Source organism: Rhizobium sp. WSM1328 (assembly GCF_057653715.1).
The window spans coordinates 4,647,364-4,701,695 of the sequence record NZ_CM172788.1 but is presented as its reverse complement, the minus strand read 5'-3'; the positions used below and the strand labels follow the sequence as shown (position 1 = coordinate 4,701,695).

The following is a 54,332-nucleotide window of genomic DNA, read 5'->3' as shown; positions in this document are numbered from 1 at the left end:
CCAGATACCGCCGATGATGAGCGCCCAGGCGATCGGTGTTGCGGTCTCCGGCAGTTCAAAGCCGAGCTTCTTGACGATAAGTCCGAGAATTGCGGTGATGAGAAACGCGACGATCAGCTTGGCGGCATAGTCGCGATTGACGGGATCACGCCAGCCAAGCACCAGATCCAGCAGACGACGCCAGTAGATGATGGTGACGGCGAGGATGGCGCCCGCCTGAATAACGATGTTGAACATGTCCGACCGATGTCCGAGCCATTGCTCGGCAATGATCAGGTGGCCGGTGCTCGAGATCGGCAGAAATTCGGTGATCCCCTCTATGACACCGAGAATTGCAGCATTTATATAATCCATACATTGTCTCCGGTTTAAAGTTCGGTCGGGCCTGAGCGCTTGGGCCGATCAGGCTGCCGCTTCCATTCGTTCGTTAGACCGTGTTTCGCCATTATCAGATGGCCTGAAAAATCCGATTCGCTTGTATTGGCGGGGCCAAACTCCTATAGCTTCAACCAATGAGTCATGACTAGGGCGCTATAATCGAGCTGCCACACAGTCCTGTAACAGCAATCACAAAGCCCGAGTATCGATGCCCACGCTTTATCATCATCCCATGTCATCCGCATCTCGCTTCGTCCGGCTGATCCTGGCGGAATACGGCTATCAGGCGGATCTGATCGAGGAGCAGACATGGGAGAAGCGCCGGGATTTCCTGGCGCTCAATCCGGCCGGCACGCTGCCTGTTTATGTCGACGACAGCATGCGCGCGCTCTGCGGCGCGAGCGTCATTTCCGAATATCTGGACGAGACGCACGGCGTCTTGAAGCGCGACCGGCGGCTGCTCGCCGAAGACCCTTTCCAGCGGGCGGAAATCCGCCGGCTGACCGAATGGTTCATGCAGAAGATGGAAAACGACGTGACCAAGCCGCTCGCCCGCGAGCGTGTCTACAAGTTGCAGATGACCGCCGATCAGGGCGGCGGCGCGCCGGATTCGAAGGTTTTACGCACGGCCCGCGCGAATATCCGTCAGCATATGCGTTATCTCACCTGGCTTGCCGGCTCGCGTCAGTGGCTGGCGGGCGAGCGGATGAGCTATGCCGACCTTGCCGCCGCGGCCTCGATCTCGATCCTCGATTATCTCGGCGAGATCGAGTGGGCGGATTCGCCCGTCGTCAAGGACTGGTACCAGCGGCTGAAGTCACGTCCCTCCTTCCGGCCGATGCTGACCGAGCGCGTGCGCGGCCTGACACCGGTTTCACACTATGCCGATCTGGATTTCTGACGAGGGCTCTTCATGCCCGAACCTGACAATGTCGACAAAGAGCGCCGCCGCCGCGACAATTTGACCGAGTTCGTTCGGGCGGAATCTGCCGCCAAGGGCTTCGATCTTTGCCGCATCACGCGACCGGACGCGATCCCTGAAGCGAAAGAGCGTCTCGGCCAGTTCATCGATGCCGGGCGTCACGGGACGATGGACTGGATGGCGGAGACGCGCGACCGGCGCGGCGATCCGCGCGCACTCTGGAGCGAGGTGCGCTCCGTCGTCGTCTTCGGCCTCAATTACGCTCCGGAAGAAGATCCCCGCGGCATTCTCGACAAGCCGGACAAGGCAGCGATATCAGTCTATGCCCGCAACCGCGATTATCACGACGTCATCAAGGGCCGGCTGAAGGAGATCGCCACGCGCTTTGCGGCGCGGGCAGGCGCCGATGTAAAGGTCTTCGTCGATACGGCGCCGGTGATGGAAAAGCCCTTAGCGGCGGCGGCCGGGCTCGGCTGGCAGGGGAAACATACCAATCTCGTCAGCCGCATGCACGGCTCCTGGTTGTTCCTCGGCACGATGTTCACCACCGCCGATCTTGTGATCGACGCGCCGGAGAGCGATCATTGCGGCACCTGCCGCGCCTGCCTCGACATCTGTCCGACGGCTGCCTTCCCGGCGCCTTACCAGATCGACGCGCGGCGCTGCATCTCTTATCTCACCATCGAGCACAAGGGACCGATCGACGCCGATTTGCGCATATTGATCGGCAATCGCATCTACGGCTGCGACGACTGTCTTGCCGCCTGTCCCTGGAACAAGTTCGCAAGCTCCGCCTCCGAGATGAAGCTACAGGCGCGGGAAGATCTGAAGGAGCCGTCGATCGCCTTTCTGCTGACGCTTGACGATGCCGCCTTCCGTGCCTTTTTCAGCGGCTCGCCGGTGAAGCGGATCGGCCGCGACCGTTTCGTCCGCAACGTGCTGATCGCCGCCGGCAATTCCGGCGACAAGGCGCTCATCGGGCCATGTCGCCGGCTTTCAGACGATCCCTCACCCGTGGTGCGCGGCATGGCGGTCTGGGCACTTTCGCGGCTGATGGAGGCCGGCGAATTTGCGGCCTTTGCCGCACAAAGGGCGGATGAGAGAGATGACGACGTCCTGAACGAATGGCGATTGGCGGGAGTGGGTTGATGCATGTGATGATTTTTGGCTGCGGCTATTCCGGCACGGCAATCGCCAAGGCCTTTGCCGGCGACGACGTGCGGGTTTCCGGCACCACGCGCTCACCTGACAAGATGGAGGCGCTCCGCCGGAACGGCATCGAAGCTTTCCTTTTCGACGGCGAGAGCATGGAAGCGGGGCTGCGGCGGGCTTTGACTGGTGTAACGCATCTGGTCCAGTCGATCGCCCCTGGAAGAGCCGACCCGCTGCTGCGGCTGCTTGATAAAGACGGCGCACGCCTGCTGCCGAAGCTCGAATGGATCGGTTATCTCTCCACGGTCGGCGTCTATGGCGATCACCAGGGCGCCTGGGTGAGTGAGGAAACGCCGTGCCTGCCCGTTTCCGGACGGTCGACCGAGCGGCTCGAGGCGGAAGAGGGCTGGCTGGCGATGGGCCGGGAGCGCGGCGTGCCGGCGGCGGTGCTGCGCCTTTCCGGCATCTATGGGCCGGGCCGCAACGCCTTCTGCAATCTGGACAAGGGCACGGCGCGACGGCTGATCAAGAAGGACCAGGTGTTCAACCGCATCCGCGTCGAAGATATTGGTGCTTCGACACGCTTCCTGTCGGAGCGCGGCCTCGGCGGCATCTATAATGTCACCGACGACCGGCCCGGCCCCCCGCAGGATGTGATCGTTGAGGCAGCCCGCCTGATGGGCGTCGAACCGCCGCCGGAGCAGGCGTTCGAGACCGCCGAATTGACGCCGATGGCGCGCACCTTTTACGGCGAGAACAAACGGGTTTCGAATGCGAAACTGAAGGCCGCCGGCTTCGCATTCTCCTTCCCGAACTATCCCATGTCGCTTGCGCAATTGTGGCGGGATGGACGCTGGTGGGGGGAGTAGAACTCAGTCCTGTTTGCGACGGATATGTTCACCCAAAATGAGTAGGAAATTCCTACTTTCCCGGTTTGGCCGGACAATTTTCGCCGCATCTTATGGTTAACGGCCTTTGAATTTGCCCAAATGTGGCAGTAAATATGGCGAAATGGGAAAAATATTTTCGCGATTTTCGTGAACGCCATGGCGTTAACTATCCCTTCGGAAAATTCGTTCGGATTTTAACTGATTTTATTAGGTTTTTTCCACGTTTTGGCGCGGCGCGCATTCCTGGAATCCCGACACCACACTCACGAATGTTACCGACTGTAATATTCCGTGAACAGTAGCGGCACTTTTTCGCCACTTTTTCGCAGATTTAAGCCCCGCCGCCTGCAAGGGCGTGAGTTCAATAGTTGAGGGATACTCTGTTTTGAAGAACATACGTCGTTCTATTGTCGCCGCTGTAACTATTGCAGCCTGTTCTTCCATGCTTCCGGCGGAAGGTTTTGCTGGCAATGGTTGTGGCGGTGCTTCATGGTACGCACTTCGCTCCAAAACTGCTTCCGGGGAACGTATGAACCCTGCCATCTTGACTGCCGCACATCGTTCGCTTGCTTTCGGCACCAAGGTGAAGGTCACCAACCGCAACAATGGCCGCACCGTCGTCGTTCGTATCAACGATCGTGGTCCGTTCATCCGTGGTCGTGTGATCGACCTGTCGCGCGCCGCCGCGCAGAATATCGGCATGGTGAGCTCCGGCACTGCGAAGGTCTGCTACCAGGTCGTCAGCTGAGGCCGCCACTGACTGCGCCGGAAGCGGCGCTTGCTCTTGCCGTCAATCGCGGTTACCACCCGGTTGAGACTTGTGAACAAACGACTGCGTGACACTCGCGTTTGCGCTGATCGTTCACACGCCACGGCAACAGGAGACATGTGAATGCGTCTGGGCGGCCGCCTCGAAGGGGCGATTTCTGTGCTCGCGGACATCGATGCCCGCAAGCGGCCTGTCGCCGACGCGCTGAAGGACTGGGGCCTTGCGCACCGCTTCGCCGGCTCCGGCGATCGTGCTGCGATCGGCAACATCGTCTATGACGCACTGCGCATGCGGCTTTCCCATGCATGGCTGATGGATGACGACAGTCCTGCTGCCATTGCCCATGCCGTCATGTTCCGCCAATGGGGTTTCACACCTGACCGTCTTGCCACTGAGCTGGCGGATGACAAATTTGCGCCGGCGCCGCTTTCAGCCGACGCTGTTGCGGCCTTTCAAAGCCGCTCGCTCGACGATGCGCCGCCGCATATCCGCGGCGATATTCCCGAATGGGTCCAACCCTCCTTCGAACAGGCCTTCGGCGCCGGATGGCTCGCCGAGGCACAGGCGCTCGCCGCCCGCCCGACGCTCGATCTGCGCGCCAACAGCCTCAAGGCGTCCCGCGACAAGGTCGTCAAGGCGCTCGAAAGAGCCAACGCGCATGCTGCGAAGATCGCCCGCTACGGCATCCGGATTGCCGCTGGCGAAGGCGCCTCGCGTCTTCCCAACGTGACAGCCGAGCTTTCGTTCCAGAAAGGCTGGTTCGAAGTTCAGGACGAGGGATCACAGATCGTCGCTGACCTGGTGCTCGCCCATGATGGCGAACAGGTTCTCGACTATTGCGCCGGCGGCGGCGGCAAGACGCTCGCCATGGCCGCGGCCATGCAGAACAAGGGACAGGTTCACGCCTATGACGCCGACCGCAAACGGCTGGCGCCGATCATCGAGCGGCTGAAGCGGGCGGGCACACGCAATGTCCAGGTGCATGACGATGCCAGGGCGCTCGCCGCCCTTGCCGGACGCTGCGACAAGGTGTTAGTCGACGCGCCCTGCACCGGCACCGGCACATGGCGCCGCCGCCCCGATACGAAATGGCGGCTGACGGCGAAGAACCTCGACGAACGCACCGCCCAGCAACAGGACGCGCTGGCGCAGGCGAGCAGCTTCGTCAAATCAGGCGGCGAACTGATCTATGTGACCTGCTCGGTCCTGCCCCAAGAGAACGAGGAACAGGCGCGCCGCTTCACGGCTGACAATCCTGATTTTCAGATCGTCAGTGCCCTGCCTGCCTGGGATCAGCTCTTCGGAAAGGACGCCCCGCGTCCGCACTCTTCCGACGGCCTGTCGGTGACTTTGACCCCCGCTTCCACCGATACAGACGGCTTCTTCTTCTGCCGCATGCAGCGGAAGGGCTGACGCGACTTAGCGGAGGCCTCAGCAACTGCCGGTTTTTCAAGCAAATGCCGTTCAAAAATGACCGGTTAGCCACGCCTGTCCGTTCTTAAAATCATTCCAAACTAGAGTGTTTGACACCAGTTTGCTTTTGCGCGAAGAGACGGAGCCCGATTACAGCGCCGCGCGTCTTATCAGACGCGCAAAGGACGCTGTAACACTTTGAATCGACGCATCGTGCTTTCCGAAAATCGATTCCGATTTTCGGGCCGATGCGGTAGACGGAAAATCCCGTCACAGGAGAGGATCATGAAGCTCAACACATTCCGCGCAGCCGTGCTGGCGATTGCCCCCGCCGCCCTGCTCGCCCTTCCTGCGCATGCCGCGACCGATGCTGCTAGCGTGGTGAAACACTATGCCGACGTGGCGCATGCAAAATACGAAGACTCGCTGACGACGGCCAAGGCGCTCGACGCCGCGATCGACGCCTTCCTGAAGGCGCCGACTGATGCGACGCTCAAGGCCGCCAGGGAGGCCTGGATCAAGGCGCGCGTCCCCTACCAGCAGACGGAAGTCTATCGCTTCGGCAATCCGATCGTCGACGACTGGGAAGGCAAGGTCAATGCGTGGCCGCTCGATGAAGGCCTGATCGACTATGTCGATGCTTCCTACGGCACCGAGAGCGACGAAAATTCTCTCTATGTGGCAAATGTCATCGCCAACAAGACGATCAAGATCGACGGCAAGGATGTCGACGCCTCCAAGCTGACGCCGGAATTCCTCTCCGGCACGCTGGCTGAGGCCGGCGGCATCGAAGCCAATGTCGCGACCGGCTATCACGCCATCGAATTCCTGCTCTGGGGTCAGGATCTGAACGGCACGGGTCCCGGCGCCGGCGACCGTCCGGCAACCGATTACGACCTCAAGAACTGCACGCACGGCAATTGCGACCGCCGCGCCGAATATCTGAAGTCCGCCTCCACGCTGCTCGTTACCGACCTGCAGGAAATGACCGACAACTGGACGCCGGACGGCGCTGCGACGAAGAACGTCGAAGCCGATCCGAAGGCCGGCCTCGTCGCGATCCTGACGGGCATGGGTTCGCTTTCCTACGGCGAGCTTGCCGGCGAGCGCATGAAGCTCGGCCTGCTGCTGCACGATCCCGAGGAAGAGCATGATTGCTTCTCGGACAATACCTACAACTCGCATCTCAACGACGCGATCGGGATCGCTGCTGCCTATACCGGCAACTATACCCGCGTCGACGGCACCAAGCTCAGCGGCCCGTCGCTGCATGATCTGGTGGCCGCCAAGGACAAGGCGCTCGATGCCGAAGTGGAAGGCAAGCTCAACAAGACGCTCGATGCGATGAATGCCATGGCAAAGCGCGGCGAGACCGTCGAGAAGTACGACCAGATGATCGGCGAAGGCAACAAGGAAGGCAATGCCGTCGTTCAGGCCGCCATTGACGGCCTGATCGATCAGACGAAATCCGTGCAGCGCGTTATTGCCGCACTCGATCTCGGTACGGTTCAGCTTGAAGGTTCCGACAGCTTGGATAATCCTAACGCCGTCTTCAAATAAGCAAAAAGGCGGGCCGCTTCGAAAGCCGGAGCGGCCCGGACCCTGAAATGTCGCATGCCCCGGCCCGCCGATTTTTCGCCAGCGTAGCGCTCTGCGCCACGATTGCCGGTTTTTCCGTCAGCATCGCCGCCGGTTTCGATCTGCCGCGGAAACGCACCGACCTCTCCGAGGCCGATCTGAAACGCGTCGCCGCCGTCACCCGGCCGACAGCGGATTTTTCCAAGGCCGAACAATACGAAGCCATGCAGGCAGGGGCTACGACCTCGATAGACCCTGTCACCGAAGACAGCTTCTCGCATATTTCGGCCAATATCCCCTTCGAGGAAGAGCAGAATTTCAAGCTCGGCAACGCGCTCTTCCGCAAGCTCTGGGTGTCCGCTCCCTCCTCGACGCAGGCTTCCGATGGTCTCGGGCCGCTGTTCAACGCCCGCTCCTGCATGAGCTGCCATGTCAATGACGGCCGCGGCAAACCACCGGAGGGAGGCCCGAGCGCCACCTCGATGTTCCTGCGGCTTTCCCGCGCCGCCACGACGCCGGAGGAAGAAAAGGCGGTCGCAAGTGCCGATGTCGTCAATTTTCCCGATCCGGTCTACGGCCATCAGCTGCAGGACCTTGCCGTTCCCGGCCTTGCTGCAGAAGGAAAGATGGCGATCAGCTACCAGGAAGAGAGGGTGACGCTCGGCGACGGCGAGACCGTATCGCTGCGCCTGCCGAGTTATGCGGTGACGAACCTCGGTTATGGACCACTCCACCCCGCGACGACGATTTCGCCGCGTGTCGCCTCGGCGATGATCGGCCTCGGACTGATCGAGGCCATTCCCGAGGCCGATATCCTGGCCCATGCCGATCCTGATGATGCCGACGGCGACGGCATCTCCGGCAAGGCAGCAATCGTGCGCGACCACCGCAGCGGCAAGATCGCGCTCGGACGATTCGGCTGGAAGGCACAGAACGCCACGGTGCGCGACCAGAGTGCCGATGCCTTCGCCAACGATATCGGCATCTCGACGCCCGATCACCCGGATGCGCAGGGCGATTGCACCCGGGCCGAAGAGAAATGCCGTGATATGCCAACCGGCGTGCAGAAGCGGCTGGGCGCCGAAGAAGCGCCGGGGCCCATTCTCGACCTCGTCACCTTCTATTCCGGAAATCTTGCCGTTCCGGCGCGGCGCAAGGCGAGTTTCCCCGAGACGCTGCAGGGCAAGCGGATCTTCTACGAAAGCGGCTGTATTTCCTGCCATCTGCCGAAATTCGTCACCCGCCGGGATACGCCGGACAAGGCACAGTCCTTCCAGCTGATCTGGCCCTATTCCGACTTTCTTCTGCACGACATGGGCGACGGGCTTGCCGACGGGCAGCAGGTCGGCCTTGCAAGCGGACGTGAATGGCGCACGCCGCCGCTATGGGGTATAGGACTGACCCGAACTGTCAGCGGACACAGCTTTTTCCTGCATGACGGCCGTGCGCGTGATCTCACCGAAGCGATCCTCTGGCATGGCGGCGAAGCTGAAAAGGCCCGCAACGCTTTCTCCTCCCTGCCGAAAGACGACAGGGCGGCCCTGATTACATTCCTGGAGTCACTTTGATGCGCCTTTGGCACCCCCTGCTCTGCCTTACTCTGATCGGCCTCGCGACATCAGCGGTCGCCCAGACGGCCACTCCCCCGGCAGGGCTGAACGAGGATGCCGTTCCCGCCGTCATGCAGCGCGCCGTCGACGAGGTGATCCGTCCCGGCTATCGCAACATGCAACAATCGGCCGCTCGGCTGACTACGGCGATGAAGGATCTTTGCGCCGACGGCACGCAGCAGACGCTCGACAAGGCGAAGTCCACCTTCGACGACACGATCCGCTATTGGTCGATCATCGAGATCGTGCAGACCGGCCCTGTTATCCAGGACAATCTCTTCGAGCACATCCTGTTTTATCCCGACCGCAAGGGCGTCGGCCTCAAGCAGGTGCAGGCGCTGATCGCCAAGGCCGACCCGAAGGATGCGACGGTCGATGCGATCGCCGGCAAGAGTGTTGCGTTGCAAGGCCTGACGGCGCTGGAATACGTCCTTTATGGCAATGGCTCCGACGATCTCGTCGGGCAGAAGGGCAGTTTCCGCTGCCTTTACGGCGAGGCGGTCGCCGGCAATATCCAGCGTGAGGCCGGCGAAGTCGTCGCCGCCTGGGAAAAGCCCGATGGCGTGCAGGCGAGCTGGAAACATCCGGGCCCGCAGAGCAACGATTTCATGGACAACAAGGAAGCGGTGACCGCGCTGCTCGGCATTCTGGTCCATGGCGCCGAGAATGTCCGCGACCAGCGGCTGGAGCAGTTCTACAAGGGCAAGGACACCGCGCCACGGCCGCGCATGGCGATCTACTGGCGCTCCAAAAATACCTGGAAATCGATGGCCGCCAATCTGGAGGGCCTGCGCACGCTCTGGCAGAAGGCCGGCATGGCCGAACTTCTGCCACCGGACAAACAGCCGATCGCCGCCGCGATCGACGAGGACTTCAAATCGCTGCTCGACAGCGTGCCGAAGCTCAATCCCGACATCGACGTCGCCACAAGCGATGCGGAGAAGGCCAAGCTCGATACGCTGCTTGCCGAAAGCCGCGACCTGATCACCCGGATCAGCGACGAATATGGCGCGGCGATTGGCCTTTCGGCCGGCTTTTCCTTTTCGGACGGAGACTGAGACGATGATGCAAAGTGCCGCGATCGACCGACGCAGCTTCGTCAAGGCGGCGGGGCTCAGCTTCCTTGCCACCTTGACGCCAAGGTCGCTGATGGCGCTGGAGAGGACCGATGCGGTCTATGCCTCGGGCATCCGGGCAGCCGACGGCTCCTTTGCCATTGCGACCGTGACCGAGCGCGGCGAGATCGTCGATCAGGTGGCGCTTCCCGCCCGCGCCCACGGCATGGCCTTCAGCGCCAGTACCGGCAAGACGGTCGCCTTCGCGCGCCGGCCCGGCACCTATGCGATGATCTTCGATCCCTGGAACAAAAGCGAGCCGATCGTCATCAACTCCAGGGAGGACCGGCATTTTTACGGTCACGGCGCCTTCTCTCCTGACGGCCGTTTGCTCTACGCCAGCGAGAACGACTTCGACGGCAATCGCGGCATGATCGGCCTCTACGACGCCACCGACCGCTTCACCCGCATCGGCGAATTCGAAACCTACGGCATCGGTCCGCACGACATGACGGTGTCCGACGACGGACGCCTGCTCATCGTTGCCAATGGCGGCATCGAGACGCATCCGGATTTCGGCCGCGCCAAGCTCAATCTCGGAGAGATGCAGCCGTCGCTTGCGCTGATCGATGCGGCAACAGGTGCGCTGGTCGAAAAACATGTGCTGCCGGCGGAATGGGCAGAACTCTCCACCCGCCATGTCGATCTCGACGGCGCGGGCCGCATCTGGTTCGCCTGCCAGTATGAAGGCCACCGCAAGGATTTGCCGCCGCTTGTCGGCCACTTCGCCAAGGGGGAGGATCTTACCTTCATCGACCTGCCGGAGGAGACCACGCGCAGGCTTGCCAATTACGTCGGGGCGATCGCCGTCAATCGCAGCGAAGGTCTCGTCGGCATCGCCTCGCCGAAGGGCGGCGCCTCGGTGACCATCGATGCAAGGACGGGCAAGATGCTGGCCGAGACTTCCGTTCCCGATGCAGCAGGCATCGCCCCGGCAAGAAGCGGCTTTGCCGTCTCCTCCTATGACGGCGATTTCCTGTCGACCCGCAGTGACGTCGCCTGGGATCAGCACATCGTGCGGATCTAATCACGGAAGCAGAGTTTTAGCTGGCACGCGAATAGGCTTTCTGCTCGGCGCTGACGCTCGATGCCGCGGCCCTTGCCGCCTCATGCAGCCATTCGTTTCCCCGCGCCGCCAAATCCTTCAGGATCGCCGCAACGGCCGCCGCATCGTCGGAATGGCAATTGGCGATCTCGAAGCCCATCAGTTCGAGCATCGTCGGCGAAAGCAGGATCTCGGGATGCCGGTCGACTTCGACCTTGCAGCTGTTCGGTGAGAGCCGGCGCACGAGGATGCGGCCGGAGACCCGGTAGTGCGGATCGGCTGAGCGCGCCCGCCCGTTGGCGATCTCTTCCGCATGGATCGCCATGTCCTGCGGGTTGTGGCGAAGCGACCAGGCGGACGGCAGCAGCGCCTTCGCCTCGCGCAGCACCGGCCCACCCTGCCATTCGGCATAGGCGACGAAACGCAGCCGACCGAGACTGCCGGTGCCGCCGCTGCGCGGCTTCGGCACGAAGGGTCCTGCCCCGGACGGCAGCGCGTCTGCGAGCGCCTTGGTGTAGGCTGATGGTGGCGGCTTGCTGCCGGGAAGCAACATCTCGTATTTCTCCCAGAATTCTCGGCGTTCGGAATTCGGCAGCAGCAGCGCCTTGCGCAGCCATTTGTGGTCGCGCTCGAGGATGACGGGCAACGGATTTTCAAGGCCCCGGCGATAGCCGCTCAAGATCAATTCGCCGATCATGCGAACCGAGGGACCGTCGTCGCCGCGGGCCAGGACAGCGCTTGCCGCAAGGCGAACGAGATCAAATGCATAGGGCATCACCGCCGCGTCGTCGAAATCATTGACACCCCAGACGAGCCGGCCCTCGATATCGCGCCAGGTACCGAAATTCTCCAGATGCGTATCGCCGATCGCCAATATCTCAGGCGCGCCTTTAAGTTCCGGGCAGATATCGAGGATGATCTCGCACCAGCGCCAGTAGGTGGCGCGCAGGAAGACGAAATCGCCACTTCGCATCTTCTCGTGCTTTTCCCGGAGATCGTCCTTGACGAGATCGTCGCCGAGTTCGACGGCCAGCCAGGTCTCGAAATTGCGGACCGATTGCGATATCGTCGTCATGCCGGCACTCCATCATTTCGCGACGCGTGCGGAGAATACGCGCGCCGCGCGAAGCTGCAATCGTCTTCGCATCGGATCGCCACGATCCAGCGGTATTGGCCAGCGGTACTGACCAGCTGTATCGGCTTGCACGGCGACGGAAAGGTGAAAGGTTGCCTCGGCGACACGGTCCCGGGTTTCCATCGCCGCCCGGACCGATTTCAGCAATGTCCAGCTTGTCGAATGCGGCGCGCCATGCCAATTTCGCGGCTGCAAGAGGGGCAGACATGAGCGAGACTGACAGGGGCGATTTCCGCGCGCGAATCCGCCGTAATTTTGCGCGGCAGGCGGCGATGGAAACGATCGGCGCGGAGCTGACGCGCGTCGAGCACGGCGTCGTGGAGATCGAGCTACCCTTCGACGTCAAACTGACACAGCAGCACGGCATCCTGCATGCGGGCATCATTTCCGCAGCGCTCGATTCGGCCTGCGGCTTTGCCGCCTATAGCGTCATCGACCCGGAAGCCTCGATCCTGACGATCGAGTTCAAGGTCAATCTCATGTCGCCGGGGCGGGGCGATCGTTTCCTGTTTCGCGGGGAAATCACCAAACCCGGCTCCACCATCATCGTCGCCGACGGACGAGGCTACGCGATCAGCGACGGGCCGGCGAAACTCATCGCCTCCATGACCGGAACGATGATGGTGATCCGCGGTAGAGAGGGCATTACGGGATGAAGTTCGAACTGAAATCGGTCGCGGGGAAATCCATCCTTTTCGTCATGGCGGCGGAGGCCGAATACGGCCCCTTCCTGCGTTCGCGCATCGAACCTTTGATGACCGGCGTCGGCCCGGTCGAGGCAGCCATCGCGCTGAGCAAGACATTGGCGCGGCTGGATGCCGTCGACGACCTGCCCGATCTCGTCGTGTCTCTCGGCTCGGCCGGTTCGGCGAAACTGGAGCAGACCGAAATCTATCAGGTGACTTCGGTTTCCTACCGCGACATGGACGCTTCGCCGCTCGGCTTCGAAAAGGGCAAGACACCCTTCCTCGACCTGCCAGCAACGCTCGATCTGCCGCTGCGCATTCCCGGCATTGCCGAAGCAAGTCTTTCCACCGGCGGCAACATCATCTCGGGCGCCGCCTATACCGGCATCGACGCCGACATGGTCGACATGGAGACCTATGCGGTGCTGCGCGCCTGCCAGGGCTACAAGCTGCCGCTGATCGGCCTTCGCGGCATTTCCGACGGCGCCGTCGAGCTGCAGCATATTTCGGGCTGGACCGAATATCTGCACATCGTCGACCGCAAGCTCTCCTACGGCGTCGACAGCCTGTTCACGGCGCTGGAGGATGGGGTTTTCTGGTTCTGAGCCTCTGAATACGGGACAATTGGAACAATAAAAACCCGATGCCGCCGATTTCCCGGATTGCCAGGCGAGGCGCTTTTCATTAAAGCCTCGCCATGACCCAGACAGCACATCCCGACTCCGTTCTCATCGTCGATTTCGGCAGCCAGGTGACCCAGCTCATCGCACGACGCGTGCGCGAGGCCGGTGTCTATTGCGAGATCGTTCCCTTCCAATCGGCCGAAGAGGGCTTCCACCGCCTGCAGCCGAAGGCCGTGATCCTGTCCGGCAGCCCGGCTTCCACGGTGGACGAGGGATCGCCGCGAGCGCCTAACATCATCTTCGAGAGCGGCCTGCCGGTGTTCGGCATCTGCTACGGCCAGCAGACGATGTGCATGCAGCTCGGCGGCAAGGTCGAGAGCGGCCATCACCGCGAATTCGGCCGCGCCTTCCTCGAGGTCGACAGGGACTGCCAGCTGTTCGAGGGCCTCTGGTCCTCCGGCTCGCGCCACCAAGTCTGGATGAGCCATGGCGACCGCGTCACCGCGCTGCCGGATGGTTTCGAGGTGGTCGCCACCTCCTCCAACGCACCCTATGCCTTCATCGCCGACGAGAAGCGCAAATATTACGGCGTGCAGTTCCACCCCGAGGTCGTGCATACGCCTGATGGCGCCAAGCTGATCGGCAACTTCATTCACAATATTGCCGGCCTCAAGGGCGACTGGTCGATGTCAGCCTATCGCCAGAAGGCGGTCGAGCAGATCCGCGAACAGGTGGGCGACAAGCGCGTCATCTGCGCGCTTTCGGGCGGCGTCGACAGTTCCGTCGCAGCGCTGTTGATCCACGAGGCCGTCGGCGACCAGCTGACCTGCATCCTCGTCGACCACGGGCTGATGCGCAAGGACGAGGCGGCCGGCGTCGTCGCCATGTTCCGCGAGCACTACAATCTGCACCTGTTGCACGTCGATGCGGCCGATCGCTTCATCGGCGAACTCGAGGGTGTCAGCGACCCGGAAACCAAGCGCAAGATCATCGGCCGGCTGTTCATCGAGACCTTCGAGGAAGAGGCAAAGAAGCTCGGCGGCGCCGACTTCCTCGGCCAGGGCACGCTTTATCCCGACGTGATCGAGAGCGTTTCCTTCACCGGCGGCCCGTCGGTGACGATCAAGTCGCACCACAATGTCGGCGGTCTGCCGGAGCGCATGAAGATGCAGCTCGTCGAGCCGCTGCGCGAGCTCTTCAAGGACGAGGTGCGCGCACTCGGCCGCGAACTCGGCTTGCCCGACAGCTTCATCGGCCGTCACCCCTTCCCAGGCCCGGGCCTGGCGATCCGTTGCCCCGGCGGCATCACCCGCGAAAAGCTGGAGATCCTGCGCGAGGCCGATGCGATCTATCTCGACGAAATCCGTAAGGCCGGCCTCTACGACGCCATCTGGCAGGCCTTCGCCGTGCTGCTCCCCGTCCAGACCGTCGGCGTCATGGGCGATGGGCGCACCTACGAATTCGTCTGTGCGCTGCGCGCCGTCACCTCCGTCGACGGCATGACGGCGGACTTCTACCACTACGACATGGAATTCCTCGGCCGCGCCGCCACCCGCATCATCAACGAAGTGCGCGGCATCAACCGCGTGGTTTATGATGTGACGAGCAAGCCGCCCGGCACGATCGAGTGGGAGTGAGGGGAGTACCGCCGTCGGGCCCACCCCAACCTTCACGACTTTGTGGCCTTCAAATATTCGGTCGCGCGCTGCTCGAAGATGTTAGAGCGCCGTGAGTCCTTTCGGACGCACGAAGGACGCTCTAACACTTTGAATCTACGCATCGTGCTAGCGCGCGCGACCAGTTCTCGGCGTCGATCACACGATCATAGATCGATTACTGCTCCTTCTTGAACAAATCCTGGAAGATGAGCTGGCCCCAAGTGCGGCCGCGTGCGTGCACCAGCGCGCCACCCTCGTTGAGCTTTCCCAGCTCGACGGGTGCGAACCCCAGTTGTTTGGCCAAATCCGCCACGGGAGCGATCGCGTCCTCGTCGTCGCTCGACAGAAAGACGACCCGGTGCCCGCCCTCGACGATCGGATCGGCAGCCAGGGTGGCCGCAATCAGGTGATTGAACCCTTTCACGAACTTGGCGCCGGTGAACGATTTCGCGACGAAGGCGGAGGACGGGAGGCCGTCCAGCTCTTCGGGGACGGGAAATGCGTTCGTCGCATCGATGACCGTCTTGCCTTTCCAGCTCGGCAGGGCATTCGCAACCTCGCGATGCTCGCCGAACGGGACTGCCAGGATGATCGTGTCGGCCTCGAGTGCATCCCGCAGCGACCTGGCGACGACCGTGGGTCCAATCGCCCGAGCCTGCGGCGCCAACACCTCGGACGGCCGGCGGCTCGCGACGGTCACGGCGATGTTTTTACGGGCGAAGGCGTGGGCGAGGGCCTGGCCTATCTTGCCGAATCCTACAATTGCGTAGCTCATAATGCTTCTCCGATATTGTGTTGATATTGATTTCCCGACCCTTAGCGGCGCTGGGTTATCTGCCGAGCCCTACAGAGCTCCGAATAATCGAATGGAGCGCCCGGCCGGGTGCAGCGCGTCACAGTTGCGCCAGGCCGCCGTCGACGGCGATCTCGCTGGCGGTCATGAAGCTGCTGTCCGACGACGCCAGAAAGGCGGCCACCGCCCCGATCTCCTCCGGATCGGCCATACGCTGGAGCGGCGTCATCGCGCCGTAGGCCTTCTGGCCTTCCTCGCCCAGCGCCTCTTTCGCGAGTTCTGTCGCCGTCGCCCCGGGTGACAGCACGTTGACCCGGATGCCGGTGCCCTTCAGGTCCTCAGCCCAGGTCCGCGCGAGGTTGCGCACTGCCGCCTTGCTTGCGCTGTAGGCCGTAAATCCCGGTGCGCCCGTGGTGCCGGCGCTCGATCCGGTCAGGATGATCGAACCGCCTGAGCCCATCAGCGGCAGCGCCTTCTGGACCGTGAAGATCGTGCCCTTCACATTGGTGTCGAAGGTCTCATCGATGTGCTCGGCGGTGATATTGCCGAGCGGAAGCGGGCTTCCGGCCCCGGCATTGGCAAAGACGATGTCGAGCGTTCCGCGCTCTGCCTTCACCGCGGTGTAAAGCCGATCAAGGTCGGCCTCATCCGAGACCGAGCCCTTTACCGCCCGCGCATTGGCCCCGAGGTCCGCCACAGCGGCGTCAAGCGCCTCCTGCCGTCGGCCGAAGATGAAGACGAAAGCGCCCTCCTCGATGAAGCGCTTGGCTGCGGCGCGGCCGATGCCCGTAGCGCCGCCGGTGATCACGGCGGTCTTTCCATTCAGTCTGTTCATGTCATGCATCCTTTGGTCGTTCGGGGACGCCCCCGAGAGCCTCAAAATAGGTTCGCCAAAGTCAGGCGTTGAGTGCGGAAGCGCGCACATCGGTGGTGCAAAATCGATCCGGCCGGACGACTGACGCCAGCCGCGACGATCGGTGTGCGCCGTTTGGAATCGGGCCGTCCTTGCCTACATAGGCTATGATGACCGCCCGCACTGCTGTACGACGCGTTAGATACTGGCTTGGGAAGGCGCACCGCGCGGTGCCGGATTGCACCATGATTGACTGGGATGACATTCGCTACTTTCTGGCCGTGGCGCGCGGAGGCTCGGTGCGGGCTGCCGCCAAGGGCCTCGGAGTGAATCACGCGACCGTGCTGCGACGCATCGCACAGCTCGAGGAACGCCTCGGGGCGCAGATGTTCGAAAAGCTGCCTTCGGGCTACCGCCTGACGGCTGCGGGCGAGGAGGTCCTCGAGCTCGCGAACCAGATGGAAGCGTCGTCGCACGAACTGGAGACGCGCGTCTTCGGGCGCGACCAGAGCGTGCGCGGGCTTCTGCGGGTGACGTTGGCTCCGCCCCTCGCGACACACCTGCTCATGCCTGACTTCGCCGATTTCGCGCGTCTGCATCCTGATATCGAGATGGAAATCGTGTCGTCCGGCGAGCTGGCAAATCTGACCAACCGAGAGGCCGATGTGGCGATCCGCGTCGTTTACGACCGCAAAACCCTGCCGCTCAATCTTCACGGCCTGAAGGGACCGGATATATTCGGCGGCGTCTACATGTCCTGCGATCGACTAGCCGCTTGGCGTGCGGGTGCGCCTGATCCGATCCGGTGGATCGTCATAAGCATTCATGGAATTCCGGATTGGGCCAGCGAGGGTGAGATTCGCACCACGGGGGTTCCATTCAGGACCACGGACGGCGAGGCGCAGATCGTTGCTGTACGGCAAGGGCTCGGGATCACGACACTGCCCTGCTTCGTCGGAGATGCCGACCCCCTATTGGTGAGGGTGCCGGGCACCGACCTGCACATGTACGGAACGCTCTGGCTTCTCACACAAGGGGAGACACGCAAGACGAAGCGCGTGCGGCTCTTCACGGAGTTCGTATCCCGCAGGCTCTCCGCATACGCTCCGCTTCTCGCGGGGCTGCCCATATCCCGCGACTGACGCCCGGCAGGTCGCCGGCGACGCTTGCCGTCATCCGGTCGGAAGCCGAGCTGCGATTTCCATCTAGCGAGTCCCGAGATCAAGCCGGAACGTAGGTCAACCTGATCACATCCTCGCCAATCCGGTCATGAGCCATCAGGTGGAGCGGCGGCCGGGGTCCGGCGAAATATGGCTTGCCGTGACCGAGCACGACTGGGTGCAGGTAGATTCGATACTCATCGATCAGGCCAAGTTCGGTCAGGCTTTGCGCCAAATTGGGGCCGGCAACTTCGATCTCGCCGTCGCGTTCCGCCTTCAGTTCGCGGATCGCGGCCTCAAGATCTTCCCCAACAAGCGTGGCCTTGGGACCGACCGACGCCAATGAGCGCGAGACGACCCATTTCGGTTGGCTCCGCCACGCCGTCGCGAAAGCCTGTCGCTCTGCATCCCATTCAGGATGTTCGTCGTCCCAGTAGCGCATGACCTCATACATCTGACGACCGTACACACTACCCGCCTGCCGCTGAGCCTCTTCGATGAAGTGGCGGAAGAGTGTCGGGCTTGGCGCAAACGCCATATGATCGACGTAGCCGTCCAGGGACTGGTTCATTCCGAACACAAGCTTAGCCATCTTCACTTCCTTTCCTAAAACGGCATATCCGCGCGCAGACCTGCTTGCATTATGCAATCGGTTGGAAGTTAGCTCAACTGGTTTTATTTCGTAATTGGTTTTTGAAGTGCACAGCGATCCGCGATCCGATGGCCGCCAACCGGCCGGCCTGAGGTGGACAACGACCTGTCCACCTCAGGCTATCAGCATAGACAAGCCGCCGTCAGAGGACGCTATTTCAGCGGCAGAAACAGCTCCGCCACCGCCTCATGCTCCGCCACCTCCGGGAAGAAGCTCAGCCGTTGGCAATAGATCGGGAAGTTGCGTGCTTCCTCGCCGCTGGCCGGAAGCCATTCGCGATAAAGGTAGAGCGCGGCGGGCTCCAGATTGTCGGTGTTGCCGACGACACGCAGCACCGCGCAGCGCCCGCCGGGGATCTCGCCGGCTTTGATCTCTTCGCCGTTCGCCTCGATTGGTTGGCTGATCCCGACACAAAGGTCGACGCTATAATCGGCAGGCGACTGAGGACGCCGCTCGGAGCGCCAGACGTTGAAGGTCGGACTTGTCCTGGGGTGCAGGCCAGCGGCCTTGCGCCAGGCGATGAACCGCTGGATGGTGGCGCCGAGCGACGCAGGGTCGCCCCGATGCTCCATGATCGCCACCGGCGTGGCAGGCACATTGCGAATTATCACGTCTTCAGCGATGAAAGTCTTCTGCATGAGCTTGCTCCTTGCATTGTCGAGAGGCCCGAAGGCGGCAAGCCACGGCTCCCATTCGGGAGATTTCCGGAACGACGAAGGCGATTGCCCGAACCGTTGCCGAAAGGCGCGGGCAAAGGCATCCGGTGCGTCGTAACCGGCATCCATCGCTATATCGGTGACGCGTTCTTCGTCCCTGTAAGCCAGCCGGTATGAAGCGCGCTTCATGCGGGCAAGCTGGATATAGCGATACACTGACAATCCGAAGGTCGCCGTGAACTGCCGGTGGAAATGAAATTTCGAGAAGGCTGCGACACTGCTCAAAACGTCAAGATCGAGATCGTCATCGAGGTGCCGGTCGACATAATCCAGCACTCGCTGCATCCGCTCATGATAGTTCCGAAGCGCTGCGGTCATTCGTCTTGGTCTCCGTGGCAGCTCAAACTAGATCCCTCAGGCAACGCAGCGCTCGACCGATCTTGCGGTTAGCCGGTGCCGCCCGATCGGAGCATCTTGCGATCCTCGCCTGGCACTGTTATTCGCATTTCCGTCTTAGAGGAGAATGCCTTTGTTTGCCGTCGCAACGATCCAGAACTCACCGGCTGCGGCGGTAGGGATAGAGGCGCTCGGCATCGTGACCGAGAGCTGATCCTCGCTCTATCGCTCGGCCTTTCGCGCGCCAATGCCGGCGCATGTCTAATGTCCAGAAGACTATGATTATCGAACTAACATCTCATGATTTTGACGCGCTGCTGAAGGGCATCGCCCCTGCTCATCTGCGCCTTGTCCAAGACAGCGCCATTGCACCTCCTGAAGTCCTGGCGATGTTGAGCCGCCTCGCCGCTGACATCGGCGCGGAATTTTCACCGTCGGCCTGGATGATCGTGGAGGATGACGAGATCGTCGGCCTTTGCTCTGTCATCAAGGTTCCGCGGGATGGCAATATCCATATCGGCTATGGGGTTGCGCCTTCCCGCCAAAGCCGTGGATGCGCCACGCGGGCGATAGGGCAGTTGCTTCAGTGGGCGCGGAACGACCATCGCGTGGCCTTAGTCTCTGCGGAGACCGGGGTCGACAACATCACGTCCCGGCGCGTTCTTGGACGCAATGGCTTTATCCGTATCGGCGAGCGTGTCGATGCCGAAGACGGTCCGTTGATCTGCTGGGAAGCAATGACCGTCTAGGTTTGCAGACCAGGGAAGCCCCAGACCGGAAACGACCGGCCAAGGTTCAATTACCTCGGCCGGCCGTTGTCATGAGGGGAATGACGACTGCGGATCCGAAGCCGGCTTCAGCGGCCGTAGGTCACCTCGACGGAGGCCTTGGCGAGCGTATTGGCCCTGACATAGAAGCCAACCATGGCAGCCGGGGCGGTCTCAGGAAGCGGGAGCTTGTCCACCGAGAGCGCATAGACGGTGAACTTGTAGTGGTGCGGCTGATCGCCGGCCGGCGGGGCATGCGCCGCCATATCCGGACATGCCAAAATCCGTGTGACCTTCGACGGCGCCTGCCGGAAGCTTTTTGTCACCGCTGGCGCCGGTGGCAATCTCCGAGGCATTTGCGGGAATGTTGAACACCGACCAATGCCACCAGCCCGAGCCTGTGGGAGCATCCGGATCGTAAGCCATGATGGCGAAGCTCTTGGTCGCCTCAGGCGCACCCGACCAGGTCAGCTCCGGCGAGATGTTCTTGCCGGCGCAGCCGAAGCCGTTGAAGATCTGCGCGTCGGCCATGGACTTGCTGGCGACCAGATCCTTCGAGGTGAGCTTCATTTCGGCCTGTGCGGCCGTCGCGCCGAAGACGGACGTAGCGAGAAGTACTGCTGTGATGAAACGCATGCTGTTTTCCTGCGGTTGATAATGCCGGAAAACTATCGTCACCGCGCAAGCGCATCTGCCCCGCTACGCTCAACTTCTGCCCCGATCCGCTCAAAACGCTCAGAGCCACCCCGGACATGGCGCGGATTGACGCCGAACCGCTCTTTGAAACGCGCCGCGAATTGAGAAGGAGAGTCGTAACCGACCTCAAGCGCAATCTGCGCCATCGGCAGGGTTGTGGTTTGAATGAGGCCCAAGGCGCGGTTCATTCTTGTATCGCTCAAGATCTCAGTAAAGCCGGTACTTTCGGCGGCGAGCTTCCGCCTCAGCGTCGCTTCACTCATGTTGAACGAGCGCGCCGCGTGCCCCAGCGTCCAATCAAAGGCCGTATCGCTTTCAATCATCTGCCGCAGCCGGTCCTCGAGCCGAGGACTTTGGCATTGGCCCAGCACCGCTCCGCCGAGCGCAAACCAAGTGATGAGTTCGAGCAACCGCGCCTTGGCAATGGCGCCGGGAAGCCTCGTCAGATTGCCGGGCTGACAGCAATAGTCAAACAATGCCGCAGCTTCTTCCGGCAGGTCCGAGGTGACTGCCGGGACAGGCCTTGATGGGACGGCAATCGACCCCATCCTGCTGTAGGCTTCCTCGAACAGCTGTCGCGGAACGGGAAGCGCCAGGGTCTGATACTTCTGCGGCGCCTTGGGAATGTTCTCCATCGTCAACGGTCGATAGTCGGGCAGCAAGCCATAAGCGCCGGCTTCGAGGCGCAAAGCCTTATCATCGGCCATGACGATCTTGGTTCCCGACTGCACCTGTATCAACAAGGGGCTCGTATTGACGAGACGATAAAAACAGGCCCGCCCACCCTGACGGATCAAAGCCCTGGCCGGAACAGGAAAGACGTCGTCGAGCATATGTTCTCCGCAAAAGGATGGAAGCGCGGCGAGCGGTGGCGTCTATAGAGCGCGCGCCGCCTCGCTGGCCTCTATCATCGGGAATATCAAAGCCGGATGCCAGCGGCAACATCAGCCCAAGCCGCAGGATTTGAGCCCGTGCGACTGGCCTGAAATCGCCGTCGAGACTTACCAGCGGCGGCTTAAGCCCAGACCGCATTACCGCCGGTCGGAGCTGCGGACATAATCGACCAATGCGCGCAACTTCAGCGGCTGCCTCTGGCGCCTGGGGTAGTAGAGATAGAAGCCCGGAAAGGGTGGACAGAAATCCTCCAGCAGCGGCACGAGTTCGCCGCGGTCGATATAGGACTGGAAGGTTTCCGCCATGCCGAAGGTGATGCCTGCCCCCGCGCAGGCCATACGGATCATCATTCCCATGTCGTTGGTCGTAACAGTGGGATCGACGGAGACGTCGAAGTCGCGGTCGTTTTCGGTGAACTCCCAGCGATAGGGCGCCGTATCCGGGCGTGGGCGCCATCCGATGCAGGCGTGGTTCTGCAACTCGCGGGGATGGCGGGGATGGCCGCGGCGGTCGAGATAGCTGCGGGATGCCGCCGCGCATTGTCGCTGCTCTTCGGAGACGGAGATCGCGATCATGTCCTGCTCGATCACCTCGCCCAGCCGGACGCCCGCGTCGAACCCGGCCTCGACGATATCGAATTCGTCATCGGTGATGGTGATATCGAGTTTGATGTCAGGGCAGGCTTCCATGAAGCCGGCCAGCAAGGTGCCGGACAGGAAGTTCTCGGCGATCGAGGAAACGGTGATCCTCAGCAGGCCGCTCGGGCGCGCCTGCATTTCCCGGACCGTCTGCATCGCATCATTGACCTGCCGGACCGATGGACGAACCGCCTCGAAGAACACTTCGCCGGCTTCGGTCAGGCTGACGCTGCGCGTCGTGCGCTGGACCAGGGCGACTCCGACCCGATCCTCGAGGCGCTGCAGGGCCTGGCTGACGGCGGAACGGGTGACGCCAAGCCGCTCGCCGGCAAGCCGGAAGTTCCGCGCCTCCGCCACCGCAAGAAAGACTGAAATGCCTTCGAGATCGTCGACCATTGGTTAGCACTTCTAACCAAGGCATCATGGATTGGCAACTTAATCGCCGCGGATCGGCGCGCTATCTTTCAGGTCGAGGTCAACGCCAAGACCCACTCATCGGCAAATCTTCTTCGAAAGGCAAGGCAATGCGAAAGTTTTTCAAAAGCTCGGTCCTGCCGTTTTTCACGGCGATCACCCTGGCTGGCACGGCGATCAGTTCGTCAGCCGCCGATGCCATGAACCGCCAATCTCACCAGCAACAAACAAGCGAGAACGCTATGCAGCAACATTCCTATGTCGGCATGTGGGTTACGGATGATGGCCGCGTCCGCCACGAGCTTCTGCCGAATGGCCGTTACGACGAAGCCCGTGGCAGCAGAGAAAGCGCCTATCGAGGACGCTACGACGTCACCGGAAACCACATCGAATATTGGGATGACACGGGCTTCACAGCCGACGGCGATTTCGTCGACGGCAATACCCTCCATCACGGTGGCATGGTGCTTCGGCGCAAATGACGTGCCGCCCGAAAGGCAACACCACACAAGAAGGCCGCATTTGCCGGCCGGAAAGGATGACGATCATGTCTTCCCCAACACCCATCTGGTTCATCACCGGCGCATCGTCCGGCCTCGGCCGGGCGCTCGCCGAAGCCGTGCTGGCCCGTGGCTGGCGCGCCGCTGTTACAGCGCGCAGACCCGAGACCCTGGCAGATCTCACGGCGCAACACGGCGACCCCGCGCTTGCCCTTGCACTCGATGTGACGGACAGCCGCTCCATCGCCGGCGCGGTTCGTGACGCCGAAACGCATTTCGGTGCGATCGACGTCCTCGTCAACAATGCCGGTTACGGCTACTTCTCGGCGATCGAAGAGGGCGATGATGCCGAGATACGCGCCCAGTTCGAGACCAATGTCTTCGGACTGATCGCCGTCACCAAGCAGGTTCTGCCGGGCATGCGCCGACGCCGGCAAGGGCATATCTTCAACGTCTCTTCGCTCGGCGGGCTCGTCGCTTTTGCCGCAACCGGCTATTACCATGCCACCAAGTTCGCGGTCGAAGGCTTGTCGGAATCGCTTTCGCATGAGGTCAGGCCGCTTGGCATCGATGTGACGATCCTTGAACCGGGCGCCTTCCGCACGGATTGGGCCGGCCGGTCGATGGTCGAATCCAGCACGATCATCGAAGACTACGCCGAAACGTCAGGCAAGCGGCGCCAGGCCACCCGCTCGATCTCCGGCAACCAGCCGGGCGATCCCGCGCGCGCGGCAACCGCGATCATATCGGCGTTCGAAGCGGACGTGCCGCCGCTGCGCCTGCTGCTCGGTGCACCCGCCCTGAAGATCGCCCGCGAACGGCTCGATGCGCTGCGCACAAATTTCGACGCCTGGGCGGAGACGACGCTCAGCGCCGATTTTCCAAGCTAACCGTAACGAAAATCTCACCTGCAAAAATGGAGCTTGAAATGTCTGATATCAAAGGGAAAGTCATTGCCATCACCGGCGCCAGCAGCGGCATCGGAGAGGCCGCGGCAAAGGTGCTGGCTGCCGCAGGCGCCCATATCGTCATCGGCGCCCGCCGCACCGAGCGCCTGGAGGAACTCGCCGGCGAAATCGCCGCAAAGGGCGGGTCGGTGCGCCGGCGACAGCTTGACGTCACCGACCGTTCCCAGGTGGAAGCCTTTGCAGGCTTCGCCCGCTCCGAATTCGGACGGCTGGACGTTATCGTCAACAATGCCGGCGTCATGCCGCTGTCGCTACTCGACGCCCTCAAGGTCGACGAATGGGACCGGATGGTCGACGTCAATATCAAGGGTGTTCTCTATGGCGTTGCGGCGGCGCTTCCGATCATGAAGGCGCAGGGATCAGGGCAGATCATCAACCTGTCTTCGATCGGCGGCCACAGCGTCTCTCCGACGGCGGTTGTCTATTGCGCGACGAAATTCGCGGTACGGGCGATCTCGGACGGACTGCGGCAGGAGTCCGATCGTATCCGCGTCACCGTCATCTCTCCGGGCACGACGACATCGGAACTCGCCGACACCATCACCGATCCGACGGCGCGTGATGCCATGAAGGCTTTCAGGGCGATCACCATCAGCCCCGAGGCCGTCGCCAATTCGATCCTCTACGCCGTCAGCCAGCCTGATGATGTCGATGTCAGCGAGATCATCATCCGACCGACAGCCAGCCCCTATTGATCCGCTGAGATTGCTGCCAAAGTAATTCCAGCAAAAGTGTAGAGCGGTTTTGCCAGGCAAAGCGCGAAGCGATTTTGCCGGGAATTGCGGAAAACGAAAGAGCCTCCGCCGCCTAAAAACCCAGCGACTGCTGGGCGGGCGGCGGCGGTGCAAGGTTGACGCCTTCGAGCTCCAGCATGCGGGCCTTCGATGACGAACCGCCGGGCGCGGAGAAGCCCCCGATCTTGCCGCCGGCCGCAAGCACCCGGTGGCAGGGGATGATCAGGGCGACAGGGTTCTTCGCCATCGCCTGGCCGACGTCGCGGGCGGCTTCCGGCCCGACGCCGAGCTCCTTGGCCAGCGCGCCGTAAGTGGTGGTGCGGCCCCAGCCGACACGCCTTGCCGCCGCATAAATATCCCGGAAGAAGGCATCCTGGCCGGCAAGATCGAGTTCGACGCCGGAAAAATCCGTCTCCTCGCCCTGGAAGTAGCGTTTCACGGCGGCGACCGTCTCGAGCACGCCAGGCGTCGGCGCGCCGGCTTCGGCATCCGGCAGGCGGCGCAACAGCAACCGTTCCGTCGCTTCCGCTGACTTGGTCGGCAGTTGGAAACGGATGATGCCGGCGTCGCTCCAGGCAATACCGCAGAAACCGCCCGCGGTTTCGAAGATGAGATAGTGGTGCGTTGTCTCAGCCATGACACAGCCTCCGCGTTTTCGATGACCTTCAAAATCGTATGGGACGGCCGCTGTTTCAACCCGTTTCTTGCGCGCGCCAGGCTTCCAGGAAATATTGCGATGCGCCCCTGCATTGTCGACCGACTAGCCACTTCACCCGGTCCTGAGCGACGTTTCGGATAAGTGTGGCCCCGAGCATGTCGGGAAATTATGTTCTCTTTTTGTTCTTGATGTTGTTTCCTTGCAGAGTATCTTCGTCGCGTTTTGAAAACGACGAGGCGGGTCATGACGACCTGAAACTCCATGAACCAGATGCCCTTCGACTTCGGAGACGACAAAAATGGTCGCGGACGGCGGAACGAAAGCTACGTCAGCGGACACCGACTTTTCTTTGCGCTCTGCCCTCCTGATGCCGTCGAGCAGCAGGCGGCCGCAATCGCCGATGACTATCGTCGAGCCTTCTCCCTTTCCGGGATGCCGCGCCTGACGACATTGCATGTGTCGATCATCTGGGTCGGCGACTATCCGAGGCTGCCGGAGGATGTGGTCTTCGCGGCACGACAGGCCGGCGCCACAGTCGAGAGTGCCCCGATCGCAATAAGCTTCGACCGGATCATGCGATTCCCGCAGGCGCGTTCGCTTGTGCTTTGCGGCGAAGGCGGACGGAAACCACTGACACGGCTGCACGTCCAACTGGGCGTCGGCATGTACAATGCCGGCTTGCGGCACAATGTCGGCCGCGACTACAAGCCGCACATGACACTTCTCTATGACCGCAAAGCCGTGCCGCCGACGACCCTCGACACACCCGTTTCATGGACCGCGTCCGAATTCCTGCTCATCCACAGTGTTCTCGGAAAAACCGAACATCGGATCATCGATCGCTGGCCGCTGCTCGGCTGAGGCAATGATGTCTTCGGACCACGCTTGCGCTTGCCCCATTTCCGCTCATATAGCTCGGAATGCCTAACCGGGCGCTGGTTGTAAACGGGAACGAAGACAGCATGGACGTTTCAGAGATCATCATCCCTGGAGATACGCCGGGAACGGAGTGGCGGTTGCCGGTGCTGCGCTTTAAAGGCCACGATCCGAAGGCGCCGAAGGCCTATATCCAGGCGGCACTGCATGCCGGCGAGCTGCCGGGAACGGTGCTGCTGCATTTCCTCTGCGAAAGGCTGCGGCAGGCGGAAAGCCAAGGTGGGATCGCCGGCGACATCACCATCGTGCCGCAGGCCAATCCGATCGGTGCGGCGCAATCGCATTTCGGCGAGCTGCAGGGCCGTTTCGACCTGGGCTCACGCACCAATTTCAACCGGGATTTTCCGCTGATCTCGATTGTCGATCGCACCACGCTGACCGAAGATCTCGATGATTACCCGGCTACCGACAGATTGAAGAGGCAGCTGCTGCATATGGCGCTTGGCGCCGATCTCGTGCTCGACCTGCATTGCGACGACGAATCCCTGCAATATGCCTATATCGACGAGGCCTTCTGGCCGGAGGCCGCCGATCTTGCCGCTTCACTCGGCATGGAGGCCGTGCTGCTTTCGGATGGCGAAAGCTCGGCCTTCGAGGAGGCCGTCGGCTTTGCATGGAAATATGAGGTTCCCGGCGAACGCCGGCCCCGTCTGCCCGGCAAACTCTCCGTCACCGTCGAGCTGCGCGGCAAACGCGACGTCGATCCGGTGCTGGCGAAAAAGGATGCGGATGGGCTCTGGCACTTCCTCGCGGCACGGGGGACCGTTGGCGACGAAAAGCCCGCGGCAATGCCATTTTCCGGTCCGGCCGTGCCGCTCGACAATGTCGAGATCATCCGCACGCCAGAAGGCGGAGCCGTGCTCTTCCATCGCGACATCGGCGAGAGGGTTGCCGAAGGCGACCGCCTAGTGACGATCGTCACTAGGCCGGGGCAGCCGGGCGGCAGCATCGAGCTCACCGCGCCGCAGGACGGGCTGATCCTGACCCGAACCTCCGACAGGCTGGTGCGGCGGCGCGGCGACCTGATGAAGATCGCCTGTGACGAACCCAGCAAGGCTTCCCGCAAGGCCGGCACGCTGGAGAATTGAACGGGGCCGGTTTTGTCCGGCTGCGATTGTCGACGCGCTCGGGGATAAAACGTCGCACGGCGTTTGCGCCGGCCTTCGTGCATGTTATCTCGCTGCTATCACAGGGAGATCGATCGGGCATGGCCGTCACCATCTATGGCATCAAGAATTGCGACACGATGAAAAAGGCGCGCAGCTGGCTGGAAGAACATAGCGTCGCCTATGAGTTTCACGATTACAAGGCGCTCGGTATCGACCGCGCCCATCTCGAAGCCTGGATCGACCAGGCCGGCCTCGATACTGTGCTCAACCGCGCCGGCACTACCTTCCGCAAATTGCCCGACGCCGAGCGCGAGAACCTCACCCGGGAGAAGGCAATCGCCCTGATGCTCGACCAGCCGTCGATGATCAAGCGGCCGGTGCTGGAAGTGAAGGGCAAGCTGCTGGTCGGCTTCAAGCCGGAGATTTACGCCGGTACGTTCGGAGGCTGACAGGCGGCCCGCTGAACTCACGAGGGAAAGAGATGTCCAAGACTACGCGCGCGACACAGCTTCTTTCGCAGGCAGGCGTCGCCTTCACCGTTCATGCCTATGACTACGACCCCAATGCCGAGCGCGTCGGGCTGCAGGCGGCCGAAGCGCTCGGCGAGGCGCCGCATCGGGTGCTGAAGACGCTGATGGCGGAGGTGGACGGCAATCCGGTCTGCGTCGTCGTGCCGTCGGACCGCGAGGTCAGCATGAAGAAGCTTGCCAGCGCCTTTCACGGCAAATCGGCCAATATGATGAGGCCTGCCGATGCCGAGCGGCTGACGGGTTATCATGTCGGCGGCATCAGCCCGTTCGGCCAGAAAAAGACCGTGCCGACGGCGATCGAGGAAGCCGCACTTGGCGAACCGCTGGTCTATATCAATGGCGGGCAGCGCGGGCTGCAGGTGCGGCTCGATCCGAAGCATGCGTTGAAGGCACTGAAGGCTGTCGCCGCGCCGCTGATTGCCTGATCGGAGCATGATGCCGAAAAGTGTGAGCGGGTTTCGGACGACATCATGCTCTCACTATTGAATCTAGAGGAAGCGGTCGAGCAGGCCGGCGATCGCCTTCGCCTCGTTTTCGGCAAGCTTGCAGCCGATATGGGTCTCGATCGATTTGGCATAGACGATCCACATGCGCTCGCGAAGCTTTCGGCCGGCATCTGACATCACCACCCAGCGGCCGCGTCCATCCTCGGCGAAGACCTCGCGCCGGACCAAGCCCTCTCTTTCCAGCCGGTCGAGCAGGCGAGAGAGATTATACTGGGCCAGCAATGTCCGCTCTTCGATCTCGTAGGGGCGCAGTTTGCCGTCTTGCGAGCGCGCTAATTCCCACAGCACGTCATACCAGGCAAGCGGCGGCATGCCGGCCGTTTTCAGGTCGGCTTCGATGGCGCCAAGCAGCCGCTCGCGGGCGCGCATGATGCTCGTCCAGGCAGAGGTAACCGCTTCGCTTGGATTCGACGGCTTTTCAGACATAAATGCAGTTACATCTATCTTGAATTCCGCCGCAAGCGTTATTAGATGCATTTACATCTATCATTGCCAAGGAGGCCCCCATGAGCAAGCTTACCCTCGTCAGCCATCATCTCTGCCCCTATGTGCAGCGCGCCGCGATCGCTCTGCTCGAAAAGGGCGTGCCCTTCGAGCGCATCAACATCGATCTTGCCGACAAGCCCGACTGGTTCCTGCAGATCTCGCCGCTGGGCAAAGTGCCACTGCTGCGGATCGAGGAGGAGGACGGCAGCGAGGCGGTGCTGTTCGAAAGCAGCGTCATCTGCGAATATCTGGAGGAAACGCAGCCGGGTGTCGCGCTGCATCCCAACGACGCGCTGACGCGTGCCCGCCATCGCGGCTGGATGGAATTCGGTTCCTCCGTGCTTTCCGATCTCTGGGGTTACGAGACCGCCGAGGATGCCGCGCAGTTGGAGGCCAAGCGCAAGGCGCTCATCGCCAAATTCGCAACTGTCGAGAAGATGTTGACGGACGGGCCGTATTTCGCCGGCAACGACTTCAGCCTCGTCGACGCCGTCTTCGCGCCGGTCTTTCGGTATTTCGATCTCTTCGAGACGCTCGGCGACAGCGGCATCTTCGAAGGGCTTGAGCGGGTGAAGCGCTGGCGCAAGGCTCTCTCCGAGCGGGCAAGCGTCAAGGCCGCCGTTGGCGAAGACTACCCGCAGCGGCTGATGGAATTCCTCGACAAGCATAACTCGATCCTGCTCAGGCAACCTGCCGCCGCCTGAAGCACGGCCGGCGGGCGGACATATATCCGGCCGCTTGCAATTCGGCGGCGATACGCTTCATTTTCGCCGCAAACGGGTCTAAATCTTCCAGCCTCGCACCGTCGATGACAGAAGGCAGGTTGAACCATGACTTTCATGCCCCAGAGCCAGAACACAATTGATCCCGTCAAGCTGGAAAAACTTGCGGAAGTCGCCGTCAAGGTCGGGCTGCAGCTGCAAAAAGGTCAGGATCTGGTGATCACCGCGCCTGTCGTGGCGCTGCCGCTGGTTCGCCTGATCACCAAGCATGCCTATCTGGCCGGCGCCGGACTGGTCTCCGCCTTCTATTCCGACGAGGAAACGACGCTGGCGCGCTATCAATATGGCAGCGACGAGAGCTTCGACCGCGCCTCCGGCTGGCTCTACGAGGGCATGGCCAAGGCCTATGCCAACGGGGCGGCCCGTCTTGCGGTCGCCGGCGACAATCCGATGCTGCTGTCCGAGCAGGATGCCGGCAAGGTCGGCCGCGCCAATCGCGCCAACTCAACGGCCTACAAGCCGGCGCTGGAGAAGATCTCGAATTTCGACATCAACTGGAACATCGTCTCCTACCCGAACCCATCCTGGGCCAAGGTGGTCTTCCCTGACGATCCGGAACCGATTGCGATTGCCAAGCTCGCCAAGGCGATCTTTGCCGCCTCGCGCGTCGATGTCAGCGATCCCGTCGCCGCCTGGGCCGAGCACAATGCCAATCTTGGCAAGCGATCCGCCTGGCTGAACGGCGAGCGTTTCGCCTCGCTGCATTTCCAGGGACCGGGTACCGACCTGACGATCGGCCTTGCCGACGGGCATGAATGGCATGGCGGCGCTTCCACCGCCAAGAACGGCATTACCTGCAATCCGAACATCCCGACCGAGGAAGTCTTCACCACGCCGCATGCGCTGCGCGTCGAAGGCCATGTGTCGAGCACCAAGCCGCTCTCGCACCAGGGCACGTTGATCGACAATATCCAGGTACGTTTCGAGGGTGGGCGCATCGTCGAGGCCAAGGCCTCGCGCGGCGAAGAGGTCTTGAACAAGGTGCTCGATACCGACGAGGGCGCGCGCCGGCTCGGCGAAGTGGCGCTGGTGCCGCATTCCTCACCGATCTCGGCCAGCGGCATCCTGTTCTACAACACGCTGTTCGACGAAAACGCCTCGTGCCACATCGCACTCGGCCAGTGCTATTCCAAGTGCTTCCTCGATGGCGCGACACTGAGCCAGGAGCAGATCAAGGCGCAGGGCGGCAATTCCAGCCTGATCCATATCGACTGGATGATCGGCTCGGACAAAGTCGATATCGACGGCATCAAGCCGGATGGTTCACGGGTTCCGGTGATGCGGCAGGGCGAATGGGCCTGAGCGGCATCATCGTGCGCTGACTGGATAAAGCGCGCTGGTGCGGCCAGCCCCGTCCTTCGAGGCCCCTGCGGGGCACCTCAGGATGAGGCTGGAGAGGGCGTGCCAGAAGGATAGCGGCAGGCTCATCAGCCTGGGATGCCTGGAGCCTTGATCAGGTCACCAATCACACGGCACCACGATCAGCCCTCATCCTGAGGTGCGGAGGCCAAAGGCCGAAGCCTCGAAGGACGGGGGCGGGTGGCCCCGCGCTCACCGCAACGCCTGCATTGTTGGATGATACGCCGGCGGCCAGCCTCGTCCTTCGAGGACCCTGCGGGGCACCTCAGGATGAGGCTGGAGAGAGGGCCGCCAGAAGGACAGCGAAAGGCTGATCGGCCTGGGATGCCCGGAGCTTTGATCAGTCCACCAGCCTCACGGCACCACGATCAGACCTCATCCTGAGGTGCGCAGGCCGCAGGCCGGAGCCTCGAAGGACGGGGGCGGGTGGCCGTCCGCCACAACGCCTCATTGTTGCCGCCTTCACCCCATGCTAGCCTTCCGCCATGGAAGTCACCGTCTATATTCTCCGCTGTAGCGACGGCTCATATTATACCGGCCTCACCAAGTAGGAGATTGAGGCGCGTGTCTGGGAGCATAATGCCGGGACCTATGACGGCTATACCGCCAAGCGCCGCCCGGTCGAACTCGTCTTCAGCGAAACCTATGACCGCATCATCGACGCCATCGCCCGCGAGCGCCAGATCAAGGGCTGGTCGCGCCGAAAGAAGGAAGCGTTGATGGCAATGGATTACGAGGCCCTGCCTGATTTGTCGAAGCGCGGGCCGGTTAAAGCCGGGCGAGCTGCCCGTGGCCAGCCCCGTCCTTCGAGGCCCCTGCGGGGCACCTCAGGATGAGGCTGGAGGGAGGGCCGTGCCGGTTCCACGGCATCGCGAGCAGCTCTCATCCTATCTGTTTTTTCACGCAATTTTCGAACGCAAACCCGCTGCACGCTTTTGCTTTAGCGAATTGCCGATAGCAGCTTGCGCACGCGATAGAGATGCGCCCTGCGCTTCGCATCGGTGGCGCGGTCCATGTCGTGCAGGCTGAGCATCTTGAAATTCAATCCCTTCGAGCAGAAGGCGGCGATGCCGCGCTTCAGGAGCCGGCGCACCGGATCGCCCATATAGACACGCACCAGCCACCAGGGCGAGCCTGTCGTCGTCAGCGCATAGAGCAGCCTGATATTGGTCAGCTGCGGCACGATACGGCCGCCGGCAGCATCATGGCTGAAGGCAACGCCGGGGGCGAAGACACGGTCGAAGAAGCCCTTGAGGATGGCGGGGAAATTGAACCACCATTGCGGAAAGACGAGAATGAGGCCATCGGCAGCATTCAGGCGGGCAACGATGTCGGCTACGGCTGAGGTGTCGTAGGGCTGGTCGAAATAGCCGCCGCGCTCAGCCTTCGAAAGACGCGGATCGAAATTCTCAGCATAGAGATCGAGCAGATCGACAACATGGCCGGAGGCTTCCAGTGCTTCGCGCGCGGTCCTCGCCACGGCAGCGGCGAAACTATCCTCCAGCGGATGGGCAAGCACCAGCAGGATCCGCATCGTCAGAACAGGCTTCCCTGCTTCGGTGGGTCTGCGGGTCTTGCGCTGCGCTTCTTGGCCCCGGCCGGCGGTGCGCCGCCTTCCGTGGTCATGGCGCCGACACGGCCGTCGGCGAATTCGATGGCGATGCCCATGCCGGCGGAGAGCTGAGCAGCCTGCGAGACCGGCCTGTTATCCTCATCGCGAATGACGGCATAGCCGCGCTTCAGCACATTCTTGTAGGAGAGCGATTGCAGCACGCGGTCCTGCGAAGAAAGTTCGGCGCGCGCGCGGGTCAGCTGGTGGCGGACCGCCGTATCGGCATGGCGCGAAAGATTGCCGAGGCGTTCGCGACCGCGGTCGGTCTGGGTCTTCAGCCGGGCCGGCAGTGAGGCGAGGATGGCTTCGGCGCGGTCGACGCGCGATTTCGAACGGTCGATCAGCCGCTCAACCATGCGCTCGGCCCGGGCCATGCGCTCGTTCAGCGTCTGGCGGCGCTCGGCGATGCGGCCGGCGAGCAGATCGGGGCGCAGATGCGCGGCGACACGCTCGAAGCCGCGGCGCTTGTTGATAGTGTTGAGCTCCAGCCCGCGGCCGAGACCGGTTGCCGCCTCGTCGAAACGGCGGCGCGGCAAGGCGAGAAGCTGATCGAGCGACGGCAATGCCCGCATCAGAGCACGCACCGACTGGCGGCGCTGATCCATCTGCCGGTTCATGCAGCCCTGCAGGCGCGCGGCAAGAGCGGCGGCCTGCGCCTCGAGCTCCGCCTTGACCGGCACTGCCATTTCCGCTGCCCCCGTCGGCGTGGGCGCACGGACATCGGCGGCGTAGTCGATCAGCGTCCAGTCGGTCTCATGGCCGACGGCCGAGATCAGCGGTATCCGGCTTTCGGCCGCAGCACGCACGACGATTTCGTCGTTGAAGCTCCAGAGATCTTCCAGGCTGCCGCCGCCGCGTGCGACGATCAACACATCCGGGCGCGGGATGGCGCCTGAAGGTTCCAGCGCGTTGAAGCCGCGGATGGCGTTCGCCACCTCCTCGCCGGAGCCCTCGCCCTGGACCTTCACCGGCCAGACGAGGACATGCACAGGAAAACGATCGGAGATGCGGTGAAGGATATCGCGGATGACGGCGCCGGTCGGCGAGGTGACGACGCCGATTACGCCGGGCATGAAGGGCAGCCGCTTTTTGCGGGCGGCATCGAACAGGCCCTCGGCGCCGAGCTTGCGCTTGCGCTCCTCGATCAGCGCCATCAGCGCGCCGGCGCCGGCCGGCTCCAGCGTCTCGATGACGATCTGATATTTCGAGGAACCCGGAAAGGTGGTGACCTTGCCGGTGGCGATGACTTCCATGCCCTCTTCCGGACGGAACTTCAGTCGTGAGAAGGTGCCCTTCCAGATGACAGCGTCGATGCGGGCGCGATCGTCCTTCAGCGCGAAATAGGCATGGCCCGAGGAGTGCGGCCCACGATAGCCTGATATTTCGCCGCGCACGCGAACCTGGTCGAAGGCGGTTTCGACGGTGCGCTTGATCGAGCCGGAAAGTTCCGAAACCGAATATTCGGCAAGGTTGGTCGGCGAATCGCCGTCGAAGACGTTGCTCATCCCTCTTTGTATGTCGATCAGCGATAAACGGGAAGCTCGGCCTTGGCGCAGGAACCTGTTTTCCCGGCCGTTGAAATCGTTGTGGGGAGGGTTCGTCGCCATTGCATCAAGCGCGCTCGTCTCAACGCATCCTGCACATGCACTCGTTGCAGCCAGGTGGACAAACAACAAAATCGTGTAAATCTGTTTTGTTGCGGAACGGATAGTTAGAATATGCGTTTTAGCCGAAAGGGATTGCTAACCACCGTAATACAAAGGCTTTTCGGCGAAGATCGCCGGTAAATCTTTGTTAGTTGGCGCTTCCTATGCTTCCCCTCGTTCTCTCTGGGAAGGTGCTGAAATGATTATTCTCACAGCAGCAGCATTGGGCGTCAGCGCCGGGCAGACTCGTTCGGCTGGCGTGATCGCGCTGGTCGCCGCGCTGATCGGAATCACATTCGCGCTGGCGGCGATAACCTCGCCGGGGCCGGTGTCGATTCTGGCATTCGTCTATGCCGTGCTCGGCTATAATGGCGGCCTCATGCTCTTCGTACTCGGGCTTTATGCCAGTCAGCGTCTTCGCCGCGCCATGCGCGTTTCGCACTGACAGCGCGTTTTTCACACTGATAAGCGCATCGCGATCTTTCAGATTGGCTTCCCGCGCTTACGCTGTTTTTACGCATGTCGTTATCGCGACATGCTTATCCCGTCCTGAAGATTGCCGGCGTCAGTTCATCGCCGGCCGATAGCGAAAGAACTGAACGCCCACGTCCGCTGCCTTCGGAAGCGGTTCCAGATAGGGCGGGATATTGCCCTTGCCGAGCTCAGCATAGAGCCCATCCGGCTTCAGTTTGGCGATCTCGCGGGTCTGTAGGTCGCCGGGGCAGAAGGCAAGCACCGTTACGCCGGTCCCTTTCAAAAAGGCCTCCGCCTCCTGCGGCTCCGCCATATCGATATGCAGTTCCGTCAGCATGCCGCCCTGATTGCGATGATAGGGCGCGGAGAGAACCCGGTTCGCGGTGAAGCGGAGGATCGGCACGCCCATTTCCGACGGCGCGGAGACCAGTCCGGCCGGTAGCCCGGCGAGCGGCGCCAGCGCCGCTTGCGATGCGCAGGAAATCTTCTTTGCCGGCTCTGCCGCCTTCTTCTGCGCAGCATTCTCCATCTGCAGCGAGATAAACCCGCCGCCGACCGCCCAGGCGGCCGGAGCACTGGCGAGCACGGTGACGATGTAGACGAAGGCGGCGGCGACATTTTCGCCGTCGCCGTTGGAGATGCGGCGGACATCGATAATCAACAGGGCAAGCGGCAGGATGGAGATCAGGTTCGAGAACGTCGAACCGCGCACCTGGACCAGCGCGATTGCCCAGCTCGTCATCAGCAGGAAGAGCAAGACCAGGTGGATTTGCATGCGGTCACGCTGAAAGACACGGAAGATGCAGACGGCGATGCCGAACAGGCCGGCCGCATAGAAGCCACCGATCGAGAAGGGATCGGTGCGTCCGAGAGCGAAAATCGACTGCGCTTCCGAAACATTTCTCAGCCAGAGTTCGACCAGCATCGGGTCGAGACCGGCCAGCGGATCGCTCAGGCATTGCGGTGCGATCACGATCGCCGAACCGAGAACGCCGGCGCCGACGACGGCGAGTGCGGCAAAGCGCAAGGGCCGGCGCAGGTGGCTGGCAAAAACCGCCGAGAACAAAAGCAACCCGCCGCCGATCGCCGCCAGGCTGTAATAGCCGAGCGAGAGATTGTCGCAGGTGACCGTCGAATAAAGCCGGGGCGGCACCGTTGCAAAGAAGAGGATGCTGATCGCAATCGCCAGCGCCAGCCCGAAGGCCTTGGCGGCGGCGGCGAAATCTTCGCCTTCCCATGCCCAGAGCAGGGCAATGGTCAGGCAGACGGCGGCGACGAAGGGGGTCGTCTCGGCGCCGATGGCGATGGCAACGGCTGCCGCGACGCCGGCAACCGCATAGCTCCAGGCTCGACGCTCTGGATCCAGAAGCATCGCGATCATCGTCGCGACCAGCCCCAGCTGCGCATTGTGGTGATCGATGGCGCCAGGCGCGAAACGGTTTCCGGTGTAGATTGCAAGACCGGTCAAGCCGAGACTGATATGCATGGCGGCAACCCCGCCGATGCGCCGGCCGGCAACCGCCATGGCGAGCATGGCGGGCAGGATGAGCGATACCGGCCAGACAGCGAGCGCCAGCGCTTCGGCCGTCTCGCGGGGCGCAAACAGGCCGAAGAACCAGATCAGCGAGGCGATCGGCAGATCGATCAGCCGCGACCAATGCATCAGCGTACCGCCATCGAGGCCGAGACGGTATTGCATCAGATCGAACCAACCCTGCCCGGCCAGAAAATCGCGAGCTTCGACGAGACGCATTCCGTCATCATTGTCGGGGCCGACGTAATCGGTGGCGCCGGAAAGCTTGGTGATGAGGATGGCCGCAGCAAGGATGACGCTATAGGCGATGACGGTTGGCCAGAGACGCGTCAGCAGGTCGCGCAGCCCGCCCCTGGGAGCGGGCACCCCGCCCCTGGGAGCGTCGATCGCGGAGGATGCGTGGGGGATCGGCTGCACAGCGTTCATTGTGGTTAGCGCTTCGTTTCGATACCCGAACTTTAGCCGCCGCCGATCAAGAAAGTGTAAAGCCGTTTGTGGCAGCTGCTATTTTTGCCTGCGTCATAGGGTCTTATTAACGGCGCGTGATTTAGGCTGAGCGCGGCTTTAAGTGTAACGAGTAGAGTCATGGCCCGATCGCGCACCGATAATCTGAATATTGCCGTTCTGCTTCCCTGCTATAATGAAGCGGCGACGATCAGCGCTGTCGTGCAGGGCTTCCGGGCGACGCTGCCCGATGCTGCGATCCACGTCTACGACAACAATTCCACCGACGGCACCGCGCTGCAGGCAATGCTTGCCGGCGCGCATGTCGTGCGCGAGCGGCGTCAGGGCAAGGGCCATGTCGTGCGCCGGATGTTCGCCGATATCGACGCCGACATCTACATCATCGCCGACGGCGACGGCACCTATGCGCCTGAGGATGCCGAAGAACTGGTGCGCACGCTGCTCACCGAGCGCGCCGACATGGTGGTCGGCACCAGGCGCGGCGTGCACGCCGATGCCGGCCGTCAGGGCCATGCGCTCGGCAACCGGCTTTTCAACCTGCTCTACCGGATGATCTTCGGCCCCGACTTCACCGATATCTTTTCCGGCTACCGCGCGTTTTCGCGCCGCTTCGTCAAGAGTTTCCCGGCGGTATCCGGCGGCTTCGAGATCGAAACCGAGATGTCGGTGCATGCCTCCCGGCTGAAGCTGCCGGTCAGCGAGCTGGAGCTCGACTATGGCCGCCGGCCGGAAGGCTCGCATTCCAAGCTTTCGACATTCCGCGACGGCGCCAAGATCCTCTGGATGTTCGCGATGCTGATGAAGGAAACCCGGCCCTTCGCCTTTTTCAGCGCGATCAGCGCCACCTTCATGCTGGCGAGCCTCGGCTTCATGGCGCCGGTGCTGGCGGAATATTTCGAAACGGGTCTCGTCAGCCGCATGCCGACCTGGGTGCTGTCGACGGCGCTGCTGATGATCTCCTTCATGCTATTCACCGCCGGCGTCATTCTGGATTCCGTTGCGCGTGCCCGCGCCGAACAGCTTCGTATCCATTATATGGGCCTCGAAAGGCCGAGCGCGTTGAAGGCACCGCTCAGCGACGCAGGGCCGGTATCGCGTGCGCGTCCCGGCAAGGCGGATGCCGCATGAGAAAGCTCATCCGCTTCATCATCGCCGGCGGCATCGGCTTCCTCGTCGATGCCGGCATCCTGTCGGCGCTGCTTCATCTGACGCCGCTCGGGCCGTTTCTGGCGCGGCTCGTGGCGATCGCCTTCGCGATGGCCGCGACCTGGGCTTTCAATCGGAGCTTCACCTTCGATCGTTCCGGCCGTTCGCTTGCCGCCGAAGGCTTCCGCTACGGCTCCGTCGGGGTGACGGCAGCGCTCGTCAATTACGGGCTCTATTCCGCGCTTCTGCTGTCGCTGCCGGCGCTTCAGCCGCTGGCGGCCATGGCGATCGCCAGCATCGCCTCGATGATCTTCAGCTTCTTCGGCTATTCGCGCTTCGTCTTCCGCGCCGAGTGACTAGAGCGCCGCGCGTCCAATAGGACGCGCCAAGGACGCTCTAACCCTCTGAAGGGGCGCATAATCCTTTCCGAAAATCGATTCCGATTTTCGGGGCTGTGCGCTAGACTGCCTCCCAGCCGTCCTTCTCGCTGGCCCGGTAGATCGCGTCGATCACCTTCTGGTTCAGCTTCGAATTTTCGAGCGTGACGATCTCTTCCTTGCCGTTCGTCACCGCCCGGGCGAAGGCCTCGACCTGCCGCTTGTACTGGCGGCTGTCCTGAAAGCGGAAGATGCGCGATTCACTGTGGCTGCGGTCGGCAAGCTCGATCTCTTCCGGCCCCCAGCGATTGGCGTTGAACGGCGACTTGACTTCGATGTAGCCTTCGGTGCCGTGGAAGACCATGACCTGGCGGTTGGCCATCTGCGTCGAGATATAGAAGCTCAACTCGAAATCGCCGAAATCGGCCTTGACGCTCGAATAGATATCCGTGCCGAAATCCGCATCGCGCTCGGTGATCGCCTGGATCCAGAGCGGCTCCTTGCCCGTGGAAAAACGCGTGCCCATGACGGGATAGACGCCGATATCGGGAAGGCCGCCGCCGCCGAGCTCGGGAACGTTGCGCATGTTGGCGGGGTCGCGGTTGAAATAGGTGAAGGCGCCCTGCACATGCCGGAGCGAACCGATGGCGCCCTCGTCGATCAACGAGCGCACCTTCTGCCAGACCGGCGAATAGGTGATCATATAGGCTTCGCTGACCACCACCCGGTTGCGGTCGCGGGCGGCGATCACGTCGTCGATATCGTCTGCCTTCAGCGCCAACGGCTTTTCGCAGAGCACGTGCTTGCCGGCATCCGCCGCCTTGATCGACCATTCGATATGCTGCGAGGTCGGCAGCGGGATGTAGACGGCGTCGATGAGGTCGGAGGCCAGCATTTCCTCGTAGGAGCCGAAGGCATGCGGCACGGAGAAGCGGTCAGCCATCTCCCTTGCGCGCTTGAGATCACGGCTGGCAATCGCCGTGACGACACAATTCTCCGCATCCTGGATCGCCGGAACGACATTGTCGCGGCCGATCTTCGCCGTTGAAATGATACCGAAACGCAGCATGATCCAAGTCTCCCGAACTGATTTCCGCGAACCATATTCAGGCCCCAGCTGCGGCGCAATGGCGCAATCTGAAATCACGGAAGTTTGCCTTCCCGGATGCGCGGATCGCACTAAGTTGGTCAGGGCGGCGTTCTGCCGTATCCGCGATTTCAATTGCTTCACACTTCTGGAGAGCGTCATGGAAATGCGCCGGCTTGGAAAAACAGGTCTATCGGTCGCGCCGATCGTCATCGGCGGCAATGTCTTCGGCTGGACGGCCGACGAAAAAACATCCTTCGCCATTCTCGATGCCTTCTTCGACGCGGGCCTGAACACGATCGATACGGCCGATGTCTATTCCTCATGGGTTCCCGGCAACAAGGGCGGCGATTCCGAGGAGATCATCGGGCGCTGGCTAAGCCAAGCCAAGGTTTCTCGCGACAAGGCCGTCATCGTCACCAAGGTCGGCTCCGACATGGGACAGGGAAAGACGCTGAAGGAGACCTATATCCTGAAGGCGGTCGAGGATTCGCTGCGCCGGCTGCAGACCGACTATATCGACGTCTATCTCTCGCACTGGCCGGATGAAGATACGCCACACGAGGAAACGCTCGGCGCCTTTGCCAAGCTGAAGCAGCAGGGCAAGATCCGCGCCATCGGCTGCTCGAACTATGATGCGAAACTCCTCCAGGCTTCCTTCGACGCTGCTGAAAAGGCCGGATTGCCGCGGTACGATGTGTTGCAGCCGGAATATAATCTCTATGAGCGTTCGAGCTTCGAGGGGCCGCTTGCCGATCTCTGCGTCAAAGAGGACATCGGCGTCATCACCTATTTCAGTCTCGCCGCCGGCTTCCTCACCGGCAAATACCGCAGCAAATCCGATATGCAAGGCCGCGCACGCGAGGGCCGGGTTTCGAAATATCTCGACGACAAAGGCCTGCGCATCCTGGCCGCGCTCGACAGTGTTTCTGCCGAGACCGGTGCCAAGCCGGCGGAAATTTCGCTCGCCTGGCTGCTGCGCAAGAAGGGCGTGACGGCGCCGATCGCCAGCGCGACCAGCCTTTCGCAGCTTGAAAGCCTGGCGAAATCGGCGACACTTGCGCTTTCCGATGACGCGATGGCGCTGCTCGACGAAGCCGGTGCCTGAAAGAAAGTGACGCCATGACCGTTACGATACGTGATGCCCGCCCCGAGGACGAAGCCCGCTGGCGCGAGCTCTGGGCGGCCTATCTCGCCTTTTACGACGTCACGGTCGATGCCGATATCACCGAATCCACATGGCGCCGGGTCTTCGATCCGGCGTCGGCAATCGCGATACGTGTCGCCGAAATCGACGGCAGGGTGATGGGCTTTGCGCTCTATCTCACCCATGAGGGCACGTGGATCCGCGGCAGGGATTGCTATCTCGAAGACCTGTTCGTCGATGCCGATGCGCGCGGCAAAGGCGTCGGGCGGGCACTGATGGACGATCTCGTTTCGATCTGCAGAGCCAAGGGCTGGTCGCGGCTTTACTGGCATACGAGCGAGCAGAACAGAACCGCGCGAGCGCTCTATGACAGCTATGTCGAGAGCGATGGCCATATCCGCTATCGCATCAGCTTCACTGCATAATTCCCCAAATCGGAACCGATTTAAGGAATTATGCAGCAATTCAAAGTGTTACAGCGTCCTTTGCTCGTCTGAAAAGACGCGCGGCGCTGTAAGAGATGGAAAACCCGCATACCATTCGGAATGATCGCCTTCCCAATTGGCCATGCCCGGTTTGGTGAGGATGCCGCGCGGGCTGATATAACTCTGGATCACCCGTTTCGGCCGTTCGTGCCACTGGATATTGAAGGCCCCGAGCTTCGGGAAGAAGCAGAGCGAGGCATAAGGCAGGTGGTCGTGAATCCACCAGGCGAGCCGCTGCCAGTCGCTTTCGTCGCGGTAATGGTCGATCATCCATGGCACGGCAATGCAGACGGCGGCGCCCATGCAGCCGTCAAAATCCCTCATATCCCAGATGTGATGCGCCGCGGTGGACGCATTGGTCGAACAGTTCAGATTGTTCTCGTTGCCGAACCTGTTGACCGCAGGCGAACGATAGCCGGAACGGATATGCAGGCGCCCGAACGTTGCCTCTAGCGGCTCCAGCAATTCCTCGCAGAGCCTCCTGCCCGCCTCGACCGCCAGATCGGGATCCTCGGGGATATTGGGGATGCGGTAGAAATCGGCGATTTCGGAATGCAGGAAATCGCGGAGAAAGAAGTTTTGCGACAGCCGCACACGGCCGAGATCCTCCAGACCCTTCATCGAATTCGGCTTTCGCATGACGTCATTCTCCTGCGCATCGACGGCAGGAATCATCGCCCGGCGCCGATTTCCAGTCCACCCGAAATCGATCGGGAACAATTAGCGCGATCTTCGCTTCTTAATGTGTCGCCGCATTCGCGGTTTTCCCCAGAACAAGGATCGAGAAAATGGCCAAGGAAAAGACGTTGGAAGATCTCTTCTACGACACGCTGAAGGACATCTACTTCGCCGAACGGCAGATATTGCGCGCCCTGCCGAAGATGGCGCGCGCCGCCCAATCCCCCGAATTGAAGAAGGGCTTCGAAAAACACCGCGAGGAAACCGAAGGCCAGGTCGAGCGCCTGCAGCAGGTTTTCGAGCTGATCGGCAAACGCGCCCAGGGCAAGACCTGCGAGGCGATCCAGGGCATTATCGCCGAGGGCGAGGAAATCATGGAGGAATTCAAGGGCACGGCGGCTCTCGATGCCGGCTTGATTTCGGCTGCCCAGGCAGTCGAGCATTATGAAATCGCCCGTTACGGCACGCTGAAGACCTGGGCCGCAACGCTCGGCTTCAAGGAAGTCGTCGGCCTGCTCGACCAGACGCTGCAGCAGGAAACGGCCACCGACAAGACCCTCTCCCAGCTCGCCACCACGGCGGCAAACCAGAAGGCAAAGGCTGCCTGATGGAATGACGAGAACGGGCGGTCCGGTCCCCATTCCTTACCGGCCGCCCGTATCCTGTTCACTGTATCTGAAGAAATCGATGAAGGCGCGCAGCGCCGGCCGCATCTGCCGCCGGGTGGGGTAATAGAGAAATGGCCCGGCATAGGGCGCGCACCAATCTTCCAGCACCCGCACAAGTTTGCCGCTCGCCAGTTCGTCATAGACCCGCATGTCGAAGAGATAGGCAAGGCCGGCGCCGTTCAGCGCCGCAAGCAGGGCGAGTCGGTCCTCGCTGACGATAAGCGGCCCGTCGACTGAAACGACAAGTTCCTGCCCGTCCTTTTCGAATTCCCAGCGATAGATCGAGCCGTTGGTAAACCGCCGCTTGATACAGCGGTGATGGACGAGATCGCGCGGATGCTCGGGCTTTGGATGATGCTCGAAATATTCGGACGAAGCGGCGATCACCGTCGTCAGATTAGGCGAGATCCTGACCGCGATCATATCGGCCTCCAGGCTCTCTTCCAGCCGAATACCGGCATCGAAACCCTCCTTGACGATATCGGTGAAGCCGTCCTCATTGGCGATCTCCAGGGTGATATCGGGGTAGAGGTTGAGAAAGTCGCCGAGCCGCGGAGCGAGCAGCAGATCGGAGGCGAAGCGCGGCGCGGTGATGCGCAGGTTTCCGGCCGGCTTGGCGCGCGTATCGCGGACCGCCTCCAAGGCGATATCGATCTCCTCGAGTGCTGGACGAAGTCTTTCAAGCAGCAGGCGGCCCTCTTCCGTCGGCGCAACGCTGCGGGTGGTCCGCGCCAGGAGCCGCACCCCCAGACTTTCCTCGAGGCTCGATATCGCATGGCTGATGGCCGAAGGCGCGACGAGGAGTTCCTTCGCCGCCGCCCGGAAGCTGCGATGCTCCGAGACGGCGGCGAGAACGGCGAGTTGTGAAAGCTGGGTTCTGTTCATTGATCGAAATAATAGAACAACCTGTTAGAAACTGCATGTATTTTCTGATTGATAGCGCAGCGATATGGTCTGCCGGTACCGCAACCATCCAGAACAGGATGATTTCAGGCCGGGCGGCCTAAAATCTGAATCCTGTTCTGAATTAAATAGTTAGAGCATGATGATGCTCTGGCGGCTCAAAATCAGCTCAGAGGAGCACATCATGAAAACCCGGAAACTCGGAAACGATCTGACCGTCTCTGCCGTCGGCCTTGGCTGCATGGGCATGAGCTTTGCCTATGGCGCCAGCGACGATGCGGAATCGATCAAGACACTGCATCGCGCCATCGATCTCGGCGTCACTTTCTTCGACACCGCCGAAGTCTATGGTCCCTTCACCAACGAGGTTCTGCTCGGCAAAGCGCTGAAGCCGTTCCGCGACCGCGTGGTGATCGCCACCAAATTCGGCTTCAAGATCGATGCCAGCAAGCCGGGTACTGCCGCCATCGCCGGCGTCGACAGCCGCCCCGAGAATGTACGCGCGGTCGCCGAGGCTTCGCTGAAACGCCTCGGCATCGAGACCATCGACCTCTTCTACCAGCATCGGGTCGATCCCAACGTGCCGATCGAGGAGACCGTTGGCGTCATGGCGGAACTGGTGAAGGAAGGCAAAGTCCGGGCGCTCGGGCTTTCGGAAGCCGGCAGCGCCACCATTCGCCGCGCCCATGCGGTCCATCCGATCGCAGCCCTGCAGAGCGAATATTCGCTGTGGACGCGCGACCCGGAAGAGGAGGTGCTTGCCACCTGCCGCGAACTCGGCATCGGCTTCGTGCCCTACAGCCCGCTCGGCCGCGGCTTCCTGACCGGGTCGATCCGCAAAGTGGAAGATCTCGACGCGGACGATTTCCGCCGGCAGGTGCCGCGTTTCCAGGCGGAAAATTTCGACGCCAATGCCGCCCTCGTCTCGACTCTCGAGCGGCTTGCCGCCGAGAAGGACGTGACGGCGGCGCAGCTGGCGCTGGCCTGGGTGTTGAGCCAGGGCGACGACATCGTGCCGATCCCCGGCGCCCGCAAGCTTCACCACCTCGAACAGAATGCGGCCGCTGCCGATATCGTGCTGAGCCCGGCGGAACTCGAGCAGCTCAGCAACGCGATCCCCGCCGGACAGGTGGCCGGCAAGCGCTATTCGGACGCCTCGCTTGCCATGACGAACATCTGAACCCCTACCGAAACAAAGAGCGAAAGCCCGGTCGGCCACAACTGGCCGGGCTTGCCTTCGGGCCCGGCGAAACTATCTAACGCCATCTCTGAGAACGGGATGACAAAATGTCGGACAGGCAGGCAGTCGAACAGACGGTTCATCTCTATGTCGAAGGCATGGCCTTCGCCAATGAGGCAGCCTTGAAAAAGGCCTTTCATCCGAAAAGCTCGATCATCGGCCATTACGAAAATGCCGTCGAATGGCTGACGCGGGACGAATTCATTGCCGCGATCCTGCAAGAGGAGCCGGCGCCGCCCGGTACGCAGCCCTACATGGACATCCAGAGCGTCGACGTCGAGGGCGATGCGGCGAGCGTCAAGGTCACCGACGACTTTGCCGGCATGCGCTTTACCGATTATCTCTCGCTGCTGAAGATCGACGGTCGCTGGACGATCGTCAGCAAACTCTTCCATCTGCATCGCTGAAAAGACCGGCCGCTATTCGCGACCGGTCCATTATCTGGCGACGTTGGGTAAACTCAGCTTCTGAGGACACCGCCGGTGAATTTCGCAACACTGGCGACGATCTTCTGCGTCAGCGCTTCGAAATCCTCATCCGTCAGCGTGCGCTCGACCGGCTGGATCTGAACCTCGATCGCCACCGACTTTTTGCCGTCGCCAAGCGATGCGCCCTCGAAAATGTCGAAGACATTGACGCCGGTCACCAGCTTGCGGTCCGCGCCCGTGGCGGCCTTGACGATGGCGCCGGCTTCGACCGTCTTATCGACGACGAAGGCGAAGTCGCGCCGCACCACCTGGAACGGCGACAGTTCGAGTGCCGACTTGGTGCGCGTCGCCTTGCGCTTGGCCTCCGGCATGGCGTCGACATAGACCTCGAAACCGCAGAGCGCGCCGGAGACATCGAGCGCTTCCAGTGTCAGCGGATGGAATTCGCCGAAATAGCCGAGCACGACCTTCGGCCCCATCTTGATCGTGCCGGAGCGGCCGGGATGATACCATGCCGGCCCCCCCTGCTCGATCTGGATATTGCCCATCGGCAGGCCGCAGGCTTCGATGACGGCGAGCGCGTCGGCCTTGGCGTCGAAGACGTCGACCGGCTTGCCGCCGCCCTTGGCGGTGTTCGACCAGGCGCGACCAGCGCCGGCAAGTGAGGCTGTGCCGCGGCGGATGCCGCCGGCAACGCGGCGCTGACCCTCCGGCCTGTCGTTCTCATAAGTGCCGGAGACCTCGAAGAGGGCGACGTCGCCGTAACCCTTGTCGGCATTGCGCTGGGCGGCTGACAGCAGGCCCGGCAGCAGTGAGGGGCGCATATCCGACATTTCGGCGGCGATCGGATTGGCAAGCTTGAGGGTCGGCGAACCGCCGCCGAAGAGCTTTGCCTGGTCTTCAGGAATGAACGACCAGGTGACGGCTTCGAGCATGCCGCGCGCGGCGAGCGCCCGCTTGGCGAGGCGGGTGCGGATCTGCAGCGTCGTCAGGATCTTGCCGTTGACGGCCGCATGGCTTTCAAGCGGCGCCGGCTTGATATTGTCGACGCCGTGAATGCGCATGACCTCCTCGACGAGATCGGCCTTGCCGTCGACATCGGGACGCCAGGAGGGGACAGCGACGGAGACGCGCTCGCCGGAACCGGAGACGGTGAAGCCGAGGCGCGTCAGAATCGTGTTGCTTTCCTCATTCGAGACGTCGAGGCCTGTCAGGCGCTTGACCTCCGAATAGGGGAAATCGACGATCTTCGGTTCGTAACCCTGGTAGCCGACGATCTCGGCCCTGGCGGCCTTGCCACCGCAAAGCTCCAGCACCAGTTCCGTCGTGCGTTCGAGACCGGGGGCCATATAGTCCGGATCAACGCCGCGTTCGAAGCGGTAGCGTGCATCGGTGATGATGCCGAGGCTGCGGCCCGATTTGGCGATGTTCATCGGGTCCCACAGGGCGGATTCGATCAGCACGTCGACGGTATTCTCGTCGCAGCCGGAATGTTCGCCGCCCATGATGCCGCCGATCGATTCGATACCGTTTTCATCGGAGATGACGACGTTGTTCGGCGACAGCTTGTACTCGCGCTGGTCGAGCGCCAGCACCGTCTCGCCTTCGGCGGCACGGCGGACGGTCAGGTTGCCGTTGATCTTGGCGGCATCGAAGACGTGGATCGGCCGCCCCTGATCGAAGGTCATGTAGTTGGTGACATCGACAAGCGCGTTGATGGGGCGCAGGCCGATGGCGGTCAGCCGCTGCTGCATCCAGCGGGGGCTCGGGCCGTTCCTGACGCCGCGCACGAGGCGCAGCGCAAAGCCCGGGCAGAGCTTCGGATCGTCGAGATCGAGCGTCAGCTTCACCGGCGTCTCGCCTTCGACGGCGAAGGACGGTGCAGGCCGCGTCTTCAGCGTGCCGAGGCCGGAGGCGGCGAGATCGCGGGCGATGCCGTGGATCGAGGTGCAGTCCGGCCGGTTGGGCGTCAGATTGATCTCGATGAGGGGATCGTCGAGATGAGCATAGGCGGCATAACTCTGGCCGACAGGCGCATCGTCCGGCAGGTCGATAATGCCGTCGTGACTGTCGGAGATCTGCAGCTCCTTTTCGGAGCACATCATGCCATGGCTTTCGACGCCGCGGATATTGCCGACGGCGAGCGTCACGTCGATGCCGGGAACATAGGTTCCGGGCGCTGCGAAGGCGCCGATAAGGCCGGCGCGCGCATTCGGGGCGCCGCAGACGACCTGGACCGGCGCGCCGGAACCGGTATCGACCATCAGCACCTTCAGGCGATCGGCCTGCGGATGTTTTTCGGCCGAGACGACCCTGGCGATGACGAAGGGCTTGAAGGCCGCCTTGTCGTCGACATCCTCGACCTCCAGTCCGATCTCGGTGAGGCGCGTGCAGATTTCATCGAGGCCGGCATCCGTTTCCAGATGCTCTTTCAGCCAGGAGAGCGTGAATTTCATCGTCCCAATTCTCCGTTCAAGCGCTGAGGCCGCCGAACAGCGTCGGCATGTCGAGCGGGCGGAAGCCGTAATGCGTCATCCAACGGACGTCGGCGTTGAAGAAGTCGCGCAGGTCGGGCATGCCGTATTTCAGCATGGCAATGCGATCGAGGCCCATGCCCCAGGCAAAGCCCTGATATTCGTCCGGATCGAGCCCGCCGTGACGCAGCACGTTCGGGTGGACCATGCCGCAACCGAGGATTTCCATCCAGTCGGTCCCCTCGCCGAACTTGACGATCGGGCCAGAGCGGTCGCACTGGATATCGACCTCGAAAGAGGGCTCGGTGAAGGGGAAGAAGGACGGGCGAAAACGCATCGTCACGCTGTCGACCTCGAAGAAGGTCTTGCAGAATTCTTCCAGCACCCAGCGGAGGTTGGCGACATTGGCCTTCTTGTCGACGACCAGGCCTTCGACCTGATGGAACATCGGCGAATGGGTGGCGTCCGAGTCCTGGCGGTAGGTCTTGCCGGGAATGATGATGCGGATCGGCGGTGTCTGCGCCTCCATGGTGCGCACCTGCACCGGCGAGGTGTGGGTGCGCAGGACCTTGCGCTCGCCATTCTCATCCGGGTTGAAGAAGAAGGTGTCGTGCATCTCGCGGGCCGGATGGCCTTCGGGGAAATTCAACGCGGTGAAATTGTAATAATCAGTCTCGATGTCGGGACCTTCGGCGATCGAGAAGCCCATGTCGGCGAAGATCGCGGTGATTTCGTCGACGATTTGGCTGATCGGATGGATACGGCCGCGCTCGGCCGGCGAAGAGCGCACCGGCAGGCTGACATCGACCGTCTCGGCCTTCAGCCGCGCATCAATCGCCGCTTGCCGCAGCGTCGTCTTGCGGGTGGTGAGCGCCTCGGTCACCGCGTTCTTCAGAACGTTGATCGCCGCGCCCTTGCTTTGACGCTCTTCCGGCGTCATGGCGCCGAGCGTCTTCAACAATTCGGAGACGGAGCCCTTCTTGCCGAGGGCGGAAACGCGCACGGCTTCGAGCGCCGTCTCGTCATCGGCGGCAGCGATTTCGGCGAGCAGCGATGTGTTGAGCTGGTCGATATCTGACATTGTCACTTCTTTCCGTCCAGTATCAGGCGGGCGATCGGGAGGCAGGCGGCGCCAGCCGGCGCCAGGAATATAAAGAAAGAAAAACCCGCGCTAGCCCAAACCAGCGCGGGTTTCCCAAAATCATAAATTCAAAAGCTTGGGAAGCGCTGGTTACTTGACCGCGCCTTCAAACTCGTTCGTCGTGCCGGCTTCCTTGAGGTATTCAAGAGCCTTCTTGGCAGCGCTGACCAGCGCGCCGAATGCTTCCGGCTCGTGGATCGCCATGTCGGAGAGAACCTTGCGGTCGACTTCGATGCCAGCCTTGTTCAGGCCGTCGATGAAGCGGCCGTAGGTCAGGCCGAATTCACGCACAGCGGCGTTGATACGCTGGATCCAAAGCGCACGGAAGTTGCGCTTGTTGACCTTGCGGTCGCGGTAGGCGTACTGCTTCGAACGATCGACTGCAGCCTTGGCGGTACGGATGGTGTTCTTGCGGCGGCCGTAAAAGCCCTTTGCGGCCTTCAGAACCTTCTTGTGCTTGGCGTGAGAGGTGACGCCTCTTTTTACACGTGCCATATCATGATCTCCTTAAATCTAGCGTTCGCGGACGAGTCTCAGAGACCGTTCGGCAGGTAATTCTTGATAACCTTGCGGCCATCCGGTTCTGCGAGAACCATGGTGCCACGTGCATCGCGAATGAACTTGTTGGAACGCTTGATCATGCCATGGCGCTTGCCAGCAGCGGCAGCCTTGACCTTGCCTGACGCGGTGATCTTGAACCGCTTCTTGGCAGAGGACTTCGTCTTCATCTTGGGCATTTTGCTACTCCTTCTGTCCTCCCTGCGCGCTTCATCAAAAAAGCCCTTCCCGCGAAGTCCGGTTCTCCGGCCGTCGCAACAAGGTGCGGGAGCGTTTGTTGTTGATCTGCGGCATCGGCGACGAACCGTTCCGCAAGCATTCGAAACTGCCACGGCATGCCCTGCCGGTCAGTTCGGACGCGCGCTTATAACCGCAGCGTCATGAAAGTGCAACGGGGCCGCGGAGGAATCTTCGCGCCTCCCAAAATACACCGGCCCAAAGCAGAATGGCAGAAAGCACAAAAGCCGCCCTTGCGGACGGCCTTGGGCGAAAAACTGCCTGGCGCTTATTTCGGCGCCAGCACCATCATCATCTGGCGGCCTTCAAGCTTGGGTTCGGCTTCGACCTTGGCGAACTCGATCGTATCGGCCTTGACCTGCTGCAGAAGCTTCATGCCGAGTTCCTGGTGGGCCATTTCGCGGCCGCGGAACTTCAGCGTCACCTTGACCTTGTCGCCTTCGTCGAAGAAGCGACCCATCGCCTTCATCTTCACCTCATAATCATGGGTGTCGATGTTCGGGCGCATCTTGATTTCTTTGACTTCGACAATCTTCTGCTTCTTGCGCGCCTCGGCAGCCTTCTTCTGGTTGGCATATTTCAGCTTGCCCAGATCGAGGATCTTGCACACCGGCGGTTCGACATTGGGGGAAATTTCGACGAGATCGAGGCCGGCTTCTTCCGCCATTTTCAAAGCCTGGTCGGTGGGCACGATGCCGACATTCTGTCCATCAGCCCCGATCAGCTGAACTTTGGGAATGCGGATTTCACGGTTCGAGCGCGGTCCGTCCTTCACGGGCGCATCGGTTTTAAAAGGTCTGCGAATGGTCGTATTCTCCTCGCGTTGTTTTCGGAACGTTGCAGCCTCGCGCTCCCGATCAGGGGCACAAACGTGTCGCGTCATCGCTGCAACGGAGTCAATATCATCCTTTAGCGGAAAAATCACCCGCTGTCAGCCTGCCAAGAATCTGTTTTATAGGCCAAAACAACAGGAGGTTCGCCGATGTCCGATCAGATGCCCGATTCCGCGCCGCAGTTCCTGACGGTTGGCGAGGGCGAGGCGGCGCGTGAGATCGCCATGCTCGTCCGCCCGGCGCAGGCCGGCAATGGCGCGCCGGCGCTCGTCTGGCTGTCTGGATACCGCTCCGACATGAGCGGCACCAAGGCGGTGGAACTCGACGGGCTGGCGGCGGAACTTGGGCTCGCCTGCATCCGCCTCGACTATTCCGGCCACGGACTTTCCGGCGGCAATTTCGGCGAGGGCACGATCTCGCGCTGGCTGGAGGAGGCGCTTGCCGTCATCCGTCATGTCGCGCCCGATCGGGTGATCCTCGTCGGCTCGTCGATGGGCGGCTGGATCGCGCTCAGGCTGGCGCAGGAGCTTGCGCGGCAGGGCGGCGTGACGCTCCCAAAGCTCGCAGGCATGGTGCTGATTGCGCCGGCGCCCGATTTCACCTCGGAGCTGATCGAGCCGAACCTCAAGGCGAAAGAGCGCAAATCGCTGGCCGAGCGCGGCTATTTCGAAGAGCGTTCTCAATACAGCCCGGAACCCAACATCTATACGCGGGCGCTGATCGAGGACGGCCGAAAGAACCGGGTGCTCGACGGCATCATCGAAACCGGCTGCCCGGTGCACATTCTCCAGGGCATGAAAGACGCCGACGTGCCGCATGCGCATGCGATGAAACTGGTCGAACATCTTCCCGCCGACGACGTGGTGCTGACCTTCGTCCGCGACGGCGACCATCGCCTTTCACGCCCCGGCGATATCGCGCTTCTCCTGAGTGCCGTCAAAGGCATCATCCGTTCATCAACAAATAGGCAGATGCCCGCCTGAATGGCAGAGGCGGATAAATTCGCCTGCTGCAGGTCCCCAAGCCGTTGCATTTTAACCATGTCGGCGAGTCGCAAGGTCCTCCCAAGAAGTAACGATTGACTCTTTTGTGCCCTCTCCATTAACACTTTGTTAATAAATAAGGGGCGATGCAAGGAAAGAGCGGGCGTGCGGATCAAGGGTATCTTTGTGGCCATGATGGCCGTGTTTGCGATGGCGACGGCCGCCATACCGGCCCCAAGCAGAAATGCTTCAATGGTAACGGGCAATGCCACCTCACAGCCGATCGGCCACTACGATTTCTGTCAGATCCACCGCAGTGAATGCGGCGCAAACCGCAACGCAGGCCCGGTCGCCATGAACCCGGGGAAGTGGTCGCTCGTGCGTTCGGTCAACGCCACGGTCAATCGCACGATCACGCCGATGACCGACAAGGAAATCTACGGCAAGGATGAGGTCTGGGCCTATCCGACCACCGCCGGCGACTGCGAAGATTTCGCGCTCTTGAAGCGCCGCATGCTGATCCAGCGCGGCTTTTCGGCTGCCGACCTGCTGATGACCGTCGTGCGCAAGCCGGACGGCGAAGGCCATGCCGTGCTGACGCTGCGCACCGCCGAGGGCGATTTCGTGCTCGACAACCTCGCTTCCGACGTCAAGCCGTGGTTTGGGACGCCCTATTCCTTCGTCAAGCGCCAGTCGAGCTACAATGCCGGCCGCTGGGTCACCATCGAGAACGGCCGCGACGTCCTGGTCGGCGCGCTGCGGTAAGAGTTGCAATAGAGAATGTGGAAAGGCCGGCGGTTTGCCGGCCTTTTTGTTTTGTTGGTTTGGGATGCCGCACCGTCTCCCGGCCCTTCGCTTTGGGCTCAGGGCGTTCGTCGCTGCAATCGATTCGCTGGATCGATTGCTCGGGCTGCGCCCGACCGCTCCTCACCCATTCCCGATCAGGATACCGGCGCCGAGCACCAGACCGCCGCCGAGCACCACCTGGAAGGCGGCGCGCAGGAAGGGGGTTTCCATGTAGCGGTTCTGGATGAAGGCGATGGCCCAGAGCTCGAAGAAGACGACGACAGCAGCGGTGATCGTCGCCGTCCAGAAATGCGGAATCAGATAAGGCAGTGCGTGGCCGAGGCCGCCGAGCGCCGTCATGATGCCGCAGGCAAGTCCGCGCTTGACCGGCGAGCCTCTGCCGGAGATCTTTCCGTCGTCATGGGCGGCTTCGGTGAAGCCCATCGAGATGCCGGCGCCGACGGAGGCCGAAAGACCGACGAGAAAGGTCTGCCAGGTATCCTGGGTGGCAAAGGCGGCGGCGAAGATCGGCGCCAGCGTCGAGACCGAGCCGTCCATCAGTCCGGCAAGGCCCGGCTGCACATAGGTCAGCACGAATTGCCGATGCACCGTCGCGTCCTCGTCGTGCTTGACGTCTTCGGGCGTATGTTTGTCGCCTAGCATGCGGGCGATATCCTCATGTCCCTGTTCGGCGAGGGCGAGATCGCCGAGAAGCTCACGCGTCGAGGCGTCCGAGGTGCGTTTTGCCGCCTCGACATAGAAACGATAGGCCTGCTCCTCCATCGCCTCGGTTTCTTGCCGCATCGCATCCAGCGAAAGGTTTGCCCTGAGCCAGTCGGGCTTGCGTTCGTAAAAACCCTGCACATGCTCGCGCCGGATCAGTGGGATGCGCTCGCCGAAACGCTGGCGATGGATTTCGATCAACGATTTTCGGTGCGTATCCTCGACCTCGGCCATATCCTCGAAGACCTTGGCCGAGGCCGGAAAATCGCGGCGTAGCCTGTCGGCATAAGCAAGATAGATGCGGGCATCGTCTTCCTCGGAGGCGATCCCAAGGGCAAGGATCTCCTGCTCGGACAGCGATTCGAAGGATCGTTTCGAGGATCTGAAAAACCGCGCCAGCATGATCTTCTCCAATTTTTAGAATTATTCTAAATCTAAAGAGCGCGGCGGTGGCGGTCAAGTGCGTGGGGCAATTCAAAGTGCTACAGCGTCCTTTTGCGCGGCTCGAAAAAACGCGCGGCGCCGCAGGCTGCTGACAGATTGCCGCAAGCGGCGCGGACGACTTTGGCGCGCTGCCATAAATACCTATATGAGAGGGCGCCGCATCACGCGGCGCCGGGGTTTTGGAATGGACAATGACATTCAGGGCCGCCCTGCCCATGTCGCGGCGATCCGCGAAAGGGCGGAGGCGGAGATGCGGGAAATGGGCGTCGACGCGGCCTTCATCGACAGGCTGGTCGAGACCTTTTACGGGCGCGTGCTCGCGCATCCCGATCTCGGCCCGGTGTTCGACGCCAGGCTATCCGGGCGCTGGCCGGAGCATATGGCGAAAATGAAGAGCTTCTGGTCGGCCGTTGCCTTCCGCAGCGGCGCCTATGGTGGCAAGCCGGTGCAGGCGCATACGGGTGTCCAGAACCTGACACCCGATCTCTTTCCGAAGTGGCTGTCGCTGTTTGCCGCAACGCTTGACGATATCGCGCCAACGCCGGAGGCCAAGGCCTGGTTTATGGCAACGGCGGAGCGGATCGCCAAGAGCCTGATACTGTCGCTGTTCTACAATCCGGCGCTCGACGATCCCGCCCGCAAACCCGCCTGATCCATCTTGTAGAGACGGCGTTCCCAAAAACGCTGACACTTTTCTAGCTCTTCGCCGCCGAGGCGGTGGCGCCGGCGCTGGCCGCCACGACGAGCGCAGTACCCAGCATCTGCAGCGCGGTCATCGGCTGGGCGAGGATCAGAAAGCCGG

Annotated in this window: 57 protein-coding genes and 2 pseudogenes (2 of these 59 only partly in view); 35 read left to right on the top strand and 24 right to left on the bottom strand. The window is 61.9% G+C overall.

What is annotated here, in order from left to right; all coding sequences use genetic code 11:
• On the bottom strand, window positions 1-354 hold the 5' portion of the coding sequence (locus tag AC2444_RS23230) for an undecaprenyl-diphosphate phosphatase (protein ID WP_012759830.1). The gene continues 444 nt to the left of window position 1, outside the view; only the first 354 of its 798 coding nucleotides appear in the window; the start codon lies at window positions 352-354; its stop codon lies beyond the left edge, outside the window.
• A gap of 232 nt (window positions 355-586) precedes the next feature.
• Here AC2444_RS23230 and AC2444_RS23225 point away from each other — a divergent pair, with 232 nt between their 5' ends.
• The 9 genes from AC2444_RS23225 to AC2444_RS23185 all read left to right on the top strand — a co-directional run bounded on the left by AC2444_RS23225 (window position 587) and on the right by AC2444_RS23185 (window position 10,854).
• A complete protein-coding gene (locus AC2444_RS23225; RefSeq protein WP_003544722.1) occupies window positions 587-1,279 on the top strand; it encodes a glutathione S-transferase family protein in 693 nt (230 codons plus the stop codon).
• 12 nt (window positions 1,280-1,291) lie between these two features.
• Window positions 1,292-2,449, top strand: coding sequence for a tRNA epoxyqueuosine(34) reductase QueG (gene queG / locus AC2444_RS23220; RefSeq protein ID WP_012759829.1), 1,158 nt, complete (start codon window positions 1,292-1,294; stop codon window positions 2,447-2,449).
• Window positions 2,449-3,321 (top strand): SDR family oxidoreductase, encoded by an 873-nt coding sequence (locus AC2444_RS23215; RefSeq protein WP_012759828.1) that lies wholly within the window; start codon window positions 2,449-2,451, stop codon window positions 3,319-3,321. Before queG ends, AC2444_RS23215 begins: the two co-directional genes overlap by 1 nt.
• A gap of 406 nt (window positions 3,322-3,727) precedes the next feature.
• Window positions 3,728-4,090: a septal ring lytic transglycosylase RlpA family protein gene (locus AC2444_RS23210; protein ID WP_012759827.1), complete on the top strand. Its 363-nt coding sequence runs from the start codon at window positions 3,728-3,730 to the stop codon at window positions 4,088-4,090.
• 144 nt (window positions 4,091-4,234) lie between these two features.
• Complete coding sequence (locus AC2444_RS23205; RefSeq protein ID WP_012759826.1) at window positions 4,235-5,524, top strand: RsmB/NOP family class I SAM-dependent RNA methyltransferase; 1,290 nt, start codon at window positions 4,235-4,237, stop codon at window positions 5,522-5,524.
• Between the two features lie 285 nt (window positions 5,525-5,809).
• Entirely contained in the window at window positions 5,810-7,084 is a 1,275-nt protein-coding gene (locus AC2444_RS23200; RefSeq protein ID WP_012759825.1) for an imelysin family protein, read from the top strand.
• 47 nt (window positions 7,085-7,131) lie between these two features.
• Entirely contained in the window at window positions 7,132-8,670 is a 1,539-nt protein-coding gene (locus AC2444_RS23195; protein WP_012759824.1) for a di-heme oxidoreductase family protein, read from the top strand.
• Entirely contained in the window at window positions 8,670-9,770 is a 1,101-nt protein-coding gene (locus AC2444_RS23190) for an imelysin family protein (RefSeq protein ID WP_012759823.1), read from the top strand. Before AC2444_RS23195 ends, AC2444_RS23190 begins: the two co-directional genes overlap by 1 nt.
• A gap of 4 nt (window positions 9,771-9,774) precedes the next feature.
• Window positions 9,775-10,854, top strand: a complete 1,080-nt coding sequence (locus AC2444_RS23185) for a DUF1513 domain-containing protein (RefSeq protein WP_012759822.1) — start codon at window positions 9,775-9,777, stop codon at window positions 10,852-10,854.
• Between the two features lie 16 nt (window positions 10,855-10,870).
• On the opposite strand, the gene AC2444_RS23180 is transcribed toward AC2444_RS23185, so the two are convergent.
• Window positions 10,871-11,947: a DUF2252 family protein gene (locus AC2444_RS23180; RefSeq protein WP_012759821.1), complete on the bottom strand. Its 1,077-nt coding sequence runs from the start codon at window positions 11,945-11,947 to the stop codon at window positions 10,871-10,873.
• Window positions 11,948-12,213: 266 nt separating this feature from the next.
• Between AC2444_RS23180 and AC2444_RS23175 the strand changes: the two genes are divergently transcribed.
• The 3 genes from AC2444_RS23175 to guaA all read left to right on the top strand — a co-directional run bounded on the left by AC2444_RS23175 (window position 12,214) and on the right by guaA (window position 14,953).
• Window positions 12,214-12,663 (top strand): PaaI family thioesterase, encoded by a 450-nt coding sequence (locus AC2444_RS23175; RefSeq protein WP_003544704.1) that lies wholly within the window; start codon window positions 12,214-12,216, stop codon window positions 12,661-12,663.
• Entirely contained in the window at window positions 12,660-13,298 is a 639-nt protein-coding gene (locus AC2444_RS23170) for a 5'-methylthioadenosine/S-adenosylhomocysteine nucleosidase (protein ID WP_012759820.1), read from the top strand. Before AC2444_RS23175 ends, AC2444_RS23170 begins: the two co-directional genes overlap by 4 nt.
• A gap of 92 nt (window positions 13,299-13,390) precedes the next feature.
• Window positions 13,391-14,953, top strand: a complete 1,563-nt coding sequence (guaA, locus tag AC2444_RS23165) for a glutamine-hydrolyzing GMP synthase (protein ID WP_012759819.1) — start codon at window positions 13,391-13,393, stop codon at window positions 14,951-14,953.
• Window positions 14,954-15,149: 196 nt separating this feature from the next.
• Here the strand turns inward: guaA and AC2444_RS23160 are convergent, their stop codons facing one another.
• The gene (locus AC2444_RS23160) at window positions 15,150-15,749 is read right to left on the bottom strand and encodes an NADPH-dependent F420 reductase (protein ID WP_012759818.1); all 600 of its coding nucleotides are present in this window, start codon (window positions 15,747-15,749) and stop codon (window positions 15,150-15,152) included.
• A 118-nt stretch (window positions 15,750-15,867) separates the two neighbouring features.
• Window positions 15,868-16,602, bottom strand: coding sequence for an SDR family NAD(P)-dependent oxidoreductase (locus tag AC2444_RS23155; protein WP_012759817.1), 735 nt, complete (start codon window positions 16,600-16,602; stop codon window positions 15,868-15,870).
• 263 nt (window positions 16,603-16,865) lie between these two features.
• Between AC2444_RS23155 and AC2444_RS23150 the strand changes: the two genes are divergently transcribed.
• Entirely contained in the window at window positions 16,866-17,762 is an 897-nt protein-coding gene (locus AC2444_RS23150) for a LysR family transcriptional regulator (RefSeq protein WP_012759816.1), read from the top strand.
• 79 nt (window positions 17,763-17,841) lie between these two features.
• Here the strand turns inward: AC2444_RS23150 and AC2444_RS23145 are convergent, their stop codons facing one another.
• Entirely contained in the window at window positions 17,842-18,372 is a 531-nt protein-coding gene (locus AC2444_RS23145) for a dihydrofolate reductase family protein (RefSeq protein ID WP_012759815.1), read from the bottom strand.
• Between the two features lie 212 nt (window positions 18,373-18,584).
• The gene (locus tag AC2444_RS23140) at window positions 18,585-19,466 is read right to left on the bottom strand and encodes an AraC family transcriptional regulator (RefSeq protein ID WP_012759814.1); all 882 of its coding nucleotides are present in this window, start codon (window positions 19,464-19,466) and stop codon (window positions 18,585-18,587) included.
• A gap of 275 nt (window positions 19,467-19,741) precedes the next feature.
• Between AC2444_RS23140 and AC2444_RS23135 the strand changes: the two genes are divergently transcribed.
• Window positions 19,742-20,233 (top strand): GNAT family N-acetyltransferase, encoded by a 492-nt coding sequence (locus AC2444_RS23135; protein WP_128449195.1) that lies wholly within the window; start codon window positions 19,742-19,744, stop codon window positions 20,231-20,233.
• 107 nt (window positions 20,234-20,340) lie between these two features.
• On the opposite strand, the pseudogene AC2444_RS23130 reads toward AC2444_RS23135, so the two are convergent.
• The 3 genes and pseudogenes from AC2444_RS23130 to AC2444_RS23120 all read right to left on the bottom strand — a co-directional run bounded on the left by AC2444_RS23130 (window position 20,341) and on the right by AC2444_RS23120 (window position 22,875).
• A pseudogene (locus AC2444_RS23130) lies at window positions 20,341-20,887 on the bottom strand (YbhB/YbcL family Raf kinase inhibitor-like protein).
• Between the two features lie 38 nt (window positions 20,888-20,925).
• Window positions 20,926-21,780: a helix-turn-helix domain-containing protein gene (locus tag AC2444_RS23125; protein WP_128438475.1), complete on the bottom strand. Its 855-nt coding sequence runs from the start codon at window positions 21,778-21,780 to the stop codon at window positions 20,926-20,928.
• A 198-nt stretch (window positions 21,781-21,978) separates the two neighbouring features.
• Window positions 21,979-22,875, bottom strand: a complete 897-nt coding sequence (locus AC2444_RS23120; protein WP_012759810.1) for a LysR family transcriptional regulator — start codon at window positions 22,873-22,875, stop codon at window positions 21,979-21,981.
• Between the two features lie 128 nt (window positions 22,876-23,003).
• Here AC2444_RS23120 and AC2444_RS23115 point away from each other — a divergent pair, with 128 nt between their 5' ends.
• The 3 genes from AC2444_RS23115 to AC2444_RS23105 are packed head-to-tail and all read left to right on the top strand — an operon-like array spanning window position 23,004 to window position 25,056.
• Window positions 23,004-23,375 (top strand): Atu4866 domain-containing protein, encoded by a 372-nt coding sequence (locus AC2444_RS23115; protein WP_012759809.1) that lies wholly within the window; start codon window positions 23,004-23,006, stop codon window positions 23,373-23,375.
• 56 nt (window positions 23,376-23,431) lie between these two features.
• Complete coding sequence (locus tag AC2444_RS23110; protein ID WP_171815708.1) at window positions 23,432-24,283, top strand: oxidoreductase; 852 nt, start codon at window positions 23,432-23,434, stop codon at window positions 24,281-24,283.
• A gap of 38 nt (window positions 24,284-24,321) precedes the next feature.
• Window positions 24,322-25,056, top strand: a complete 735-nt coding sequence (locus AC2444_RS23105; RefSeq protein WP_012759807.1) for an SDR family oxidoreductase — start codon at window positions 24,322-24,324, stop codon at window positions 25,054-25,056.
• A gap of 112 nt (window positions 25,057-25,168) precedes the next feature.
• Here the strand turns inward: AC2444_RS23105 and AC2444_RS23100 are convergent, their stop codons facing one another.
• Entirely contained in the window at window positions 25,169-25,732 is a 564-nt protein-coding gene (locus AC2444_RS23100; RefSeq protein WP_012759806.1) for a methylated-DNA--[protein]-cysteine S-methyltransferase, read from the bottom strand.
• Window positions 25,733-26,014: 282 nt separating this feature from the next.
• Here AC2444_RS23100 and AC2444_RS23095 point away from each other — a divergent pair, with 282 nt between their 5' ends.
• From AC2444_RS23095 to ybaK, 4 genes are all read left to right on the top strand, one after another.
• The gene (locus AC2444_RS23095) at window positions 26,015-26,614 is read left to right on the top strand and encodes a 2'-5' RNA ligase family protein (RefSeq protein ID WP_017995766.1); all 600 of its coding nucleotides are present in this window, start codon (window positions 26,015-26,017) and stop codon (window positions 26,612-26,614) included.
• A 101-nt stretch (window positions 26,615-26,715) separates the two neighbouring features.
• A complete protein-coding gene (locus AC2444_RS23090) occupies window positions 26,716-27,777 on the top strand; it encodes a succinylglutamate desuccinylase/aspartoacylase family protein (RefSeq protein WP_012759804.1) in 1,062 nt (353 codons plus the stop codon).
• A 119-nt stretch (window positions 27,778-27,896) separates the two neighbouring features.
• Window positions 27,897-28,247: an ArsC family reductase gene (locus tag AC2444_RS23085; protein ID WP_012759803.1), complete on the top strand. Its 351-nt coding sequence runs from the start codon at window positions 27,897-27,899 to the stop codon at window positions 28,245-28,247.
• Window positions 28,248-28,279: 32 nt separating this feature from the next.
• Window positions 28,280-28,753, top strand: coding sequence for a Cys-tRNA(Pro) deacylase (gene ybaK, locus AC2444_RS23080; protein ID WP_012759802.1), 474 nt, complete (start codon window positions 28,280-28,282; stop codon window positions 28,751-28,753).
• 63 nt (window positions 28,754-28,816) lie between these two features.
• Here the strand turns inward: ybaK and AC2444_RS23075 are convergent, their stop codons facing one another.
• Window positions 28,817-29,260, bottom strand: coding sequence for a MarR family winged helix-turn-helix transcriptional regulator (locus AC2444_RS23075; RefSeq protein ID WP_012759801.1), 444 nt, complete (start codon window positions 29,258-29,260; stop codon window positions 28,817-28,819).
• An 80-nt stretch (window positions 29,261-29,340) separates the two neighbouring features.
• Here AC2444_RS23075 and AC2444_RS23070 point away from each other — a divergent pair, with 80 nt between their 5' ends.
• From AC2444_RS23070 to AC2444_RS23060, 3 genes and pseudogenes are all read left to right on the top strand, one after another.
• On the top strand, window positions 29,341-30,024 hold the full coding sequence (locus AC2444_RS23070) for a glutathione S-transferase family protein (protein WP_128438474.1): 684 nt from the start codon (window positions 29,341-29,343) through the stop codon (window positions 30,022-30,024).
• 126 nt (window positions 30,025-30,150) lie between these two features.
• Complete coding sequence (locus AC2444_RS23065) at window positions 30,151-31,404, top strand: aminopeptidase (RefSeq protein ID WP_012759799.1); 1,254 nt, start codon at window positions 30,151-30,153, stop codon at window positions 31,402-31,404.
• Window positions 31,405-31,946: 542 nt separating this feature from the next.
• A pseudogene (locus AC2444_RS23060) lies at window positions 31,947-32,297 on the top strand (GIY-YIG nuclease family protein).
• 104 nt (window positions 32,298-32,401) lie between these two features.
• Here AC2444_RS23060 and AC2444_RS23055 read toward each other — a convergent pair.
• Complete coding sequence (locus AC2444_RS23055) at window positions 32,402-32,995, bottom strand: NAD(P)H-dependent oxidoreductase (protein ID WP_012759798.1); 594 nt, start codon at window positions 32,993-32,995, stop codon at window positions 32,402-32,404.
• Window positions 32,996-32,997: 2 nt separating this feature from the next.
• A complete protein-coding gene (gene xseA, locus AC2444_RS23050) occupies window positions 32,998-34,578 on the bottom strand; it encodes an exodeoxyribonuclease VII large subunit (RefSeq protein ID WP_012759797.1) in 1,581 nt (526 codons plus the stop codon).
• A 340-nt stretch (window positions 34,579-34,918) separates the two neighbouring features.
• Here xseA and AC2444_RS23045 point away from each other — a divergent pair, with 340 nt between their 5' ends.
• Window positions 34,919-35,164: a hypothetical protein gene (locus AC2444_RS23045; RefSeq protein ID WP_012759796.1), complete on the top strand. Its 246-nt coding sequence runs from the start codon at window positions 34,919-34,921 to the stop codon at window positions 35,162-35,164.
• A gap of 120 nt (window positions 35,165-35,284) precedes the next feature.
• Here the strand turns inward: AC2444_RS23045 and AC2444_RS23040 are convergent, their stop codons facing one another.
• Window positions 35,285-37,153 (bottom strand): hypothetical protein, encoded by a 1,869-nt coding sequence (locus tag AC2444_RS23040; RefSeq protein ID WP_012759795.1) that lies wholly within the window; start codon window positions 37,151-37,153, stop codon window positions 35,285-35,287.
• Window positions 37,154-37,312: 159 nt separating this feature from the next.
• Between AC2444_RS23040 and AC2444_RS23035 the strand changes: the two genes are divergently transcribed.
• Together AC2444_RS23035 and AC2444_RS23030 are read left to right on the top strand one after the other, a co-directional pair.
• Complete coding sequence (locus AC2444_RS23035) at window positions 37,313-38,320, top strand: glycosyltransferase (RefSeq protein WP_012759794.1); 1,008 nt, start codon at window positions 37,313-37,315, stop codon at window positions 38,318-38,320.
• Window positions 38,317-38,694 (top strand): GtrA family protein, encoded by a 378-nt coding sequence (locus AC2444_RS23030; protein WP_128449197.1) that lies wholly within the window; start codon window positions 38,317-38,319, stop codon window positions 38,692-38,694. The genes AC2444_RS23035 and AC2444_RS23030 overlap by 4 nt, the downstream gene beginning before the upstream one ends.
• A 103-nt stretch (window positions 38,695-38,797) precedes the next feature.
• Here AC2444_RS23030 and AC2444_RS23025 read toward each other — a convergent pair whose 3' ends face one another.
• Complete coding sequence (locus tag AC2444_RS23025) at window positions 38,798-39,784, bottom strand: Gfo/Idh/MocA family protein (RefSeq protein WP_012759792.1); 987 nt, start codon at window positions 39,782-39,784, stop codon at window positions 38,798-38,800.
• A gap of 178 nt (window positions 39,785-39,962) precedes the next feature.
• Between AC2444_RS23025 and AC2444_RS23020 the strand changes: the two genes are divergently transcribed.
• Entirely contained in the window at window positions 39,963-40,910 is a 948-nt protein-coding gene (locus tag AC2444_RS23020) for an aldo/keto reductase (protein ID WP_012759791.1), read from the top strand.
• Window positions 40,911-40,924: 14 nt separating this feature from the next.
• A complete protein-coding gene (locus AC2444_RS23015; protein WP_012759790.1) occupies window positions 40,925-41,374 on the top strand; it encodes a GNAT family N-acetyltransferase in 450 nt (149 codons plus the stop codon).
• Between the two features lie 48 nt (window positions 41,375-41,422).
• Here the strand turns inward: AC2444_RS23015 and AC2444_RS23010 are convergent, their stop codons facing one another.
• Window positions 41,423-42,109 (bottom strand): hypothetical protein, encoded by a 687-nt coding sequence (locus AC2444_RS23010; RefSeq protein WP_041935615.1) that lies wholly within the window; start codon window positions 42,107-42,109, stop codon window positions 41,423-41,425.
• A 113-nt stretch (window positions 42,110-42,222) separates the two neighbouring features.
• Here AC2444_RS23010 and AC2444_RS23005 point away from each other — a divergent pair, with 113 nt between their 5' ends.
• Window positions 42,223-42,720, top strand: coding sequence for a YciE/YciF ferroxidase family protein (locus AC2444_RS23005; RefSeq protein ID WP_012759788.1), 498 nt, complete (start codon window positions 42,223-42,225; stop codon window positions 42,718-42,720).
• A 36-nt stretch (window positions 42,721-42,756) separates the two neighbouring features.
• On the opposite strand, the gene AC2444_RS23000 is transcribed toward AC2444_RS23005, so the two are convergent.
• Window positions 42,757-43,665 carry a LysR family transcriptional regulator gene (locus AC2444_RS23000; protein ID WP_012759787.1) on the bottom strand — a complete coding sequence of 303 codons (909 nt, stop codon included), beginning with the start codon at window positions 43,663-43,665 and terminating at the stop codon, window positions 42,757-42,759.
• Window positions 43,666-43,867: 202 nt separating this feature from the next.
• Between AC2444_RS23000 and AC2444_RS22995 the strand changes: the two genes are divergently transcribed.
• Window positions 43,868-44,863 carry an aldo/keto reductase gene (locus AC2444_RS22995; protein ID WP_012759786.1) on the top strand — a complete coding sequence of 332 codons (996 nt, stop codon included), beginning with the start codon at window positions 43,868-43,870 and terminating at the stop codon, window positions 44,861-44,863.
• A 107-nt stretch (window positions 44,864-44,970) separates the two neighbouring features.
• Window positions 44,971-45,330 carry a nuclear transport factor 2 family protein gene (locus AC2444_RS22990; RefSeq protein WP_003544625.1) on the top strand — a complete coding sequence of 120 codons (360 nt, stop codon included), beginning with the start codon at window positions 44,971-44,973 and terminating at the stop codon, window positions 45,328-45,330.
• A 53-nt stretch (window positions 45,331-45,383) separates the two neighbouring features.
• Here the strand turns inward: AC2444_RS22990 and pheT are convergent, their stop codons facing one another.
• The 5 genes from pheT to infC form a co-directional block, all read right to left on the bottom strand.
• Complete coding sequence (pheT, locus tag AC2444_RS22985; protein WP_012759785.1) at window positions 45,384-47,807, bottom strand: phenylalanine--tRNA ligase subunit beta; 2,424 nt, start codon at window positions 47,805-47,807, stop codon at window positions 45,384-45,386.
• Window positions 47,808-47,823: 16 nt separating this feature from the next.
• On the bottom strand, window positions 47,824-48,906 hold the full coding sequence (gene pheS, locus AC2444_RS22980; protein WP_012759784.1) for a phenylalanine--tRNA ligase subunit alpha: 1,083 nt from the start codon (window positions 48,904-48,906) through the stop codon (window positions 47,824-47,826).
• 150 nt (window positions 48,907-49,056) lie between these two features.
• Window positions 49,057-49,461: a 50S ribosomal protein L20 gene (rplT, locus tag AC2444_RS22975; protein WP_012759783.1), complete on the bottom strand. Its 405-nt coding sequence runs from the start codon at window positions 49,459-49,461 to the stop codon at window positions 49,057-49,059.
• Between the two features lie 38 nt (window positions 49,462-49,499).
• A complete protein-coding gene (gene rpmI, locus AC2444_RS22970; RefSeq protein ID WP_012759782.1) occupies window positions 49,500-49,703 on the bottom strand; it encodes a 50S ribosomal protein L35 in 204 nt (67 codons plus the stop codon).
• A 326-nt stretch (window positions 49,704-50,029) separates the two neighbouring features.
• Window positions 50,030-50,566: a translation initiation factor IF-3 gene (gene infC, locus AC2444_RS22965; RefSeq protein WP_072640862.1), complete on the bottom strand. Its 537-nt coding sequence runs from the start codon at window positions 50,564-50,566 to the stop codon at window positions 50,030-50,032.
• 177 nt (window positions 50,567-50,743) lie between these two features.
• Between infC and AC2444_RS22960 the strand changes: the two genes are divergently transcribed.
• Together AC2444_RS22960 and AC2444_RS22955 are read left to right on the top strand one after the other, a co-directional pair.
• Window positions 50,744-51,577, top strand: coding sequence for an alpha/beta hydrolase (locus tag AC2444_RS22960; RefSeq protein ID WP_012759780.1), 834 nt, complete (start codon window positions 50,744-50,746; stop codon window positions 51,575-51,577).
• A 165-nt stretch (window positions 51,578-51,742) separates the two neighbouring features.
• Window positions 51,743-52,342, top strand: a complete 600-nt coding sequence (locus AC2444_RS22955; protein ID WP_012759779.1) for a transglutaminase-like cysteine peptidase — start codon at window positions 51,743-51,745, stop codon at window positions 52,340-52,342.
• Window positions 52,343-52,504: 162 nt separating this feature from the next.
• On the opposite strand, the gene mbfA is transcribed toward AC2444_RS22955, so the two are convergent.
• Complete coding sequence (gene mbfA, locus AC2444_RS22950; protein WP_012759778.1) at window positions 52,505-53,488, bottom strand: iron exporter MbfA; 984 nt, start codon at window positions 53,486-53,488, stop codon at window positions 52,505-52,507.
• Window positions 53,489-53,714: 226 nt separating this feature from the next.
• On the opposite strand from mbfA, the gene AC2444_RS22945 reads away from it, so the two are divergent.
• Window positions 53,715-54,182 (top strand): group III truncated hemoglobin, encoded by a 468-nt coding sequence (locus AC2444_RS22945; RefSeq protein ID WP_003544609.1) that lies wholly within the window; start codon window positions 53,715-53,717, stop codon window positions 54,180-54,182.
• Between the two features lie 43 nt (window positions 54,183-54,225).
• Here the strand turns inward: AC2444_RS22945 and AC2444_RS22940 are convergent, their stop codons facing one another.
• Window positions 54,226-54,332: the 3' portion of an EamA family transporter gene (locus tag AC2444_RS22940; RefSeq protein ID WP_012759777.1), read on the bottom strand. 805 nt of this gene lie beyond the right edge of the window; only the last 107 of its 912 coding nucleotides appear in the window; its start codon lies beyond the right edge, outside the window — the gene reads right to left on this strand; its stop codon occupies window positions 54,226-54,228.

What these genes read in the sequence shown, in the direction of transcription:
- AC2444_RS23225 (WP_003544722.1), top strand. Translation starts at nt 587, where the DNA reads ATGCCCACGCTTTATCATCATCCCATGTCATCCGCATCTCGCTTCGTC.
- queG (WP_012759829.1), top strand. Translation starts at nt 1,292, where the DNA reads ATGCCCGAACCTGACAATGTCGACAAAGAGCGCCGCCGCCGCGACAAT.
- AC2444_RS23215 (WP_012759828.1), top strand. Translation starts at nt 2,449, where the DNA reads ATGCATGTGATGATTTTTGGCTGCGGCTATTCCGGCACGGCAATCGCC.
- AC2444_RS23205 (WP_012759826.1), top strand. Translation starts at nt 4,235, where the DNA reads ATGCGTCTGGGCGGCCGCCTCGAAGGGGCGATTTCTGTGCTCGCGGAC.
- AC2444_RS23200 (WP_012759825.1), top strand. Translation starts at nt 5,810, where the DNA reads ATGAAGCTCAACACATTCCGCGCAGCCGTGCTGGCGATTGCCCCCGCC.
- AC2444_RS23195 (WP_012759824.1), top strand. Translation starts at nt 7,132, where the DNA reads ATGTCGCATGCCCCGGCCCGCCGATTTTTCGCCAGCGTAGCGCTCTGC.
- AC2444_RS23190 (WP_012759823.1), top strand. Translation starts at nt 8,670, where the DNA reads ATGCGCCTTTGGCACCCCCTGCTCTGCCTTACTCTGATCGGCCTCGCG.
- AC2444_RS23185 (WP_012759822.1), top strand. Translation starts at nt 9,775, where the DNA reads ATGATGCAAAGTGCCGCGATCGACCGACGCAGCTTCGTCAAGGCGGCG.
- AC2444_RS23180 (WP_012759821.1), bottom strand. Translation starts at nt 11,947, where the DNA reads ATGACGACGATATCGCAATCGGTCCGCAATTTCGAGACCTGGCTGGCC.
- AC2444_RS23175 (WP_003544704.1), top strand. Translation starts at nt 12,214, where the DNA reads ATGAGCGAGACTGACAGGGGCGATTTCCGCGCGCGAATCCGCCGTAAT.
- AC2444_RS23170 (WP_012759820.1), top strand. Translation starts at nt 12,660, where the DNA reads ATGAAGTTCGAACTGAAATCGGTCGCGGGGAAATCCATCCTTTTCGTC.
- guaA (WP_012759819.1), top strand. Translation starts at nt 13,391, where the DNA reads ATGACCCAGACAGCACATCCCGACTCCGTTCTCATCGTCGATTTCGGC.
- AC2444_RS23160 (WP_012759818.1), bottom strand. Translation starts at nt 15,749, where the DNA reads ATGAGCTACGCAATTGTAGGATTCGGCAAGATAGGCCAGGCCCTCGCC.
- AC2444_RS23155 (WP_012759817.1), bottom strand. Translation starts at nt 16,602, where the DNA reads ATGAACAGACTGAATGGAAAGACCGCCGTGATCACCGGCGGCGCTACG.
- AC2444_RS23150 (WP_012759816.1), top strand. Translation starts at nt 16,866, where the DNA reads ATGATTGACTGGGATGACATTCGCTACTTTCTGGCCGTGGCGCGCGGA.
- AC2444_RS23145 (WP_012759815.1), bottom strand. Translation starts at nt 18,372, where the DNA reads ATGGCTAAGCTTGTGTTCGGAATGAACCAGTCCCTGGACGGCTACGTC.
- AC2444_RS23140 (WP_012759814.1), bottom strand. Translation starts at nt 19,466, where the DNA reads ATGACCGCAGCGCTTCGGAACTATCATGAGCGGATGCAGCGAGTGCTG.
- AC2444_RS23135 (WP_128449195.1), top strand. Translation starts at nt 19,742, where the DNA reads ATGTCTAATGTCCAGAAGACTATGATTATCGAACTAACATCTCATGAT.
- AC2444_RS23125 (WP_128438475.1), bottom strand. Translation starts at nt 21,780, where the DNA reads ATGCTCGACGACGTCTTTCCTGTTCCGGCCAGGGCTTTGATCCGTCAG.
- AC2444_RS23120 (WP_012759810.1), bottom strand. Translation starts at nt 22,875, where the DNA reads ATGGTCGACGATCTCGAAGGCATTTCAGTCTTTCTTGCGGTGGCGGAG.
- AC2444_RS23115 (WP_012759809.1), top strand. Translation starts at nt 23,004, where the DNA reads ATGCGAAAGTTTTTCAAAAGCTCGGTCCTGCCGTTTTTCACGGCGATC.
- AC2444_RS23110 (WP_171815708.1), top strand. Translation starts at nt 23,432, where the DNA reads ATGACGATCATGTCTTCCCCAACACCCATCTGGTTCATCACCGGCGCA.
- AC2444_RS23105 (WP_012759807.1), top strand. Translation starts at nt 24,322, where the DNA reads ATGTCTGATATCAAAGGGAAAGTCATTGCCATCACCGGCGCCAGCAGC.
- AC2444_RS23100 (WP_012759806.1), bottom strand. Translation starts at nt 25,732, where the DNA reads ATGGCTGAGACAACGCACCACTATCTCATCTTCGAAACCGCGGGCGGT.
- AC2444_RS23095 (WP_017995766.1), top strand. Translation starts at nt 26,015, where the DNA reads ATGAACCAGATGCCCTTCGACTTCGGAGACGACAAAAATGGTCGCGGA.
- AC2444_RS23090 (WP_012759804.1), top strand. Translation starts at nt 26,716, where the DNA reads ATGGACGTTTCAGAGATCATCATCCCTGGAGATACGCCGGGAACGGAG.
- AC2444_RS23085 (WP_012759803.1), top strand. Translation starts at nt 27,897, where the DNA reads ATGGCCGTCACCATCTATGGCATCAAGAATTGCGACACGATGAAAAAG.
- ybaK (WP_012759802.1), top strand. Translation starts at nt 28,280, where the DNA reads ATGTCCAAGACTACGCGCGCGACACAGCTTCTTTCGCAGGCAGGCGTC.
- AC2444_RS23075 (WP_012759801.1), bottom strand. Translation starts at nt 29,260, where the DNA reads ATGTCTGAAAAGCCGTCGAATCCAAGCGAAGCGGTTACCTCTGCCTGG.
- AC2444_RS23070 (WP_128438474.1), top strand. Translation starts at nt 29,341, where the DNA reads ATGAGCAAGCTTACCCTCGTCAGCCATCATCTCTGCCCCTATGTGCAG.
- AC2444_RS23065 (WP_012759799.1), top strand. Translation starts at nt 30,151, where the DNA reads ATGACTTTCATGCCCCAGAGCCAGAACACAATTGATCCCGTCAAGCTG.
- AC2444_RS23055 (WP_012759798.1), bottom strand. Translation starts at nt 32,995, where the DNA reads ATGCGGATCCTGCTGGTGCTTGCCCATCCGCTGGAGGATAGTTTCGCC.
- xseA (WP_012759797.1), bottom strand. Translation starts at nt 34,578, where the DNA reads ATGAGCAACGTCTTCGACGGCGATTCGCCGACCAACCTTGCCGAATAT.
- AC2444_RS23045 (WP_012759796.1), top strand. Translation starts at nt 34,919, where the DNA reads ATGATTATTCTCACAGCAGCAGCATTGGGCGTCAGCGCCGGGCAGACT.
- AC2444_RS23040 (WP_012759795.1), bottom strand. Translation starts at nt 37,153, where the DNA reads ATGAACGCTGTGCAGCCGATCCCCCACGCATCCTCCGCGATCGACGCT.
- AC2444_RS23035 (WP_012759794.1), top strand. Translation starts at nt 37,313, where the DNA reads ATGGCCCGATCGCGCACCGATAATCTGAATATTGCCGTTCTGCTTCCC.
- AC2444_RS23030 (WP_128449197.1), top strand. Translation starts at nt 38,317, where the DNA reads ATGAGAAAGCTCATCCGCTTCATCATCGCCGGCGGCATCGGCTTCCTC.
- AC2444_RS23025 (WP_012759792.1), bottom strand. Translation starts at nt 39,784, where the DNA reads ATGCTGCGTTTCGGTATCATTTCAACGGCGAAGATCGGCCGCGACAAT.
- AC2444_RS23020 (WP_012759791.1), top strand. Translation starts at nt 39,963, where the DNA reads ATGGAAATGCGCCGGCTTGGAAAAACAGGTCTATCGGTCGCGCCGATC.
- AC2444_RS23015 (WP_012759790.1), top strand. Translation starts at nt 40,925, where the DNA reads ATGACCGTTACGATACGTGATGCCCGCCCCGAGGACGAAGCCCGCTGG.
- AC2444_RS23010 (WP_041935615.1), bottom strand. Translation starts at nt 42,109, where the DNA reads ATGATTCCTGCCGTCGATGCGCAGGAGAATGACGTCATGCGAAAGCCG.
- AC2444_RS23005 (WP_012759788.1), top strand. Translation starts at nt 42,223, where the DNA reads ATGGCCAAGGAAAAGACGTTGGAAGATCTCTTCTACGACACGCTGAAG.
- AC2444_RS23000 (WP_012759787.1), bottom strand. Translation starts at nt 43,665, where the DNA reads ATGAACAGAACCCAGCTTTCACAACTCGCCGTTCTCGCCGCCGTCTCG.
- AC2444_RS22995 (WP_012759786.1), top strand. Translation starts at nt 43,868, where the DNA reads ATGAAAACCCGGAAACTCGGAAACGATCTGACCGTCTCTGCCGTCGGC.
- AC2444_RS22990 (WP_003544625.1), top strand. Translation starts at nt 44,971, where the DNA reads ATGTCGGACAGGCAGGCAGTCGAACAGACGGTTCATCTCTATGTCGAA.
- pheT (WP_012759785.1), bottom strand. Translation starts at nt 47,807, where the DNA reads ATGAAATTCACGCTCTCCTGGCTGAAAGAGCATCTGGAAACGGATGCC.
- pheS (WP_012759784.1), bottom strand. Translation starts at nt 48,906, where the DNA reads ATGTCAGATATCGACCAGCTCAACACATCGCTGCTCGCCGAAATCGCT.
- rplT (WP_012759783.1), bottom strand. Translation starts at nt 49,461, where the DNA reads ATGGCACGTGTAAAAAGAGGCGTCACCTCTCACGCCAAGCACAAGAAG.
- rpmI (WP_012759782.1), bottom strand. Translation starts at nt 49,703, where the DNA reads ATGCCCAAGATGAAGACGAAGTCCTCTGCCAAGAAGCGGTTCAAGATC.
- AC2444_RS22960 (WP_012759780.1), top strand. Translation starts at nt 50,744, where the DNA reads ATGTCCGATCAGATGCCCGATTCCGCGCCGCAGTTCCTGACGGTTGGC.
- mbfA (WP_012759778.1), bottom strand. Translation starts at nt 53,488, where the DNA reads ATGCTGGCGCGGTTTTTCAGATCCTCGAAACGATCCTTCGAATCGCTG.
- AC2444_RS22945 (WP_003544609.1), top strand. Translation starts at nt 53,715, where the DNA reads ATGGACAATGACATTCAGGGCCGCCCTGCCCATGTCGCGGCGATCCGC.